Raw genomic sequence first — 56262 nt, 5'->3', positions numbered from 1 at the left:
TGTTCAGTGTCGATTCGCGCTACCGCCTGTACACGTCGACCAGGGCCGTCATCCGCTATCTGAACCTCACCGGCGACCGTTATCTCGAATTGGCCTTCGCCGCAGGAGATTTGCACGAGCTGGCTGCGGGGGCGACCATCCCGCTGAGTCACACCCAGCCCGCCGTGGATCTCGACGCGCTCCTGGGCGGCCTGCGTCCCGTGCTCAAGGGCCTCGACGGCGACAAGGTCAACGCCATCACCGCCGCCGTCATCGATCTGCTCCAGGGCCAGGGCGGTGCTGTGTCCCAACTGCTTTCGACGACAGGAAACTTCGCGCAGAATCTCTCCGGCCGCGATCAGCTCATCGGCGACGTCGTCACCAACCTCAATACAGTGCTCGGCAGCGTGGATTCGAAGAGCCGGCAGTTCGGCACCAGTATCGACACGCTCCAGCAACTGCTGACCGGTCTGGCGCATGACCGTGACCCCATCGCCGGAGCCATCGGCCCGCTGGCCGCGTCGTCGGCGGAGCTGACCCAGATGCTCGAACGCTCCCGGCGGCCGGTCCAGGGCGTCCTCGAGAATGTGCGTCCCTTCGCGCAGCGGGTCTACGAGCGCAAGGCGGAGGTCAACGCCGCCATCGAGCCCCTCGCCGAGAGCTATCTGCGGCTCAATTCACTTGGCGCGTATGGTGCGTTCTTCAACATCTTCTTCTGCTCCAGCAAGATCAAGCTCAGCGGGCCGGCGGGTAGCGACATCATCATTCCCATCGGCGGAGCTCCCGACCCATCGAAGGGCCGGTGCTCGGAGAATGGGTGATCGCCGTATCGGGCTGCGCGGCCGCGCGATCCTGGCCTGTGTTGCCGCCGCTTTGTCGGGGTGCCAGTTCGACGGATTGAATTCCCTGTCGTTGCCGGGCACGGCCGGCCACGGCCCGGGCTCCTTCGAGGTGACCGTCGAGCTGGACAACGTCGTTGGCCTGCCGCAGAATTCGCCGGTAAAGGTCGGCGACGTGACAGTGGGAAGCGTCTCCGGCGTCGCCGTCAGGCAGCGCGCCGACAGCACCGTGTATGCGGCCGTTCGTCTTTCGCTGGACCGCCACGTGGATCTCCCCGAAAACGTGTCGGTGATGGTCGGGCAAACCTCGCTGTTGGGCTCCCAGCACGTCGAACTGGTGCCCCCGACCGCGCGGCCGGCAGCCGCCAAGCTGGCCGACGGCGCGTACCTCCGGCTCAGCCGGGTAGGTCACTATCCCACCACCGAAGAGGTGCTGGCCGCGCTCGGTGTCATCGTCAACAACGGCAATCTCGGTGCCCTGCAGGATATTACGAACGAGGCTTACGCCGCCGTGGCCGGCCGCGCGACGACGTTCACCGGATTGGTGGCGAAGCTGGCCGAGTTGACCGGCTTCCTCGATGCGCAAACGGGCACCATCATCACGGCGATCGAAGGCGTCGACCGGACAGCGGCAGCGTTGGCGCACGGCGCCGGCGCGCTGGCGCGGACGCTGGAGACGCTGCCCGCCGCACTCGATGCCCTGAACCGAAATCGCGCCGACATCGTCGCGGCGTTCGCCGCACTGCGCCGATTGGCGTCGACTGCCGAACGCGTTCTGTCGCAGACCAAGGACGACTTCGCTACCGATGTCAAGGACACATTTCCCATCATCAAGGCCCTCAACGACAACGCCGACGACTTCATTCACGATCTGGAAATCCTGCCCACGTTCCCGTTCTCCCAGAAGTACCTGCGTAACGCCGTTCGAGGCGACTATCTCAACGTCTTTTCGACGTTCGACCTCACCCTTCGGCGGCTCGGCGAAAACATGCTCACCACATCGGCCCTCGACCCGAACATGCCGCGGCTGTCCGAGATCGTCAATCCGCCGGATTTCCTGATCGGTGCGCTCGCCAATCTGTCCGGCCAGGCCGCCGACCCGTTCCAGATTCCGCCCGGAACTGCCACCCAGCACGGTGCTAAGCCGTGAAAGACGTTGTTGCAGCACGACTTATCGAAAGGAATCCGCGCAGAATGGCACCCGATCCCTTCCAGCCGGCCAAGCTCGGTCCGATCACGTTGCGTAATCGGGTCATCAAGGCCGCGACGTTCGAGGCGGCGACGCCGGATGCGCTGGTCACCGATGATCTGATCCGTTATCACCGGCTGCCCGCTGCGGGTGGGGTGGGGATGACGACGGTGGCCTATTGCGCGGTGGCCCCGGGTGGGCGTACCGATGGGTGGCAGTTGTGGATGCGCCCGGAGGCGATCCCGGGGCTGCAGAGGTTGACCGCGGCGGTGCATGGCGAGGGGGCGGCGATCAGCGCGCAGATCGGGCATGCCGGCCCGGTCGCCAATGCCCGCACCAACAAGGCCACGGCGTTGGCGCCGGTGCGGTTGTTCAATCCGCTGTCGATGCGCTTTGCCCGCAAGGCCACCCGGGCCGATATCGACGAGGTGATGGCCGCGCACGCGAACGCCGCCCGGTTGGCGATCGACGCCGGGTTCGACGCCGTCGAGGTGCACCTGGGCCACAACTACTTCGCGTCCTCGTTCCTGTCGCCGTTGATCAACAAGCGCCGCGATGAGTTCGGTGGCTCGCTGTACAACCGGGCCAAGGTGGCCCGCGGCACGGTGCAGGCCGTACGGGAGGCTGTGGGTGATCGGATCGCGGTGATCGCCAAACTCAACATGAGCGATGGCGTCCGGGGCGGTATCCCGATCCAGGAGTCGCTGCAGACGGCCACCTGGCTGCAAGAGGACGGCGCCCTGGATGCGCTCGAACTCACCGCGGGCAGTTCGTTGGTCAATCCGATGTACCTGTTTCGTGGTGATGCCCCGGTCAAGGAGTTCGCCGCGAATTTCAGGCCGCCGATCAGCTGGGGCATCCGGATGAGCGGCCACAAGTTTTTCCGCGAGTACCCGTACCAGGAGGCCTACCTGCTCGAGCAGGCCCGGCAGTTCCGGGCCGAACTGTCGATGCCGCTGATCCTGCTCGGCGGCATCACCAACCGCGAGAGCATGGATTTGGCCATGGCCGAGGGTTTCGAGTTCGTTGCGATGGGCCGGGCCCTGCTCGCCGAACCGGACCTGCTGGGCCGTATCCAAGCCGACAAGACGGTGAAATCGGGCTGCACACACTGCAATCTGTGCATGCCCACCATCTACAGCCGGACCCACTGCGTGGTCACCGGCAAGCCGAACTGAGATAGGAGCGGTATGGGCGACTTTGATGGCCGCGTTGCGCTGATCACCGGCGGCGCACGAGGAATGGGCCGATCGCACGCGGTGGCACTCGCCGAGGCGGGCGCGGATATCGCCATCTGCGACCGGTGCGAGAACAGCGACCAGATCGCATACCCGTTGGCGACGGAAGCGGATCTGGCCACCACGGCCGAGATGGTCGAGGCGACCGGAAGGCGTTGTCTCACAGCGAAACTGTCGACGGCCGACCGCGGTGCGCTGGAGCAGTTCGTGGCCCGCGCCGAGTCGGAGCTCGGGCGCGTGGACATCGCCGTCACCAATGCCGGCGTCAGTGCGATCGCGATGCTGCCCGATGTCCCGTCGGCACAGTGGGATGAAGTGATCGGGTCCAATCTCACCGGCACGTTCAACACCATCGCCGCGGTGGCGCCCGGGATGATCACGCGCGGATTCGGCCGGATCGTCACGGTGTCCTCGATGCTGGGCCGCAGCGGTAATTTCGCGCAGGCCGCGTATGCCGCCTCGAAGTGGGGCGTCATCGGACTGACCAAGGTCGCCGCGCACGATCTGGCCGGGTACGGCATCACCGTCAACGCGGTGGCGCCCGGCAACGTCGAAACCCCGATGACCTTCAACGACGCGTTGTTCGGCACCATGCGACCCGATCTGGAAAAGCCGACGCTCGCCGACGTGGAATCGGTGTTCGCGTCGTTGCACCTGCAGCCGGTGCCCTTCATGAAGCCCGCGGAGATCACGCGGGCGGTCATGTTCCTGGCGCACCCGGACAGCACCCACATCACCGGGACGGTCCTGCCGGTCGATGCGGGGGCCACCGCCCGGTTGACCGGCTGACACGAGGGCCGCAACTGGCATCATCGAAGCCATGACTGCGCGCCCGATCTGGTTCACAGCCTGCGTCACCGCGGCCCTGGCCCTGGCGCCGGCCGCTGCCGCCAGGCCGTCGGACCCGGGTGTGGTGTCGTACGCCGTACTGGGCAAGGGATCCGTGGGCAATGTGGTCGGCGCACCGATGGGCTGGGAGTCCACCTTCACCGCGCCGTTCCAGGGCTTCTTCGTCGATCTCCCGGCGTGCAACAACTGGGCCGACATCGGACTGCCCGAGGTGTACGGCGACCCGGACCTGGCGTCGTTCAACGGCGCCGTGGCGCAGACGACGGCCACCGATGACAGCCACGCGGCCAAGCAGGTGGTGGGTGTATTCGCGACCGCCGAGGCCGCGTCACGGGCGTTCCACCGGGTCGTCGACCGGACCGCCGGCTGCTCGGGCCAGACCACCGCGATGCACCTCGAGGACGGCCGGACCGAGGTGTGGAGCTTCGCGGGCGCGCAGGCGGGCCCGGCGGACGAGGCGTGGGTCAAGCAGGAAGCGGGCACCGATCGCCGCTGTTTCGCGCAGACCCGGCTGCGGGAGAACGTTCTGCTGCAGGCGAAAGTCTGCCAATCCGGCAACGCCGGCCTCGCGGTCAACGTGCTGGCCGGAGCCATGCAGAACGCGTTGGGGCAATGACCATGTCCGGGGTGAGTCAGGCATCGCACATATATTGCGCAGATTTTTGTCGGTGCCTCATGGCATCGTCGGACGAACAGGTAATGCTCGGGACGCGTCTGACGGTGTAACGCAGACTTGGTCCGGGAACACCAACCAACGGATGCGGGGCCAGGCCCCCGGTCCCGGAAGGGGATGTTCAGATGGGCACCGCTACCGCCATGTGTCGTCCGCACGCCGAATACCCCGAGTTGTCGAGCGCGTACAGCGCCGCGCTGCTGGCCGGCGGCGGGTGTCTGCGGGACGGACCGGTGGGCCGCGTCGGCCTCGAACTCGAGGCGCACTGCTTCGACCTGTCCGACCTGACGCGGCGTCCCGGCTGGGATGAGCTCACGCAGGCCGTCGAGGCCGTTCCGCAGCTGCCCGGTGGCAGCACGATCACCATGGAGCCCGGTGGCGCCATCGAACTGTCGGGTCCGCCGCTGGACGGCGCCGGGGCCGCCATCGCGGCGATGCAGGCCGATCAGGCCGTGCTCCGGGAGTCGTTGCGGCGCCGCGGTCTGGGGCTGCTGCAGGTCGGCGTGGACCCGCTCCGGCCACAGGCCCGGGTGAACCCCGGCGGCCGGTACCGGGCCATGGAGGCGTTCTTCGCGGCCGGCGGGACGGGTGCCGCCGGGGCCGCGATGATGACGTCGACCGCCTCGCTGCAGATCAATGTCGATGCCGGCCCGCGCGAGGGCTGGGCCGACCGCGTCCGGCTCGCCCACGCGCTCGGTCCCACCATGATCGCGGTGTCGGCGAGTTCGCCGATGCTGGGCGGCGAATTCACCGGATGGCAGAGCACGCGACAGCGGATCTGGGGCCAGCTGGACACCGCCCGCTGCGGGCCCGTTCTCGGTGCCAGCGGCGACGATCCGGCCAACGACTGGGCGCGCTACGCCCTCAAGGCGCCGGTGATGCTCGTGCACACGCCGGAGGCCGAAGCGGTCACCGAATGGGTGCCGTTCGCCGACTGGGCGGACGGGCGCACGCTGCTCGGTGGGCGCCGGCCGACCGAGGCCGACCTCGACTACCACCTGACGACGCTGTTCCCGCCGGTTCGGCCGCGGCGCTGGCTGGAGATCCGCTACCTCGACGCCGTGTCCGACGACCTGTGGCCGGCTGTCGTGTTCACCCTGGTGACGCTGCTGGACGACGCCGGGCTGTCGCAGATCGCTTGGGAAGCAACGGAATCGGTTGCCACCGCATGGGATCAGGCAGCGCGGGTGGGCCTGGCCGATACGCGGCTGCAGGCGGCCGCGGTGCGATGTGTGGAAGCGGCCGCCGAGGTCGCGCCGGCCGATGTGGCGGACTCGATGGACCGGCTGCTGCGGCAGGTGCGGCAAGGGCGCAGCGCGGCCGATGACTTCGCGGACCGGGTCGTCGCACACGGAATCGATTCGGCCATCACCGGGTTGGCATGTGATGACCGGCTGAAAGGTGGGGTGTGAGTACGCGCGAGCTGTTGGCCCGAGGGCTGACCAGGGCCCGGGACCGGACTCTGGCGCTCGTCGAGTTCGACGACGCCGAACTGCTGCGTCAGTACGACCCGCTGATGAGTCCGCTGGTGTGGGACCTCGCGCACATCGGTCAGCAGGAAGAACTGTGGCTGCTGCGCGGCGGCGACCTGAACCGTCCCGGCCTGCTGCCGCCCGACGTGGACGGTCTGTATGACGCGTTCGTGCATTCGCGCGCCAGCCGGGTGTCGTTGCCGCTGTTGCCGCCGACCGACGCACGCGCCTTCTGCCGCACCATCCGGTCCAAAGCCCTTGACGCCCTTGACCGGGCGCCGGACGAGGCCGCTGCCCAGTTTCCGTTCGCCCTGGTGATCAGCCACGAGAACCAGCACGACGAGACCATGCTGCAGGCCCTGAACCTGCGCAGCGGCCCGCCACTGTTGGGGCCGGGTGCCGTCCTGCCGCAGGGGCGGGATGGGGTCGCCGGCACCTCGGTGCTGGTGCCCGGCGGTCCGTTCGTACTCGGTGTCGACGCGGCCGACGAACCTTTCGCGCTCGACAACGAAGGCCCGGCGCACGTCGTCGACGTGCCGTCGTTCCGGATCGGTCGGGTGCCCGTCACCAACGCCGAATGGCGCGAGTTCATCGCCGACGGTGGCTATCGGCAGAGCCGCTGGTGGTCGGCGGCCGGCTGGGCGCATCGGCAGCAGGCGGGTCTGGTGGCGCCGCAGTTCTGGAACGCCGACGGCACCACGCGGGTCCGGTTCGGGCATGTCGAGGAGCTGCCGCCCGACGAGCCCGTGCAGCACGTCAGCTTCTACGAAGCCGAGGCCTACGCCGCCTGGGCCGGGGCCCGGCTACCCACCGAGGTGGAGTGGGAGAAGGCCTGCGCGTGGGATCCCGCGACCGGACAACGTCGCCGATTCCCTTGGGGCGCCGCCGAACCCGATGCGCACCTCGCCAATCTCGGCGGCGACGCGCTGCGTCCCGCGCCCGCGGGGGCCTACCCGGAGGGTGCTTCGGCCTACGGTGTCGAGCAGCTGCTCGGCGATGTCTGGGAGTGGACCACGTCACCGCTGCGCCCGTGGCCGGGTTTCACGCCGATGGTCTACGACCGCTATTCGCAGCCTTTCTTCGAGGGCACCGGCAGCGGTGACTACCGGGTGCTGCGCGGCGGTTCCTGGGCCGTGGCCGGCGACATCCTGCGGCCCAGCTTCCGCAACTGGGACCACCCGATCCGTCGTCAGATCTTCTCCGGCGTGCGGCTGGCCTGGTCGGTTGACGAGGTGCGCGGCTGATGTGTCGTCATCTGGGCTGGCTCGGCAACCCCGTCTCGGTGTCGTCACTGATCCTGGAACCGGCGAACGGGCTTCTGGTGCAGTCCTATTCACCCCGACGGCAGAAGCACGGGTTGCTCAATGCCGACGGCTGGGGTGTCGGCTTCTTCGACGGCGCGACACCGCGGCGCTGGCGCAGCGCCGCGCCGTTGTGGGGCGATGCGTCGCTGGCATCGGTGGCGCCGGCGCTGCGCAGTGCGTGTGTGGTGGCCGCCGTCCGCTCGGCCACCGTCGGGATGCCCATCGAGCCGTCGGCGTCGGCGCCGTTCACCGACGGCGAGTGGCTGTTGTCGCACAACGGCATCGTCGACCGGGCAGTGCTGCCGGTGTCGCGGACCGCGGAATCGACGGTCGACAGCGCGATCCTGGCCGCGCACATCTTCGCCGAGGGACTGGACAGCCTGGGCGACACCGTGCGCCGGGTCGGGGAGTCCGATCCGGCGGCGCGGCTGAACATCCTGGCGGCCAATGGTTCCCGGATGCTGGCCACCGTGTGGGGCGACACGTTGTCGATACTGCGCCGGCCCGACGGGGTCGTGCTGGCCAGCGAGCCCTACGACGACCACCCCGACTGGCAGGACATCCCAGACCGTCACCTCGTCGAGGTGACGGCCGCCGGCGTAGCGATGACGCCGTTGACCTGAAGAAGAGGACCCACGATGACACCGAGCAAGACGGCACCGCTGCTGACCAACCATCTCGCCGCCGACTGGGCGCCCCGTGCGTTGCGGCGTGATGTCCGGGACGGCCTGTCGCAGTCGCCGAAATCGTTGCCGCCCAAGTGGTTCTACGATGCCGTCGGCAGTGACCTGTTCGATCAGATCACCCGCCTGCCCGAGTACTACCCGACACGCACCGAGGCGCACATCCTGCATGAGGCGGCGGCCGCCATTGTGGCGGCCTCCGGCGCGGACACCCTCGTCGAGCTCGGCAGCGGCACGTCGGAGAAGACGCGCATCCTGCTCGACGCGTTCCGGGACGCCGCGGCGCTGCGCCGGTTCGTGGCGTTCGACGTCGACGAGAACGTACTCAGCGCCGCGCTCACGCAGCTGTCCGACGAGTACGAGGGTGTCGAGATCAGCGGCGTGCGAGGTGATTTCGAGCAGCATCTGGGCGAACTGCCCGTGGTGGGCCGTCGGCTCATCGTGTTCCTCGGGTCGACGATCGGCAACCTGACGGCCGGCCCGCGGGCGGAGTTCCTCGAGAGCCTGGCCGCGGCGATGCGGCCGGGCGACACGCTGCTGCTCGGCACCGACCTGGTGAAGGACACCGCCCGGTTGGTGGCCGCCTACGACGACAGCGCCGGGGTCACCGCGCGGTTCAACCGCAACGTCCTGGCGGTGGTGAACCGGGAGCTGGATGCGGATTTCGATCTCGACCGCTTCGAACATGTGGCACGATGGAACACCGAGCACGAGCGTATCGAGATGTGGCTGAGGTCTGTTGCCGCGCAACAGGTTCAGATACGTGAGCTGGATCTGTCGGTGGAGTTCGAGGCGGGTGAGGAGATGTTGACCGAGGTGTCGTGCAAGTTCCGCCCCGAGGGCGTCGCGGCCGAGTTGGCGGCTGCCGGACTCCGGCAGACCGACTGGTGGACCGACCCCGCCGGGGATTTCGGGCTGTCACTGGCGGTCAAGCCGGACCTGCGGACGTGACCGGGGCCGATTCCGCCGTCGCGCGCCTGTGGCGCGCAGCCCGGCCCACACCGGCGGGCCTGCATCTCGACAACGCCGCGTGCTCGCGGCAGAGCTTCGCCGTCATCGACGCCGCGGCCCAGCATGCCCGGCTGGAAGCTCAGGTCGGCGGCTATGTCGCCGCAGAATCCGCGGAACCCGTGTTGGAGGGCGGACGGGCGGCCGTGGCCGCGCTGACCGGGATGGCCGCCGGCGACGTGGTGTTCACCACGGGTTCCAACAACGCGCTCAACCTCCTGCTCAGCAGTTGGGACGGCGACAAGACCATCGCCTGCCTGCCAGGCGAATACGGCCCCAATCTGGTGGTGATGGAAGCCAATGGATTCACCGTCCGGGAGCTGCCGGTTGACGGTCAGGGCCGCCTCGACGTCGAGGTGGCGGTCGCGCTGATGCAAGGTGACCCGCCGGCGCTGGCCCATTTGACGGCGCTCGGCAGTCACCGTGGGGTGGCCCAGCCGTTGTCCGAGTTCGTGGCGGCGTGCCATGCGATCGGGGTGCCGGTGGCGGTGGACGCCGCACAGGCGCTGGGCCATCTGGACTGTGCGGTGGCTCCCGACGTCATCTACGCGTCGTCGCGGAAATGGCTGGCCGGGCCGCGCGGGGTCGGCGTGCTGGCCATCAGTTCGTCTGTGTCGCACCGGCTTCGGCCGCGCATCCCGCTGCCGGAATGGGGGACGCCGCTACCGGTGCTGAAACGGCTTGACCTCGGTGAGGCCAATGTGGCTGCGCGCGTGGCCTTTTCGAAGGCCCTCGAAGAACATCTGGTGGCCGGGCCGGAACTGGTGCGGGCCCGACTGGCCGAGGTGGGGCGTCTGACCCGCACCGCGCTGGCCGGACTGCCCGGGTGGCGCGTGGTCGAGGACGTCGACGAGCCGACGGCCATCACCACGCTGGAGCCGACGCGCGGCGCCGACCCGAACTCGGTACGCACCAAGCTGATTACCGAGCACCATGTCGTCACGACCGTGGCCGGTATCGAGCGGGCGCCGTTCGAGATGAAGATCCCGGTGCTGCGGGTCTCGCCGCATGTCGACGTCACCGGCGACGAACTGGAGTCCTTCGCCGGTGCGCTGACTGCCGCGTCGACCTGACCGTCAGGCCTTGTGTGCCGTGAGCAGGAACGCCGGCATCTTCAGCCGGCCCTTCTCGTCGAGCGCGTGCGGCGGCATCTCGAGCGGCGGCTGCCCCGGCACCGATGGCGGCGCGACCATACCGGCGTGGATGAAGGCCGGCCGGATTTCGTCGATGGCCCAGTACTTGCCGACGGCTTCACGCAGCTCGTCCTCGGTGACCTCGTTGGGCTTCATCTCGGCCTCGGCCGGGAACGCGCCCTTGGCGAACACCAGGATGAAGTACTTGGCGCCCGGCGCGGCAGCGCGGAACACCGCCTGCTGGTAGGCGTCGCGGGCCTCGACCGGAATCGAGTGGAACAACGTCGAGTCCATGATGGTGTCGAATCGTCCGTCGAATCCGGTGAACGAGGTGATGTCGTCTTCGACGAATGTCGCGTTGGTCAGATTCCGTTCCGCGGCAGCCTGTTTCGCGGCGGCAACCGCGGTGGGGGAGAGTTCGATGCCCACGACGTTGTGGCCCGCGGCGGCCAGCGCGAGGGCCAGCTCTGCGTGGCCACAGCCCGCGTCGAGGACGTCACCGGTGACCTGACCGGCGTCGATCAGCGCGGCCAGTTCAGGCTGCGGCTCGCCGATGCTCCACGGCGGCGGACCGTCGAAACCGCCCTCCTGCCGGTAGACGCTGTCCCAATCCATCACTTCGTTCGACGAGTCGGTCATGCGTCCAACCTACGCGGGCGGCCGCCGGGTGGCGATGGCAATTTGCGGCGAGTACAGGCCGCTGCGCAGTTCGATGTCGACGCCCGCTGCGTCGGCCAATGCCCGCAGTGCGGACGGACTGTAGGCCCGCAGCGAGCTGATGACGCCGTCGTGCACGAACGGCACGAACGGGGCCAGCGGCAGCATGGCCGCCAGCCGCATCAGGTGCAATGGCGACGGTGGCCGGGGCAGGTCGATGATGAGCAGCTTGTCCGCCACCCGGGTGCCCTCGGCGAGCACCTGGACAGCGGCAGACGGCGGAAGATGGTGGAACGACAACGCGAAAACGGCCAGGGCATAAGCACTGTCGGCCGCGTCGATGGCCGTCGCGTCCATGCCGCGCACCGTCACCCGCGGATCGGAACCCAGGTCACCGGCGGTGATGGCCGCGACCGAGTCCGGCTCGAGGTCGGTGACCGTGAGGGTCGCCGTGGGGTGCATCTCCAGCACCTTCTTCGACAGACCCCCATGGCCCGCCCCCAGCTCGAGGATGCGGGGATCGGGAACCTCGGCGACTTCGTCCATGACGATGTAGGCGAAGCGCTCGTGGAGACCGAACCAATTGCCGGTGAGCTCCAGCGCGCGCACCACGCTGCGCTTGATCGCGGGGGCGATGTCGTCGCGGTCGAGGTATTCGGGTTGATCGGTCTGCAGCGCGCGATCGAGGCATGACGCCCGCGGGCCGCCGCGCGGCATGCGATCGATGTCGGCGCTCATCCGAGGGCCTCGGTCAACGTGGCGGGTACCTCGATGTCGGCCACCGCGCGGTTCTCCTCGAGATGCGCGACCGACGACGTGCCGGGGATGAGCAGCATGTTGGGTGCCGCGGCCAGGGTCCAGGCCAACGCGACCTGCGCGGGCGTCCGGCCGAGTTCGCTTGCCGTCTTGCGGATTTCGGGGTGGCCGAGCACCGGGTTCTCCGGATTGAACGCCGATCCCAGCGGGAAGAACGGGACGAACGCGATGCCGCGTGCGGTGCAGGCGTCCAGCACCGGCTGCGAGGATCGATCGAGGAGGTTGTAGGCGTTCTGCACGCACGCGATGTCGGTGCGCTGCAGCGCGATCTCGAGATGCTCGAGGGAGATGCTGCTGAGGCCGATGCCGTCGATCAGGCCCTCGTCGCGGGCGGCGATCATGGCCGTGAGCTGGCGGTCGAACAGGTCCCGGTCGACATCGCCGGGCGCACTGGGATCGCCGTCGGCGCCCATCACCCGCAGGTTCACCGCCGCGAGCCGGTCGGTGCCGAGGGTTTCCAGGTTCTGCTCGATCGCGGTCCGCAGTTCATCGGGCTGCTGTGCCGGCAGCCAGCCGCCGGTCTCGTCGCGGCGGGCACCGACCTTGCTGACCAGCGCGAGGCCCTGCGGATAGGGATGCAGGGCCTCGCGGATCAGCTGGTTGGCCACGTCCGGGCCGTAGTATTGCGCGGTGTCGATGTGGTTGACGCCGAGTTCCACCGCGCGTCGCAACACGGCGAGCGCCTGGTCGTGGTCACGTGGTGGGCCGAAAACGCCGGGCCCGGGCAGCTGCATGGCCCCGAATCCGATCCGGTGGACCTGGTACCGACCGAGCGCGTACGTCGTCATGCAGCCAGGCTAACGCTAGTCGGACTCGCCGAGAATCTGGTAGATCTCGCGGCGGGCGTTGTTCACGATGTCCAGGATGCGTTGCTGCTGTTCGGCATTCGCCGAGTGCACCGACTGTGCGACGGCGCCGAACAACTGCCCGAGCGCGTTGCGCAGGTTCAAGGCGGCCGGGTCGGCGCCTTCGGCGATCTCTTCCCACGGGGCGGTCTCGATGGCGTCGGCGGCGGTGCGGCCGTCCTCGGTCAGCTCGAAAGTCTTTTTGCTGCCATGACTTTCGGCGGGCTTGATCAGACCCTCGTCCTCCAGCAGTTGCAGGGTCGGGTAGATCGAGCCCGGGCTGGGCTTCCACAGACCGTCGCTGCGCGCGGCGATCTCCTGCGTCATCTCGTAGCCGTGCATCGGCCGCTCGGTGAGCAGCTTGAGGATCGCGGCCCGGACATCGCCGCGCCGGCTGCGACCACTGGCACGTCCGCGGCCACCGTGACGGCGCCCGCGGGGGCCGCCCGGTCCGAACGGGCCGGCGCCGAAGCCGGGGCCGAAGCCAGGTCCGAAACCGAAACCAGGGCCGAAGCCCGGCCCGAAGCCGAAGCCGCCTTCGCCGCGGTGATCCCGCACGTGGTCGCGGAACTGTTCGCGCATCTCGCGACGGGCTGCGCGGCGTTCGTCATGCCGAACGCGCCGGTCGGCGGGGCCGATGAACGGTGCGCGGTCGCCGGGAGTGAAGCCGAAGCCACCTCCGTGGGAGGGGCGATTGAAGGGGCCGCCGTCGAACGGGCGGCCGGGTGGGGTGAATGGGGTTTCCATAGATGTGTTCTCTCTTTCGGCGGGAGGCGCTCGATGCGCCTCCGATGCATTAACGATATATCGGAAACTATCGGTGCGCAACAGTCTGCTGAGAGTTGGCTGCGTCACGCGCCGACCGGAGCCTCCGCGTTTAGGGTGTGGCGATGGCGGGCGACTTCGGATTTCATGCCCTCGCGTTGGTGGCCGTCATCGGCCTCGTGGGGCCCTTGCTGGCGGCGGTGCCGAAGCTTCGGGTGCCCTTGATCGTCGGCGAACTCGCTGCCGGAATCGTCGTGGGGCGCACCGGTTTCGGCATCGTCGACGCGGACAACCCGACGTTCATGCTGCTGGCGGACATCGGCTTTGCACTGGTGATGTTCATCGTCGGGACCCATGTGCCGGTGCGCGACAGATCATTACGGGGCGACCTGCCCAGAGCGCTCTTGCGGGCGGTCGTGGTGGGCGCGTTCGCCGCGGTGTTGGGCGTGGTCGTCGCGCAACTGTTCGGCACGGGCCACGCCCCGTTGTACGCAGTCCTCATGGCGTCGTCCTCGGCGGCGCTCGCGCTGCCGGTCATCCAGTCGCTGGGGCTGACGGGACCGCCGGTGCTGTCGGTCACCGCCCAGATCGCGATTGCCGACGCCGCGTCGATCGTCCTGTTGCCGTTGGTCATCAATCCGGCGGGCGCCCCGCGCGCGGCGGTCGGAGTCCTGGCAATCGCCGCATGCACGGTCCTCCTGTACTTCTTCCTGCGGTATGAGGCCAAGCGTGGGTGGCTCAAGCGGATGCACAAGTACTCGCACAGTCGGCACCTGGCGCTCGAGCTGCGGATCAGCCTGATCGTGCTGTTCGGGTTGGCGGCGCTGGCGAAGTCGACGCACGTGTCGATCATGCTCGCGGGTTTTGCGCTGGGCCTTTGCCTTTCGGCGATCGGCGAGCCACGTCGACTGGCGCGCCAGCTGTTCGGCATCACCGAGGGGTTCTTCGCGCCGTTGTTCTTCGTCTGGCTCGGCGCCTCTTTGCAGGTACGGGAGCTGGGTGAGCATCCGGTCTTGATCGGGTTGGGTGTGGCACTGGGCGTGGGAGCGGTGCTCGCGCACCTCAGCGGCCGGCTCCTCGGCCAGCCGCTGTCGCTCGGGGTGCTGGCGGCTGCGCAATTGGGCGTGCCGGTGGCCGCCGCCACGCTGGGCACGCAACAGCAGCTGCTGAGTCCGGGCGAGCCGTCGGCGCTGATTCTCGGCGCGCTGCTGACCGTCGTGGCGACGTCCGTGGCCGGCGGGATCGCCCGGCGTCGGCAAACTGCGACGGCGTGAATTCCGCAGTCGCGTCCGGCCCGACGCACCGTCTCACCATGTGGACGCGCGGCCGGTGGAGTGCGCTCCGCGTGCGCCGTCCGCGGCTACGACTGACGCGCGCGCAAGTTATGCGTAGCGTAATTTGCTGAAACTGCAATTTTTCGACGCTTTCCATTTGCAGTGTGTTTTGTAAGCCACTCAATCCGTGGTGTGACGTGGGTCTCGTCATGCGATGAACAGCCCGAGTCGCGATTTGGGCGGTTCACCCCGACCAATTTGCTGTTTCGGTAGCGCAGCTAACTTGCTCGTCAGGGCAGCAATCTAACGGAATTGACAATTTCCTGACGGGTCGATTTTGGTTAGCTGGGAAATGTGTAGGTTCGTTAAAAATGCCTATCTACTAGGGGTAAATTTCTGCGCCACACGGGTGTCGCGATAACTGGGAGGACTCAAATGCAGCTCACAATGAAGCCGTATGTCACTGCGGGCATTGCCCTCGCAGGAGCGAGCGTGATTGCTGTGGCGCCGGTGGTGCCGCAGACCGAAACTCACTTGCCTGCGGTTTCGCACGTGCAGGTTTCCGATGTGCATCTGACGGCATTGGTCAACCCGATCGTGGCGCTGGGCAACATCTACAACGCGCTCGCCGAGACCGTCGGGCAAACCAGCTACATGGTGGAGACCAGCGTGAACCCGCTGGTGCGCCAGGTGGTGCTCGATGCGAACTACGGCGTGCAGCAGGGCATGCAGTTGATCGGCAACATCACCGGCGCGACGTTCACCCTCGGTGGCGCGTTGCCGGGAACCCTCGCCAACGTGCTGGGGAACCTCGGCACGCTCAACGTCAACGGCGCCATCGACTCGCTGGTGGGCGGGCTGCTTCCCGGCGGTCTGCAGTTGATCACGGGCATCAACGGGCCGGTGCAGAACATCCTGCAGCAACCGTTGGCCGTGGCGGAGGCCATGGTGCCCGCGGTGCTGGATTCGGTCACCGCTCTGGTCGCCGGCCTGGCCATCTCGACCGTCGGCATCGGCTGCGGCTCGTGCCTCGGAACCACGCCGGTGGTGCAGCAGGTGGTCAAGAGCGTGACGGGCATTCTGCAGTCGGTGCTGACCCTCAATCCGGGCACCATCTACAACGGCGTGCTCAACAATGTGGTGAGCCTCGTGCAGAACATTCAGAAGAATGTCACCGATTTTGAGACCGGCACCGTCCCGTACATCGTCAACCGGATCATCACGGCGCTGAACGTCAACCCGAACGCACCGGGCGGCGTCACCGTCCCCGTTGCCGCAACGACAACTGCCGCCCTGGCGGCGGCGCCGGCAGCCGAGACCTCGAAGACGGCCACGGAGTCCTCCGCCGCGGGAGCGGCTGACACGGCGACGACGACGAAGAAGGCGGCGGCGGCAACTTCGACCGAGACCGCCCCGGCGACCGACGCGGCGAAGGACGCCGACGTCAAGGCCGCGGATACCAAGGCTGCCGATACCAAGGCCGCTGACACCAAGGCCGCTGACACCAAGGCCGCCGACGCGAAGGACGCCGACGCCAAGGGTGCGACCAAGGATGCCGACACCAAGGCGACGGACACCAAGGGTGCCACCACGGATGCCGACACCGTGACGACGCCCAAGGACACCGCGCCCAAGACCAAGAAGGCGCAGAACCCCGTGTCCAAGGTCGCGAAGTCGATCGCAGGCGCCATCAAGGGTGCCACCAAGGCACCGAAGGCCCCGAAGGCGCCCAAGGCGTCCAAGGGCGATTCCGGTAGCAAGTAACTCACTACGCGACTGTGGCCCCACCGCCGAAAGGCGATGGGGCCACAGTGCATTCAGCGTCTACTGCCGGCCGCGGAAGGCGGCGGCCACGATTGCCGCGGCGATCAGAACCAGCGTCGCGGCTGTCGCCGCAGTGGCGCCGATCCCCGAATCGAAGGCGACGCGCGCCGACTCCATCAGGTGGTTGCCGAGCTCGGTCGGCAGGGTCCGAGCCACCGAGATGGCGCCGCCGATGCTCTCGCCGGCGTCGGCCGACTGGGCGGGCGACAGGGCGCCCGGCAGTTCGACGTTCGCGCGGTAGAACGCGGTGAACATGGTGCCCAGTCCGGCAGTGCCGATCACCGCGCCCAGCTCGTAGGCGGTCTCTGACACCGCGGACGCCGCGCCGGCCTTCTCCGACGGCACCGACGCCACGATGGTGTCGTTCGAGATCGTCTGCGACACACCGACACCCAGCTCCAGCACGGTGAACGACGCGATGACGCCGACCATCGTCAGGTCGTGACGGAACAGCACGATGAGCAGGAAGCCGGCGGCCACCAGCAGCAGACCGGTGACCATCAGCGTCTGCGGCGCGAACCGCTTGGTCAGCCGCACCACGGCGATGCCCGCGATGGTCGAGGCCGCCGCTCCCGGCAACATGACCAGCGCGGCGGTCAGCGGGGCCAGCCCGAGCACCAGCTGCAGGTGCTGCGACACGAAGAACAGGAACCCGATGAGGCCCACCATCGACAGGAAGTTCGCCAGGATCGACGCCGTGAACGGGCCGTTCCGGAACAGCCGCATGTCGAGAATCGGTGTGGCACTGCTGTTCTGCCGACGCACGAACCAGACGCCCGCAGCGACGCCCACGGCGACGGCCGCCAGCGTCACCGCCGAGATACCGTCGTGTGCGGAGGTCTTGATCGCCCACACGATCGGCAGCATGGCCACCAGTGACAGCAGCACGCTCAGCGCGTCGACCGGGCCCGGGTTCGGGTCCCGCGATTCCCGCACCAGCTTGGGCGCCAACACGAGCAGCGGCAGCAGGATCGGCACGGCGATCATGAAGACCGCGCCCCAGTGGAAGTGCTGCAGCAGCAGGCCGCCGACGATCGGGCCGAGGGCCGAGCCGGCCGCGAAGCACGACGCCCAGATGGCGATCGCGAGGCGGCGCGATGTGGCCTCGGTGAAGATGTTGCGGATCAGCGACAGCGTCGACGGCATCAGCATGGCGCCGAACACGGCGAGTGCGGCACGCGCGGCCACCAGGAAGCCGGCGCTGGGCGCGAACGCCGCGGCAGCCGAGATGACGGCGAACCCGACGGCGCCGATGAGCAACAGCCGGCGCCGGCCGAACCGGTCACCGAGGCTGCCCATGGTCACCAAAAGCGTTGCCAGCACGAGCGAATAGATGTCGACGAGCCACAACTGGGTGGCGGCCGACGGGCGGAAGTCCTCGGCGATGCGGGGCAGCGCGAAAGCCAGCACCGTGTTGTCGATGGAGACGAGCAGCACGGGCAGCATCAGCACTGCCAGCGCCCACCAATGACGTTGTGGGGTCCGGTTCGTCACCTCTTTGGTGACGAGACTGGTGGACATGAGAGCTCCTTAACTGTTCATGCGGCGGCTGTCCAAGCCGAAGTCAGCATGAAATATGTTGCGGTGAAACAAATTCAGGTGGATCAGGTTTGATCCGGGGTGATGGTGCCGGCCGTCAGGCTGGCCATGATGGCGTCGACGATCTCGACCCGCGGCGCGATGTTCCGGCGCAGTGCCTCATATCCGGCGTCGAGCAGGGCCCAGAAAACCAGGCGCGGCCACTCCGGTGGGCTGGTCTGCGGTCGTGCCGAAACCCGCGCCAGCACTTCGGCTATCGCCTCGTCGCCGGTATCGAGGATCGCGGACAACTCCGGATCAGCCACGATGGTCGGCTCGTTGTAGACGAAGGGCACGATGGGTCCGAGGTCCAGCTGGGATTCGACCACCCGGCGCAGCGCGGCGAGTGGGGGACCACAGGCCGGCTCGGCCTTGTCGATGGCGGCGTTGCACATGTCGTGCACATATAGGGCGACGGCGCGGATCAGCTCGGAGCGCTCGGGGAAGTACCGGTGCAGCGTGCTGCGGCCGACGTTCGCGGCGGTGGCGATGTCGGTCAAGGACGCCGCGGGGTTGGTCGCCAGGACGGCGGTGGCGGCATCGAGAATCGCCTTCCGGGTGCGCGACCGCACGCCAGTGTCGAACGATTTCAACTCAGCCATACGTCAAAAATAGCACGATTGGCCGAAAATGGGACATTGATGTCCCAATGTGGGGCTGGTGAGGGTGATCACGTCGCAGGTGGGGGCCACCGACCCCGGAAACGAAGAAGGCCCCGACCAGATTTCCCTGGTCAGGGCCTTGCTCACTTGTCGGGGTGGCGGGATTCGAACCCACGACCTCTTCGTCCCGAACGAAGCGCGCTACCAAGCTGCGCCACACCCCGCGTGAAGCTTCGACAGCCTATCGCACGGGTGCCCTCAGAAGCCAAACGGCCCTCGTCAGGTGAGATAGCCGCTGGTGGGCGGGGCTAGCGGCGAAGATCACGTCCATTCGAGGGATGGATTTTTGCGCAACGTGCGTTAAAACGGGTAACTCTGATGAACGGCAACCGAACGCCAGAAAGCGAGGAACGAACATGACCGGCTTGGGAGCTTTGCTCTACTGCGGATTCTTCGGTCTCGCGGCGCTGTGGCTGTTCGCGACTTCTGACTACCGGGCGGCCTGGCTGGGCCGTCAGGATCACGCCCAGCGGCCGGAGCGCTCGAACTCCGTCAGTGCCGCCACGGCGTCGGCGGACTCGAGCCCGCGACTGTTGACCCACGCGTCGTCGAAGTAGGTGTCGGCATAGCGGTCGCCGCTGTCGGCCAGCAGCGTCACCACCGAACCACTACGGCCCTGCGCCACCATCTCGGCCAGGAGCCCGAACGCGCCCCAGATGTTCGTCCCCGTTGACGGACCCACCCGTCGTCCCAGCACCTTGCTCACGTGCCGTGCCGCGGCCACCGAGGCCGCGTCCGGCACGCACACCATGGCGTCCACGACGCCCGGCAGGAACGACGGCTCCACCCGCGGCCGGCCGATGCCCTCGATACGCGACGACGCCCCGGTGAACACCTCCCGGTCGCCCGTGGCCCACGACGGATAGAACGCCGAGTTCTCCGGGTCCACCACGCACAGCCGCGTGGCATGGCGCCGGTAGCGCAGGAACCGCCCGATCGTGGCGCTCGTACCGCCGGTGCCCGCCCCGACCACGATCCACTCCGGGATCGGGTGGGCCTCTTCACGCAGCTGCGAGAAGATCGACTCCGCGATGTTGTTGTTGCCCCGCCAGTCGGTGGCGCGCTCGGCGTTGGTGAACTGGTCGAGGTAGTGGCCGCCCGTCTCGCGCGCCAGACGCTCCGCCTCGTCGTACACCTGTGACGACTGTTCGACGAAATGGCAACGGCCACCCTGGTTTTCGATGAGCTCGATCTTGGCCGCGCTCGTCGACGACGGCATCACCGCGATGAACTCCAGCCCCAGCAGCGCCGCGAAATACGCCTCGGACACCGCGGTGGATCCGGACGACGCCTCGATGACCGTCGTGCGCGGGCCGATCCAGCCGTTGCACAACCCGTACAGGAACAGCGACCGGGCCAGCCGGTGCTTGAGGCTGCCGGTGATGTGCGTGCTCTCGTCCTTGAGATACAGCTGGACGTCGACGCTCGCGCTCCACGCGGCGGGCAGCGGATAACGCAGGAGATGGGTGTCGGCGCTGCGCCGGGCGTCGGCCTCGATGAGGCGGACGGCGTTGTCGACCCAGCCGCGGTCGACGCCGCGCGCCGCCACCGGCGCGGTCACCGCGCCGAGACGGCCGGCTGCGTCATGTCGGCGCCGATACCGGCGTGCCCGCCGCCTGTCGGGGCGGCCACCAGGGTCAGCAGCGTCACCTCGGGCCGGCAGCAGAAGCGCACCGGCGTGTACGGCGAGGTGCCCATGCCGGCCGACACGTGCAGCTGCGTGTGGGCGCCCCAGCGGGACGGGCCCTTTACCCGGGAGGTGTCGATGTCGCAGTTGGTCACCAGCGCGCCGTAGAACGGCACGCACAGCTGCCCGCCGTGCGTGTGGCCGGCCAGCACCAGCTGGTAGCCGTCCTCGGCGAAGCGGTCCAGCACGCGGGTGTACGGCGCATGGGTGACGCCCAGCGACAGGTTGGCGGCCGGGTTGGGCCGGCCGGCGATGGTGTCGTAGCGGTCGCGGTTCAGGTGCGGATCGTCGACGCCGGCGACGGCGATGAGCTGCCCGTTGACCTCGATCTCACGGCGGGTGTGCGTCATGTCCAGCCAGCCGCGCTCGGTGAACGCCGCGCGCAGGTCCTGCCACGGCAGCGGCCGCCCGGTGATCCGCTTGTGCTTGCTGAACAGGTAGTTGGCGGGGTTCTTCGGCTTCGGCGCGAAGTAGTCGTTGCTGCCGAACACGAACACCCCGGGCACCGCCAGCAGATCGCCCATCGCCTGCACCACCGCCGGCACCGACTTCGGGTGCGAGAGGTTGTCACCGGTGTTGACCACCAGATCGGGCTCCCAGCGGGCCAGCTCGCGCAGCCATGCCTGCTTGCGGCGCTGCGCCGGCATCATGTGCAGATCACTCAGATGCAGCACCCGCAGCGGCGACGATCCGGGTGTCAGCACCGGCATGGTGACCTCGCGGACCACGAACGCGTTGCGCTCGATGAGCGAGGCGTAGGCGAGGCCCGCGGCCAGGGTTCCGGCGACGGTGACGGCTGCGTTGCGGGCGATGGCAGACATGCAGGCAGCCTACTTGCTCAGCGCGGGGATTGGCCCGTTGTCGCTGGTCATCGTTAGAAAGCCCACAGGGTTGGCTTAGGTCGTTCTGAGGTTTCGGCCCGGCCTATGGGGGCGGGGGACCGAGGACCGGCACGGTGATGGGCGGCAGGCCCGGAATCTCCACGACCGTCGACCCGATCTGCACCGGCGGCAGGCCGTCGATGCCCGGAATCCCCACTGGCGGTGGTGGCGGAGGCGGCGGCGCGATGCCGTTGCTGACCTGGATCGTGATGATCGAGCCGGGGATGGTCTGACCCGACGGCGAGGTGCCGACGACCTGACCCGATGGCGCGGTGCTGTTGACCCACGACGGCTGCGCGGACAACTGGAAGCCGGCTTCCTTGATGCGGTTCTGCGCCAGGTCGAGGTCCATGCCCGCGACGCTCGGCACCTTGGAGCCCGGCCCACCGTCGACGTAGCGCGGGTCGGTCGGCGGCATCACCACGTTGGGCGGCGTGAACTGCTTCATCGCGGTGAACCACGTGCGGGCCGGCTCGTGGCCGCCGTAGAGGTCACCGCGGCCGCACTGGCGCAGCGGGTAGGAACACAGGTCCGACGGCGTGGTGGAGTCGTCGTAGATGTAGTTGGCGGCGGCGTAGGCACTGGTGAAGCCGAGGAACGCCGACGACCGGTGGGCCTCGGTGGTGCCCGTCTTTCCGGACATCGGGAACGTCCAGCCGACCGACTGCGCGGCGCCCGCGCCGGTACCGCTGACGGCGTCCTTGTTCATCGCGTTGGCCAGCGTGTTGGCAAGGCCCTCGGGCACCGCCTGCTCACAGGTCTGGGTGGTCACCGAGACCTCGTTGCCGTGCCGGTCGAACACCTTGTCCACCGGGTTGGGCGGGCACCAGGTGCCGCCCGACGCCAGCGTGGCCGCGACGTTCGACAGTTCGAGGGCGTTGACCTCGAACGGCCCAAGGGTGAACGAGCCGATGTTCTGCCGCTTGATGAAGTCGGCCAGGCTCTCGTTGCTGTTCGGGTCGTACGGGCGGGCGGTGCCCGGCGCCGCGTAGGACCGCAGTCCCAGCTTGACCGCCATGTCGACGGTCCGCGGGACGCCGATCTGTGAGATCAGCTTGGCGAAGCCGGTGTTGGGCGACGACGCCAGCGCGTCGGTGATGTTCATGCTGCCCCGGTAGCGGCCGTCGTTCTCGACGCACCACTTGTCCTTGGGGCAGCCCTTGGCGCCACCGCTGCCGAGGCCCTTGGCCTCGAACCGGCCGGGCACGTCGAGCTGCGCGTTGATGCCCATGCCCATGTCCATGGCGGCCGCCGTGGTGAACAGCTTGAAGATGGAGCCGGCGCCGTCACCCACCAATGAAAATGGTTGTGGCTGCATGGTTTCCCCGGCCGCGGTGTTCAGGCCGTAGGTCCGGTTGCTGGCCATCGCCACCACCTGGTGGTTGTCCTTGCCGGGACGGATGACGCTCATGACGCTGGCGATGCCGTCGATGGACGGGGACGCGATGCCGTCGATCGACGACTTGACCGAGTTCTGGATGTCCGGGTCGATGGTCGTGCGGATCAGGTAGCCGCCCTTGGCCACCTGGTCCTTGCTGATGCCGGCCTTCGACAGGTAGTCGAGCACGTAGTCGCAGAAGAAGGCGCGGTCGCCGGCGGCGATGCAGCCGCGGGGCAGCTGGTTGGGCTGCGGCAGGATGCCGAGCGGCTCGGCCTTGGCGGCGCGCAGGGCCTCGGCTTCCTGCGGGACGTTCTGGATCATGGTGTCCAGCACCAGGTTTCGACGTGCCAGGGCGCCGTCGGGGTTGACGTACGGATCCAGTCCGCTGGTCGACTGCACCATGCCGGCGAGCAGTGCGGCCTGCTGCCAGTTCAGCTGGTTGGCGTTGATGCCGAAGTACGTCTGGGCGGCATCCTGGATGCCGAACGCGCCGTTGCCGAACGACACCAGGTTGAGGTAGCGCGTCAGGATCTCGGACTTGGTGAACGTCTTGTCGAGGGTCAGCGCCATGCGGATTTCGCGCAGCTTGCGTGCCGGGGTGGTCTCGATGGCGGCCCGCCGTTCGGCGTCACTCTGCGCGACCACGAGCAGCTGGTAGTTCTTCACGTACTGCTGCTCGATGGTGGATCCACCGCGGGTATCGGCCGAACCCGACATGTAGCCGGACAGGCCCGTCAGGGTGCCCTTCCAGTCAACCCCGTTGTGCTCGGCAAACCGTTTGTCCTCGATCGAGACGATGGCCAGCTTCATGGTGTTGGCGATCTGATCGCTCGGCACCTCGAAACGGCGCTGCGAATACAGCCACGCGATGGGGTTGCCCTTGGCGTCCACCATGGTGGACACGGCGGGTGCGTCACCTTCGACGAGCTGGGCCGAACCGTTGGCCACGACGTCGGATGCCCGGTTGGACATCAGGCCGACACCCCCGATGAGCGGGAACATCATCGCGGCGAGCACCACGCTGGCGAGCAGAACGCACCACGTCATCTTGATGACGGTGACCGCGGTCGGCGGACGGTTCTGCGGTCGCTCGGGCATGGGGTACAGCCTAGCGACCGTGGTGGCCAGCAGCTGAGTGCTGGTCGATTACCACGTCCTTAGGGCATCTAGGGGGCTGCGACACGGGCAAAAATTAACGTTTGGACACACGTCCCAAAAAAGCGGCCCCAGACCCATTGCGCAATAGGCCCCTGACCACCTAACTTGAACACACAATGCGATCTAGGTAACACTACTAGCCGCAATGTGGCGTAGATCGCATCAGCGACCTACTCGGGAGGACTCGGCCGTCGGGAGACGGTGTGACGAAGGGATCGCTGGTGGCAGGTACACAGCCAGTAGTTCGCACGACAATCGCTCCCCAGGCCGGAAACGGCGCGATACAGGGCGTGGTCCAACCTGAAGCCGAAGCCCGCATCGCCTGGGTGTCCCAGGCCCGGTGCCGCCAGGCCGACCCGGATGAACTGTTCGTCCGCGGCGCCGCACAGCGCAAGGCCGCGGTCATCTGCCGGCATTGCCCGGTGATCGTCGAATGCGGTGCCGACGCCCTCGACAACCGGGTCGAGTTCGGCGTGTGGGGCGGCATGACCGAGCGTCAGCGCCGGGCCCTGCTCAAACAGCACCCCGAGGTGGTGTCCTGGGCCGAGTTCTTCGCGACCCAGCGCAAGCACCGCAACGCGGTCTGACAGACGTAGATACAGCTGTGCCCGGGATTTCCTAGGAAATCCCGGGCACAAGCATTTGAAAGCCGTTGTCTGTCAGGCTTTGACGACGTCGCCCGTGATCTGATCGGCGATGGCCCGCAGCGCCTCGAGATCGGACACCTCGAACGGCAGTGACGGCACCCCCACCAACGCCACGTGCGGGTTGGCCCCGGTGAACCGCGACAGCAGCCGCACCTCACGCTTGGAGATCACGGTGCGGTTCGCGTGGATCCGCAGGGTCGCCGCGGCCAGCGCATCGGTGTCCTGACCGGACTGCTCCAGCTTGCCGGCGGCCTCGTCGGCCGCATCGGCGGTCAGGTCACACAGCATCGGGTGGGTGCGGTTGAGGATCAGGCCGGCCAGTGGCATCTGCTCCTGCGACAGCCGGTCGACGAAGAACGACGCCTCACGCAGCGCGTCGGGCTCGGCAGCTGAAACGACGACGAACCGGGTACCCGGGCGCTTGAGCAGTTCGTAGGTGCGGTCGGCCTTCTCCCGGAACCCGCCGAACGTCGCGTCGAGCGACTGCACGAAACCGGCCGCGTCGGAGAGCATCTGCGAACCCAGCACGGTGGACAGCGCCTTCATCGCCAGGCCCATGGCCCCGGTGACCAGCCGGCCGATGCCGCGGCCCGGCCCGAGCAGCAGCCGCCACAGACGGCTGTCCATGAAGTTGCCCAGTCGCTTCGGCGCGTCCAGGAAGTCCAGCGCGTTGCGCGACGGCGGGGTGTCGACGACGACCAGATCCCACTTGTCCTCGGCCAGCAGCTGGCCGAGCTTCTCCATCGCCATGTACTCCTGCGTGCCCGAGAGCGACGTCGCGACGGTTTGGTAGAACTGGTTCTCCAAAATCGCGTCGGCCCGGTCCTCGCCGGAGTACTGCAGCACCATCTCGTCGAAGGTGCGGCGCATGTCGAGCATCATCGCGTAGAGCTCACCCGGCACCTCGGGAGCCAGCGGCACCCGCTGCGGGGTGTTGCCCAGGTCCTTGATGCCGAGGGCCTGTGCCAGGCGTTTGGCCGGGTCGATGGTCAGCACCACGACGGTGCGGCCGTACTCGGCGGCCCGCAGCGCCATCGCGGCGGCGGTGGTGGTCTTGCCGACGCCGCCCGCGCCGCAGCACACCACGACGCGGTTCGCTTTGTCCGACAGGATCGCGTGCATGTCCAACTTCAAGGGCTTGCCGCTCATTTGGTGCCAACCCCTTGCTGCTCGAGTGCTTCGGCGAGTTCGTACAGGCTGCCCAGGTCGACCCCGTCGGGCAGAGCGGGCAGTTCCAGGCGGGGCACTTCGAGGGCGTCGAGCGCCTCGGCGCTCTCGGCGCGCGCCATCATGCGTGTCGCGTGCTGGATGGTCTCGGTGAGCAGTCCGGCGAAGTCGGTGTCGGACAACGTGATTCCGGCGTCGGCCAGCCCGGCGCGCACGGCGTCGGCGTCGACGACGCCCTCGGCGGCCTTCGCCAGATCATCCTGCGACAGGTACGCCGGGATGTTGCGGTTGACGATGACGCTGCCGATCGGCAGGTCCAGCTCCCGCAGCTCTTCGATGGCTTCCAGGGTCTCCTGCACGGGCAGCGCCTCCAGCAGGGTGACCAGGTGGATGGCGGTGAGCTCCGAGTGCAGCAGCTTCACGACGCCGTCGGCCTGGGAATGCACGGGCCCGCCCTTGGCGAGATCCGAGACGGCCTTGGTGACGTCGAGGAAGCGCGAGATGCGGCCCGTCGGCGGGGCGTCGACCACGACGGCGTCATAGGGGCGCTGGCCCTTGAGTTCCTTGGCGGTCTTGCCGTTGCGGACCACGACCTCTTTGATCTTGCCGGTGAGCAGGACGTCACGCAGGCCGGGAGCGATCGTGGTGGCGAACTCGACCGCGCCGATGCGCTTCATGGCACGGCCGGCGATGCCGAGGTTGTAGAACATGTCCAGGTACTCCAGGAACGCGGCCTCGGTGTCGATGGCCAGCGCGTTCACCTGCCCGCCGCCTTCGGCGGTGGCGATCTTCTGCTCCCCGTACGGCAGCGGCGGCACGTCGAAAAGCTGCGCGATGCCCTGCCGCCCCTCGACCTCGACCAGCAGGACGCTGCGGCCGCCGGCGGCCAGCGCCAGCGCCAGCGCGGCGGCGACGGTGGTTTTGCCGGTACCGCCCTTGCCGGTGACGAAATGGAGGCGCGCCTGGTCCAGGCGCGCGGGCCAACCGGTGTGGGTTCGGCCCGTCGATTCGGAGGTCACCCCAGCATGTTAACCATGCGGTACCCCTCGGCCGATAAGCTCGGCGGCATGAGCGAACCGACCCGGTGGGAGTACGCCACCGTCCCGTTGCTGATCCACGCCACCAAGCAGATCCTGGACCAGTGGGGCCAGGACGGGTGGGAGCTGGTGTCGGTGCTGGCCAACCCGAGCGGTGAGCAGCACGTCGCATACCTGAAGCGGCCGAAGTGACCGTCTCCGACCGGTTGGCCGAGCTCGGCATCGAGCTGCCGGAAGTCGTTGCGCCCCTTGCCGCTTACGTCCCCGCCGTCCGTACCGGGAACCTCGTCTACACCTCGGGCCAGCTGCCCATGCAGGGCGGCCAGTTGCCGGCCGAGGGCAAGGTCGGCGGCGAGGTCAGTGCCGAGGACGGCAAGGCCCTGGCCCGGATCTGCGGCCTCAACGCGTTGGCTGCCGTGCACGCGCTGGTGGGTATCGACTCGGTGGTGCGGATCGTCAAGGTCGTCGGTTTCGTCGCCTCGGCACCGGGCTTCAACGGCCAGCCCGCGGTGATCAACGGCGCGTCCGAACTGATGGGCGAGGTGTTCGGCCCGGCCGGTGCGCACGCCCGCTCTGCCGTCGGGGTCTCGGAGTTGCCGTTGAATGCGCCGGTCGAGGTGGAGTTGATCGTCGAGGTCGTATGACGCATCCCGCGTATGGCGTGCTGCGGCCGGTCACGGAGGCCGCCTCGGTACTGCTGTGCGACAACCCGGGGATCATGACGCTCGACGGCACCAACACCTGGGTGCTGCGCGGGCGCGGTAGTGACGAGATGGTCGTCGTCGACCCGGGACCTGACGACGATGCGCACCTCGAGCGCATCGCAGCACTCGGCAAGATTCCGCTGGTGCTGATCAGTCACAAGCACGACGACCACACCGGCGGCATCGACAAGCTCGTCGGCATGACGGGTGCGGTGGTGCGCTCGGTCGGCAGCGGGTTCCTGCGAGGACTCGGCGGGCCGCTCACCGATGGCGAGGTGATCGACGCCGCGGGCCTGCGGATCACCGTCATGGCGACGCCCGGCCACACCGCGGATTCGCTGTCGTTCCTGGTCGACGATGTCAGGGGCGAGCGCAGCGACGGGAAGGGTCCCGTGCTGACCGCGGACACCGTGCTGGGTCGCGGCACCACCGTCATCGACAACGAGGACGGCAGCTTGCGCGACTACCTGGAATCGCTGCGGCGGCTGCAGGGCCTCGGGCAGCGGACCGTCCTGCCCGGCCATGGTCCCGATCTGGCCGACCTGTCGCAGGTGACGGCCATGTACCTCGCGCACCGCGAGGAACGGCTGGACCAGGTGCGCGGCGCCCTGAAAGTGCTCGGTGAAGAGGCCTCGGCGCGGCAGGTCGTCGAACACGTCTATACCGACGTCGACCAGAAGCTGTGGGACGCCGCCGAGAAATCGGTGCAGGCCCAGTTGGACTACCTGCGGACTGCTTGACCAGACCAGACAAAGATGCCCCCGACACGCCATGTGTGCGGGGGCATCTTCGTCAGTACTAGCGGGCTCGGCGGGCCAGCCGCTCGGAGTCGGAGATCAGCACGCTCTTGCCCTCCAGGCGGATCCAGCCGCGGTGCGCGAAGTCGGCGAGCGCCTTGTTCACGGTTTCGCGGGAGGCGCCGACCAGCTGGGCGATCTCTTCCTGCGTCAGGTCGTGGGTGACGCGCAGGGCGCCGCCCTCCTGGGTGCCGAAGCGCTGGGCCAGCTGCAGCAGCTGCTTGGCCACGCGACCGGGCACGTCGGTGAAGATCAGGTCGGCCAGGTTGTTGTTGGTGCGGCGCAACCGGCGGGCGAGCACGCGCAGCAGCTGCTCGGCGATCTCCGGGTGGTCCGCGATCCACGCCCGCAGCGCTTCACGGTCCATCGAGACCGCGCGCACCTCGGTGATGGTGATGGCGCTCGACGTCCGGGGACCCGGGTCGAAGATCGACAGCTCACCGAACATGTCCGACGGACCCATGATCGTCAGCAGGTTCTCCCGGCCGTCCGGCGACCGGCGGCCGATCTTCACCTTGCCGGAGATGATGATGTAGAGGCGGTCGCCGGGCTCGCCTTCGGCGAACACGGTGTGTCCGCGAGGAAAGTCGACAGGCTGCAGCTGTTTGGTCAGTGCGGATACCGCGGTGGGCTCGACACCCTGGAAGATTCCGGCCCTCGCCAGGATCTCGTCCACGTTGCTCCCTAAGGCTGGTGAGTGATAAAAAACGCGCGCAAGCTAGCCAGTGAACTGGTTAACAAAGTCAGTCTAGTGGTAAGCCGTTTCGCAACCAGCCACGCTACACACGATTCGCCTGGCGAGTCTCGCGAAATTGCGGATTGCTCGCATAGTGGGCATACGCGCGGCTGGGTAACTCGGGCTCACCGAAGGCGCCGAGCGGGTTGTCGCGCGTCGGCGACGGGGCCGCGAGGGCGCGCGGCTCCTCGAATCGGGGTGCCGATCGGTGCGGCAACGTACCGGCGGATGCGGATTGCTCCGACCAGGCGTTCTTGACCTTCTCGACGAAGGCTTTGACGTCTGCCGCGGTGTACGTCTCCTTGGACGTATCCAGCATCGCTTCGAGGCGGCTCAACCCGAAGGTTGCCAACATGAGCAACCCGGGAATGCACACCACGAGCAACCAGGACACACGCAGAAGTAAACACGCCGAATGTCTCAGGGTGATCACGAAACGACGCCGGTCAAAGTATCCTTACCGACTTCTCTCAGTACGCTTACCGGCGTGCCTGCGCGACGATCCACCGCAAAATACGACCGCGAAACCCACCTGGGTCTGGTGCGTCGCGCTCGGAGAATGAATCGTGAACTGGCGCAAGCGTTCCCGCACGTCTACTGCGAGCTGGATTTCACCAATCCGCTGGAGCTGGCGGTGGCCACGATCCTGTCGGCGCAGTGCACGGATAAGAGGGTGAACCTCACCACGCCGGCGCTGTTCGCCAAATACCCGACGGCGCTGGACTATGCGCAGGCCAACCGGACCGAACTCGAGGAGCTGATCCGGCCCACCGGCTTCTACCGCAACAAGGCGACGTCGATCATGGGGCTGGGCCAGGAACTGGTCACCCGTTTCGACGGCGAGGTGCCCGACACCCTCGACGAGCTGGTCACGCTGCCGGGTGTGGGACGCAAGACCGCGAACGTCATCCTGGGCAACGCCTTCGACATCCCGGGCATCACGGTCGACACGCACTTCGGCCGGCTGGTGCGACGTTGGCGCTGGACCGCCGAAGAGGACCCGGTCAAGGTGGAACACGCCGTCGGCGAGCTGATCCCGCGCAAGGAATGGACCCTGCTGTCGCACCGCGTCATCTTTCACGGGCGCCGGGTTTGCCATTCCCGGACCCCGGCCTGCGGCGTGTGTGTGCTGGCCCGCGACTGCCCGTCGTACGGACTCGGGCCGACGGACCTGGCCGCCGCCGCGGCGCTGGTGAAGGGTCCCGAGACCGAACACCTGCTGGCCCTGGCCGGGATCACCGAGTGAGTCGGTCTGCCCGTTGGACCGTGGTGGTGCTGGCCGTGTTCGTCGTTCTCGGTGTGGCGCTGTGGCGGCAACTCGGTGACGACCGGACCGCGTCCGGGCCGGCGGGCCAGCAGACTGTCGCGCGCGCACATCGCGACGCCGACACCCCGGCGGCGCTGGCCGGACCCCGGGCCAAGGCGGCCCTGCCGCCCTGTCCGGCACCGCAGGGCGGGCCCGGACCGCAAGCGCTGCAGGGCATCACGGTCGACTGCGCGGCCGACGGGACGCCCGTCGACGTCGCCAAGGCCGTCGCCGGCCGCGCCGTGGTGCTGAACTTGTGGGCCTACTGGTGCGGCCCGTGCGCCGACGAACTGCCCGCACTGGCCGAGTACCAGCGCCGGGTGGGCCCGAAGGTGACGGTGCTGACGGTGCATCAGGACGAGAACGAGACCGCCGGGCTGCTGCGGCTGGCCGACCTGGGCGTCAAGCTGCCGATGCTGCAGGACGGCCGGCGGCTGATCGCGGCCGCGCTGCGCGTCCCCAATGTCATGCCTGCGACCGTGCTGCTGCGCCCTGACGGTAGCGTTGCGCAGGTCCTGCCCCGGCCGTTCACCAGTGCCGACGAGATCGCCAGTGCAGTGAACGCACAGTTAGGAGTGTCGGGGTGAACGTGCTGAACCCACAGGCCGCCCCGGCCTGGCTGCGGCCCCTCGTCGACAACGCCGCGGACCTCCCGCAGGCCTACCGGCGCCGGGTGCCGAAGAGCGTGCTGGCGGCCATCACCGCCGCCGGCGCCACCGCGACATTGACCGGCACCAAGCGCGACGCCGCCGTCCTGGTGTTGTTCTCGGGCGCGCCCGACGCCCCCGCCGGTGCCCTGCCGCCCGACGCCGACCTGCTGGTCACCGTCCGCGCATCGACGCTGCGCCACCACGCCGGGCAGGCGGCGTTCCCCGGCGGCGCGTCCGATCCAGGGGACGACGGTCCCATCGGCACCGCGCTGCGCGAGGCGAACGAGGAAACCGGCATTGATCCCTCCCGGTTGCACATCCTGGCCACGCTGGACCGAATGTTCATCCCGCCCTCGGGTTTTCACGTGGTCCCCGTGCTCGCGTACTCGCCCGACCCGGGCCACGTCCTCGCCGTCGACCCGGCCGAGACCGCGATCGTCGCGCGGGTTCCGGTGCGCGCCTTCGTCAATCCCGAGAACCGGTTGATGGTGTATCGCAAAGAGAACACGCGGCAGTTCGCCGGCCCGGCATTTCTGCTCAACCAGATGCTGGTGTGGGGCTTCACCGCTCAGGTGATCTCCGCGATGCTCGACGTCGCAGGCTGGGCCAAGCCGTGGAACACCGACGTCGTCGAGGAACTGGACGCGGCAATGGCGCTGCTGGGCGAGTCCAGCGGTTACCGTGTGGATCAACCATGACACCTTCACAATGGCTGGATCTGGCCGTTCTGTCCGTCGCCTTCGTCGCCGCCGTCTCGGGCTGGCGGTCCGGGGCGCTGGGCTCCCTGCTGTCTTTTCTCGGTGTGGTGCTCGGCGCGGTGGCCGGTGTGCTGCTGGCGCCGCATGTGGTGGCGCACGTCGACGGCGCCCGCAGCAAGCTCTTCATCGCCCTGTTCCTGATCCTGGGCCTGGTCGTGGTCGGCGAGATCGCCGGTGTGGTGCTGGGCCGCGCCGTCCGCGGCGCCATGCGCAACGAGGTGGTGCGCGGATTCGACTCGGTCGTCGGCATGGCCCTGCAACTGGTCGCGGTCCTGGTTGCCGCCTGGCTGCTGGCCACCCCGCTGACGTCGTCCGACCAACCGAACCTGGCTGCCGCGGTGAACGGCTCGCGCGTGCTGTCCGAGGTCAACGACCTCGCACCGGCCTGGCTCAAGCGCGTGCCCACGCGGCTGTCGGCGCTGCTGAACACCTCGGGACTGCCGTCGGTGCTGCAGCCGTTCGGCCGCACGCCGATCGTCAGCGTCTCGGCACCCGATCCGGGGCTCGTCGCCGATCCGGCGGTGGCCGCGGCCAAGGGCAGCGTCGTGAAGATCCGCGGCGTCGCCCAGAGCTGCCAGAAGGTGCTCGAGGGCACCGGCTTCGTGGTGGCGCCCGGCCGGGTGATGTCCAACGCCCACGTGGTGGCCGGCTCCAACAGCGTCACCGTCCAGGTCGACGACAAGAGCTACGACGCCAAGGTCGTGTCGTACGACCCCGAGGCCGACATCTCGATTCTCGACGCGCCCGACCTGCCCGCGGCACCCCTGAAGTTCGACATGCAGGAGGCCGCGACCGGGACCGGCGCGGTGGTGATGGGCTATCCGGGCGGCGGTGAGTTCGCCGCGACGCCGGCGCGCATCCGCGAGGTCATCAAGCTCAACGGTCCGGACATCTACCACTCCACGACCGTCACTCGCGAGGTCTACACCATCAGAGGCAATGTCCGCCAAGGCAATTCGGGCGGACCGCTGATCGACGGCAGTGGGAAGGTGCTCGGTGTCGTGTTCGGCGCCGCCGTCGACGACGCCGACACGGGCTTCGTCCTCACCGCCGACGAGGTGGCCAAGCAGATGGCCAAGGTCGACAACTCCGAAGCGGTGCCGACCGGGAAGTGCATCTCAGCCGGGTAGCTGGTGCAGGAACGTCGACAGCTCCGAGGTGACGGTCGACGGCTGTTCCTCGTGCGCGAAATGTCCTGCGCCGGGGATGGATACGAAGCGGGTCTGCGGGGCGTAACGCTGCGTCCGGCGGACCGGGTCGTCGAGCACGTACGGATCGGCGGTGCCGTGCAGGTGCAGGACCGGGACCGCGGTGCGCTGTTTCATCGCGCGCATGAAGCGCCGGCCCTCACCGCGGAGCTGACTGCGCGCCGCCCACCGCTGGTATTCGAGCGCCGAATGCGCGGCCGACGGAATCTGGATCGCGGTGCGCAGGTGCGCGGCGGTCTGGGCGAAGTCGGCCGTCGCCGGCCAGGCGGCGCCGGCGCGGCTGCGCACCAGCTGCTCGACGGCCGCACCACCCCGCCGGGTCAGGACATGCTCGGGCCACCACGGCACCTGGTTGCGCAGCATCGCCGGCAGCAGGGCCGCGCGCTGGCCCTTGTCGGTCAGCGTCGACGACCGCAGCGCCACGGGATGCGGTGAACTGACCAGCGCGATGCCCCGCACCACCCGCGGATGCAGCATTGCCGTCGCCCAGCAGACGAGGCCGCCGTCGGCGTGTCCCACCAGTACGGCCGAGTGGTGTCCCAGCGCGCGCACCAGGCCCGCGGTGTCGCCGGCCAGCGTCCAGCCGTCGTATCCGGTCGGTGGTTTGTCGCTGCCGCCGTAGCCGCGCAGGTCGACCGCGACGACGCGGGCGCCCCGCAGGTCGCGCAACTGATGCCGCCACGAGTACCAGAACGAGGCGAACCCGTGCAGCAGGATCACCAGCGGGCGCTCGGCATTCGAGGAGCCGTCCGCGTTCCGGTCCTCGGGCTCGGAGCCCTCGGCCTCGACGACGTGGAAGCGGATCCCGTTCGCGTGCACCTGGAGGTGTCGCCACGGACCGTCGATCCGGACGACCGACGGATCAGGTGGCGGCACTACCAGCCTGAGGTGTCGCTAGAAGCCGTGCGAATGGAGGCTTGGCTCGACGGCTTGTCGTGGCCCGGTGTCAGCGCCACCTTGGCCTCCTTGACCGTGGCGATGGTGTCCCGCGGGCCGCGGATCTTGCGGACCTTGAGGAAGCCCAGGAAGGCGAGCGCACCCGTCGTCAGCACCATCAGCGCGAAGACGATGAGGTACGACGCCCAGCTCGGCAGCCACAGCTCCAGCAGCGAGCCGAGGAAGAAGAAGAAAAAGAACGTCGAGTAGAAGAGCACGACGAGGGCGGCGATGAACAGGACGCTGCCGGTCAGGCCCTTCTTGACGTCGGCGGTGATCTCGGCGCGCGCCAGCTCGACCTCGGCGCGCACCAGCGTCGACATCTGCGCGGTGGCTTCCTTGACCAGATCGCCGATCGACGGATCGGCCTTGGGTGCATGCGGATCCACCAGCGGGATCGAGGTCACCGTGGCTGGAACGGGGCCATTCTTGCGATCGCCATTGCTCACGAACACGTCCTCCCGGCGTCGGTGTAGTCCTGGCATATGTTGCCACGTGGGGCGCCGCTTAACGATCCGGCCCAGCGATACACTGCCCCGATGCGTTTGGCACCCGGGTTTGCTTCGATGTGTGGGATGGCCATTGCTCTGCTCGGCACATCGGTCGGGGTGCCGGCCCACGCGGATGCACCGGTGCCGCTGGGCGGTGGCTCGGGCATCGTCGTGGACGGCGACACGTTCTGCACCCTGACCACGATCGGTCACGACAATCGCGGCAAGCTGGTCGGCTTCACGTCGGCGCACTGCGGCGGTCCCGGTCACGAGGTGGCGGCCGAGGGCGCAGAGAACCGGGGCACCCTGGGCGTCATGGTGGCCGGTAGCCAGCCGCTGGACTACGCCGTCATCGAGTTCGACCCGGCCAAGGTGCAGCCGCTGAACAACGTCAACGGCTTCCAGATCGACGGCATCGGCCCGGACCCGGCCTTCGGTCAGGTGGCGTGCAAGCTGGGCCGCACCACGGGCTACACGTGCGGTGTCACGTGGGGCCCCGGACAGGACCCGGGCACCATCGTGGACCAGGTGTGTGGCCAGCCCGGCGACTCGGGCGCGCCCGTCACCGTCAACAACAAACTGGTCGGCATGATCCACGGCGCCTTCAGTGACGACCTGCCGACGTGCGTCGTCAAGTACGTGCCGCTGCACACCCCGGCCGTGACGGTGTCGATCAACGCGGTGATCGCCGACCTCGACGCCAAGAGCCGGCCCGGCGCGGGCTACGTGCCCATCGCCTGAGCCGGCCTGGCCCTGCTGGCTGCCCTACTTACTGGCGCGGATGGCCTCGAAGACGCTGGGGTCGACGAGGGTGGAGGTGTCCCCGAGATCGCGGCCCTCGGCGACGTCGCGCAGCAGGCGGCGCATGATCTTGCCGCTGCGCGTCTTGGGCAGCTCGGGCACGATGTGGATCTCGCGCGGCTTGGCGATGGGGGAGATCTCGGTCGCGACCTGGGCCCGCAGTTCTTCGACGATGTTCTCCGAGCCGCCGTGCGCGGAGGCCTTGAGGATGACGAACGCGCAGATGGCCTGCCCGGTGGTGGCGTCGGTGGCGCCGACGACGGCGGCCTCGGCCACACCGGAGTGCCCGACGAGTGCGGACTCGACCTCGGCGGTGGAGATGCGGTGCCCGGAGATGTTCATGACGTCGTCGATACGGCCCAGGACCCAGATGTTGCCGTCGGCGTCGTAGCGGGCGCCGTCACCGGCGAAGTACCAGCCCTGCTCGGCGAAGCGGGACCAGTAGGTGTCCTTGAAGCGTTCGTCGTCGCCCCAGATGCCGCGCAGCATCGACGGCCACGGCTTGTCGAGCACGAGGTAGCCGGTGACGTGTTCTTCCTCGTCGGCGCCGGGGACCAGTTCGTTGCCGTCGTCGTCGACGATCTTGGCGCTGATGCCCGGCAGTGGGGTCATGGCCGAGCCGGGCTTGGCGGCGGTGACGCCGGGCAGCGGGGAGATCATGATGGCGCCGGTCTCGGTCTGCCACCAGGTGTCCACGATGGGCGTGGTGCCCGCGCCGATGTGTTCGCGGTACCAGCGCCAGGCCTCGGGGTTGATGGGCTCGCCGACCGAGCCGAGCACCCGCAGGCTCGACAGGTCGTGCGCCGCGGGGATCTGGTGGCCCAGCTTCATGAACGTGCGGATCAGCGTCGGCGCCGTGTAATAGATGGTGACACCGTACTTTTCGATGATGTCGAAGTGCCGGTGCTCGTTCGGTGAGGTCGGGGTGCCTTCGTAGACGACCTGCGTGACGCCGTTGGACAGCGGCCCGTAGACGATGTAGGTGTGCCCGGTGACCCAGCCGATGTCGGCGGTGCACCAGTAGACGTCGTCGGCCTTGATGTCGAAGACGTTGTGGTGGCTGTAGGACGCCTGCGTCAGGTAACCGCCACTCGTGTGCACGATGCCCTTGGGCTTGCCGGTGGTGCCGGAGGTGTACAGCAGGAACAGCGGCTGCTCGGCGTCGAACGCCTCGGGGGTGTGGTCGGTGGACTGTGAGTCGACGATCTCGTGCCACCAGACGTCGCGGCCCTCGGTCCAGTCGACGTCGATGCCGGTGCGCTTGACCACCAGGACGTGCTCGACGCTCGGCTGGCCGGTGACGGCTTCGTCGACCGCGGACTTGAGCGAGGCCGCCTGGCCGCGGCGATACTGCCCGTCGGTGGTGATGACGAGCTTGGCCTGGGCGTCCTCGACGCGGGCGGCCAGCGCGGTGGCCGAGAAGCCGGCGAACACGACCGAGTGCATGACACCCAGGCGCGCGCAGGCCAGCATCGCCACGATGGCCTCGGGCACCATCGGCATGTAGATGGCGACGCGGTCGCCGGCGGTCAGGCCCAGCGCGGTCAGGGCGTTGGCGGCCTTACTCACCTCGTCCTTGAGCTGGGCGTAGGTGATGTCGCGGGCGTCACCGACGGGCTCGCCTTCCCAGTGGATCGCGACGCGGTCGCCATTGCCGGCCTCGACGTGGCGGTCGACGCAGTTGTAGGCGACGTTGAGCTTGCCGTCGCCGAACCACTTGGCGAAGGGTGCGTTGGACCAGTCGAGCACCTCGGTGAACGGGGTCGCCCACGACAACCGCTCGCCCTGGCGGCGCCAGAAATCCAGGCGGTCGGCGTCGGCCTCTTGATACAGCGCGGCGGTGGCATTGGCCTGCGCGGCGAACTCGGCAGGCGGCGGGTAAGCCTGTGGCACAGCGGTGTCTTGTGTCATGGTTGTGAGCGTAGTCACTGGCACGTTGCAATGACGTTGGAGGTGGCTCGCCACCGTGACGTTGGAGGTGACCACCTGGTGGCACTACCGTGTGCGGACGTGGCTGCACCTGACCCGCTGGCTCCCCTGGCCGAACTGCCCGGCGTGGCCGAGGCCGGAGACGAGGCGCGTGAAGCGCTCGGCCGGGCCCACCGGCACAAGGTGAACTTGCGCGGTTGGCCGGCCACCGCGGCCGAGGCGTCGATGCGGGCCGCTCGGGCGTCGTCGGTACTCGACGGCGGATCCCTGAGCTTCAGTAAGGACGGCGAGGCCCCGGCGAAAGGTGAGCGCGCCGACGCGGTGCTCGCCGGCGCGCTGCGCGTGGCCGAAGCGCTCGAAGGCGGCGCGACCGCGCTCGTCGGCGTCTGGCAGCGCGCGCCGTTGCAGGCGATCGCCCGGCTGCACTCGCTGGCGGCCGCGGATCTGACGGACCCGGACCGGCTCGGCCGGCCCCGCACCGACGATCCGGACGTGGGCCGCCGGCTCGAGCTGCTCGGCGAGATCGTGAGCGGTGGGAGCCGGGTACCGGCGACCGTCCTCGCGGGCGTCGCTCATGGCGAACTACTGAGCCTGGCTCCATTCGGGGTCGCCGACGGTGTGGTGGCGCGCGCGGTGTCCCGGTTGATCACCATGTCCAGTGGACTCGACCCGCACGGCCTCGGCGTACCGGAGATGTACTGGATGCGCCAGGTTGGCGAATACCGTGCCGCGGCACGGGGCTTCGCGTCGGGCACGGCCGACGGGCTGACGGCGTGGTTGATCTGCAGCAGTCGTGCGCTGCACGCCGGGGCCCGGGAGGCGCTGTCGATCGCGCAGGCCTCGGCCAAGTAGCGGGCTGTCCGCGATCTTCTCCAGCAAAGACGGAAACATAAAAGCGGGCGACGCTCCGTCGTCAGAGGACATCTGACTCGGCTCGCCGCCCGCTAGCACGGAACCCCGGTTACCAAGCGTGCTTGTCGGGTTGTGTGGGTGGCCTCGGCGTCCCTGCGATGCGCTGCGGCTACAACCCCACCCAAGGGGTCCTCTTAGCCGTTCGCTTTTCGCAATTACGCAGGCCCACAACGCTTTTACCATTGTCGCGGTATGTGCTCCGCGTGGGTGCCGGTATTCCGTGCTGGGATGCCCTCTTCGGGAGGCCGAACCTTCTCTTCCGGTTCGGTCTTGGCCTCGGGGGCTTCCGTGCTTCCTTTGTACTACGTGACCGCAGTCACATCAAGGGTCAATCACCGGCGATTTGTGATTGTTACGGAGCCGGTCTCAGCAACTCGTCAGTAGCTTTCAGAAGTTCAGTCGACGGAGCAGCGAGTACGTCACGGCGCCGGCCGCGAGGGCACTGGCGCCGACGGCCAGGGTGGTGGCCACGGCGGCGCCCGACGGCGCCGGCAGCCGGTCCCGCAGCGAGACCGGGCGGGTGAAGGTCAGTACCGGCCAGCCGCGGGCGGCGGCCTCCTTGCGCAGGGCGCGATCCGGGTTCACCACGGCCGGGTGGCCGACGGCCTCAAGCATCGGCAGATCGGTGATGGAGTCCGAGTAGGCGTAGCAGTGCTCGAGCGCATAGCCCTCGCGGGCCGCGAGTTCCTCGATCGCCTCGACCTTGCCTTCCGCGAAGCAGTAGAAGTCGACGTCGCCGGTGTACTTGCCGTCCTCGACCACCATGCGCGTGGCCATCGAATGGTTGGCACCGAGTTCGCGGGCGATGGGCGCGACGATCTCCTCGCCCGATGCCGAGACCACCACGACGTCGCGGCCACACAGCTTGTGGTCGGCGATCAGGTTCGCGGCCTCGGCGAAGACCAGCGGGTCGACGATGTCATGCAGCGTCTCCGCGACGATCGACTTGACCTGTTCGACGTCCCAGCCGGTGCACATGTTGGTCAGGTAGGACCGCATGCGGTCCATCTGATCGTGGTCGGCGCCGGACATCAGGAACAGAAACTGTGCATAGGTGGACTTGAGGACGGCTTGCCGGTTCAGCAGTCCCTGGTTGAAAAAAGGTTTGCTAAAAGCGAGGGTGCTGGACTTGGCAATCACCGTTTTGTCGAGATCGAAGAAGGCCGCGGTGCGCACCGGAGCGCTCGACTCGGCCTCCTGACGCGGCGCGGCCGCGGCCCCGGCGGCCGGATCGGATGCGGTCACGGCTCCCAGCATATGCTCCGGAATGCCGGTGCCGGGTGGGCGGCGGTGTCGCCGTGTCGGTCGCCCGCGGGGTGGCCATCGCGGCGATTGACGTGCTGACACGCGCCTTTCACAGACAATCAACAGTTGCGCACAGCCCTGTTGACGTGTGTATAGTGGGCATTACCCGGCCAGCGCCGGGTGTGCATCAGCCCGACCCCCCGGGGCTGATCCACGACGACCTCCGCCTCCTCCCCCCCTGGCGGGGGTCGTCCCTTTTTCGAGGTCAGTCGAATTCCTCGAGGCATGGCCTCTCCGGCGTCTTTCAACCGGCGCCCGATTGCTGTTTTCCCCGCGTGGCGCAGGTGCTGCGACCCAGGTCCATCGAGTGTCGTGGTCCATCCACGGAAAAGTTGCGGAACGACATTCTCACGACTCCGTCAATAAAGTTGTCCACAGTTTGCGATTCATCCACATTCTGCGTGCGGGCTCTGGTGCCGCGGCCCGCCGCGGATCACGGTGGATCCATGACTACGAACGGGGCACTGGCCCTGATCGCCGACCCCGGACTGCGCGAGGAAATCGAGCGCATCGCCGCGGCGGCGGGCATCCGGGTGGTGTACGCGGCAGAGCCCTCGGGCCGCAAGGCGTGGGTCGGTGCGGCGGCGGTCCTGCTGGACGTCGCGGCGGCGCGGCGCTGTCGCGAGCTCGGGATGCCGCGGCGGCCCGCCGTGGTGTTGATCGCCACCGACGCGCCGGGCACCTGCGAGTTCGAGGCCGCGATGGTGATCGGTGCGCAGGAGGTCATCACCCTGCCCGGCCAGGAATCGGGGCTCGTCGGCGTCCTGTCGGATGCCGCGGCCGGTGAATCCGACGGGCGCCGTGGCGCCGTGGTCGCGGTGATCGGCGGACGTGGCGGCGGCGGTGCGTCGGTCTTCGCGGTCGCGTTGGCGCAGGTCGCGGCCGAACCGGACCGCGAGTGCCTACTTGTCGACGTCGACGCCTGGGGTGGCGGCCTCGATCTCGCCCTGGGTGCCGAGGGCGACGCCGGCCTGCGCTGGCCGGACCTGACGGCAGCAGGGGGACGGCTCAGTTATCCGGCCCTGCGCGATGCGCTACCGCGCCGGCGCGGGGTGGTGGTGCTGGCGGCCGGCCGCACCGGTGCCGAGTTGAGGCCGACGGCGCTCGCCGCGGTGATGGACGCCGGGAGCCGCGCCGGCGCGACCGTCATCTGCGACGTGCCGCGGCAGTCGTCGGCGGCGGCCGAGACGGTGCTGGCCGCAGCCGATCTCGTGGTCGTGGTGACGCCGGCGGAGGTGCGCGCCTGCGCGGCGACCCGGGTCGTGGCCGACTGGGTGACGGCCGTCAACCCGAACGTCGGCCTGGTGGTGCGGGGTCCTGCGCCCGGCGGGCTGCGCGCCGCGGAGATGGCGACGATCCTCGGGCTGCCGCTGCTGGCGGCCATGCGGGCCGAGAGCAACCTCGACGGCGCGCTCGAGCGGGGCGGTCTCGGCCGGAGTCTGCGGAGCCGGTCACCGCTGGCCGTGGCCGCCCGCCGCGTACTCACGGTGCTGGGCCGACAGCCCGGGGAGGCGGCGTGACGTCGTCGTTGGTGGATCGGGTCCGGGAACGACTGGCCGCGCAGACCAGCGGTGCCCTGCACCCCAACGCGGTGGCTGCGGCCATCCGAGCTGAGTCCGGCGGCGTACTCGCCGACAGCGACGTACTGGCCGGCATGCGGCTGCTGCAGACCGAGCTGACCGGTGCCGGGATTCTGGAACCGCTCCTGCGGGCACCGGGCACCACCGACGTGCTGGTCAGCGCGCCCGACGAGGTGTGGGTCGACGACGGAAACGGGTTGCGCCGCAGCACCATCCGATTCCCGGACGAGAATGCCGTACAGCGCCTGGCGCAGCGGCTCGCGCTGGCGGCCGGGCGGCGGCTCGACGATTCGCAGCCCTGGGTCGACGGCCAACTCGGCGGTATCGGCGGTGGCTTGACCGTGCGGTTGCATGCCGTGCTGCCCCCGATCGCCGCCGCGGGCACCTGCCTCTCGCTGCGGGTCCTGCGGCCCGCGACGCAGGACCTGGCCGGCCTCGTCGGCTCCGGGGCCATCGCGCCGCCCGCGGTCCCGCTCATCGCCGATATCGTCGCGGCGCGGCTGGCCGTTTTGGTTTCCGGTGGAACCGGCGCCGGCAAGACCACCATGTTGTCCGCGCTGCTCGGAGCTGTCGACCCCGCGGAGCGGATCGTCTGTGTGGAAGACGCCGCCGAGCTGGCACCGCAACATCCGCACCTGGTCCGGCTGGTCGCGCGCGGCGCCAATGTCGAGGGCGTCGGCGAGGTGACGGTGCGTGACCTGGTCCGGCAGGCACTGCGGATGCGCCCCGATCGCATCGTGGTCGGCGAGGTCCGCGGTGCGGAGGTCGTGGATCTGCTCGCGGCGCTCAACACCGGCCACGAGGGCGGGGCCGGGACGGTGCATGCGAACAGCCCCGCCGAGGTGCCCGCCCGCATGGAAGCGCTCGCCGCGGTCGGCGGGTTGGACCGCGCCGCACTGCATTCGCAACTGGCGGCCGCGTGCCAGGTGGTGCTGCACACCGCGCGGACCCGCGACGGGCACCGGCACCTGAGTGAGATCGCGGTGCTGCGCCGGGCCACGGACGGGACCGTCACGGTCGTGACCGCCTGGCACGTCGACCGGGGCGCCGGTCCGGGCATGCCCGCGCTGAGCGAACTGCTGGCTGCGCGGGGCCGGTCGTGAGTCCCGCGCTGCTGTTGGCGCTGGCCGTGCTGGTCGCGCCCGGCCCGTGTGGGCCAACGCGGTTGGGACATCGAAAACGCTTGGCGGAATCGGGTTCTCGCGGTCGACCGCGGTTGCTCTGGTCGGTGGCGGCCGTGCTCGCCGTCGTGGCGCTCGTCGTCCTGCCGCTGCCGGTGCTGCTGGCCGGGGCGGCGGTGGTCGGGACCGTCGGGCTCCGGTGGCGGCGCTCGCGGCAGGCGGCGCAGCGTGCCGAGGAAGCACAGACCCTGCAGGGTGCACTCGGCATCCTGGTCGGCGAATTGCGGGCCGGGGCGCATCCGGTCGCGGCGTTCGATGCCGCGGCCAATGAAGTGGACGGGCCCGTCGCGGTGGCGTTGGCGGAGGTCGCGGCGCGGGCGCGGCTGGGTGCCGACGTCTCGGCCGGTCTGCGCGCCGTCGCGGCATCGTCGGCGCTGCCGGCCCATTGGCAGCGCCTCGCCGTGTACTGGCAACTGGCGCTCGACCACGGCCTGGCCATCGCCCCGCTGATGCGCGCCGCTGAGCGTGACGTCGTTGCGCGTGAACGCTTCACGTCGCGGATCCGGGCGGGCATGGCAGGTGCGCGAACGACGGCAGCCGTGCTGTCGGGGCTGCCCGCACTCGGAATTGTGTTGGGGCAGTTGATCGGTGCGCACCCCGTGCGTTTCCTGGTGGGCGAGGGCGCGGCCGTGCTGGCGGTCGGTGTGGTGCTGTGCTGCCTCGGGTTGCTGTGGTCGGACCGGATCATCACACGGGCGCAGCGATGAGCGCGGTGCCGGTTCTCCTGCTCGCCGTGGCGATTCTGCTGATCCCCGGCCCAGCGGTGTACCGAATCCGGCCCCGTCCGCCGGACCGGTTCTCGCCGACCGCGGCGCCGGACGACCCGCTGGCGGTGCCGTCGAGCCTGGACGTGCTGGCAGCCTGCCTTTCGGCCGGCATGGCGACCGGTGCGGCGGCCGGGGCGGCGGTCGCGTCGGCACCGGCTGATCTGGCGGGCGTCCTGCGCCGCGCGGCCGAACTTCTGGCACTGGGTGCCGGCCCCGCGACGGCCTGGGCGGAGCCGAGTCGTGGTACGGACCCGCACGTGATCGCACTGCTCCGGCTGGCGCGGCGGTCGGCGTCGTCGGGCGCCGCGATGGCGCAGGGCGTCGCCGAACTGGCCGAGCAGGCCAGGGCCGACGCCGGTGATGCGGCGGACGCGGCCGCCGAGCGGGCCAATGTGTTGATCGCCGGGCCCCTCGGGCTCTGTTATCTGCCGGCATTCGTCTGTCTCGGCATCGTGCCGGTGGTCGCCGGCCTGGCCGGTGACGTGTTCCGGTCCGGGGTGTTCTGATCGCAACAACTGATCGCAACAAGGGGAGGAAAAACCATGAAGATGAACAGCTTTCGCGCGCTCGAGGCCCGCGTGACCATGCTGCTCACCGACGAGAGCGGGATGTCGACCGTCGAATATGCCATCGGGACCCGGATTATCTACCCTTAGAGGCGGTAGCGTGCCTCGAAAAATGCCCTGTGAACTGTGGTTACTTGACGACAGCGCGAGTTGCTCTGGCGTTAGCCACGTGAGCTACGTCACCTTTCGGTCGGTACTTACTAGGCCTGGGCCGTCGCCTTATCTGTATATGACGGTTCAGCCAGAACTGTCGTTGACCATCGAAGGACCGGGCCCGCGCACCGGGGCACGCGTGGCTGGCGGGAATCGCTAACCTGAGTGCGGCACTTCGGGGAAGGGAGCTTTGCGGGTGCTTGATGCCGCTGAGTTGTTGTTGGGGTGTCAAGGCATCTGGGCGCGTACGGGGTGACCGCCGCCCATACCGATCTCGATGCATTGCAGTGGGCTGGCCAGGTTTACGAGATGGCTTGGCGGTTGCGTAACTCAGGGCTGTCCTCGGCGCAACGTGTGGCAGCAATCGCCACCGAGGCGCAGCTGCCCGGCCGAGAATCCGAAATCCCGATCGCGCGTGCCCCTGGCTGGTCGTCCGGAATTCGCGGTCGCCCCAGGAGGACAAGGCCGTGCGTCGTGCTGTCAGGTGTGGCTGGAACAATTGCATTAGGTACGAGGCGTACGCCACAGAGGGCGGGAGGGTAATCCATCTCAGCGTTCGAGGAGCTGTCGCGGCAGGGTCATCTGGGGCAGCACGGTGTCGAGGTTGTCCGGCGGATCGTCGAGCAGGAGCTGCAGAAGTTCCGTTCGCTGCGGAAGACCGTCGAGTTGGACGACGCGGTGCAGGAGTTCTTCGTTGACCGCATCAAGCCGCTCACCGCAGCACTTGTCGCGAAGGCGACGTCCGATCAGTCGTATGGGCGGCTGGTTCGCGCGTCGGTGAAAAACTGGTTGATCGACCAAGCGAGAACCGTCGGCACTGGCCCACTGCGGCGTTGCGTCGAGAAGGTGCTGGCACAGTCAGTCCAGTTCGAACAGGTCCCTGCTGGCAGCTTGGGTGCGGGGCGATGGCGCGTGGCGGGTAGCGACTGGTTGCCATGGGCCGGCGATACCGGTGAACTGGTCGCGGTGGCGTGGTCGGTGCCGAACGTGCGCGTTCCGAAATGGTCGAGTCCCTCTCGCCGCCCTCCGGTCGCCGATCGAGCCTCGTTGGTGGCCATCATCGCCGCCGTGCTGCAGGCGGCCAGCGGGAGTTTGGAAACTGCACAGCTGGTGTATGTCTTCAGCCAGCGCTTCGCTGCGGCGCTTGATCGCAATCCCGTGTCCCTCAGCCGGGGTTCCGATGAGGATGAGACTGGTATCGATCCCGCGTCGGATGCCCTTGGTCCTGAAGATGAGTTCATCGCCGAGTTGGCGATTGATGATGTTGCCGCCGCAGCAATAGAAATTGTTCGCCGCCTATCCGATTTGGAGCGCGCGGCGGTGCCGCTCCTAGACGACCAGGCTTCCATTCAGCAACTTGTGGGTCGCGGACGCAGTCAAAGTGCCCTGTTTTCCCAGCGGCTAAGAACGAAAATCCGTGAGCTCGCGGGCACCGGAGCCGATCGTGAAGACATCGTCAGGGAGGTAATCGCGTTATGCGCTGCCCCTGCTTCATGACGGACAAAGCACACGATGTGCCGTCAGACTTGTATGAAAACAGCATCAACCCTCGCGTGGAGAGGAGAGTTCATTGATCAAGCGATCTCCGCGATTCGACCTGCTTGAACTAGCCCGCAACGCTGCGGTTCCTCATCCGCTAACCAACGAAGGTCGGCACGCACGATTTGGGGACGGCCGTGATCAAGTCCTCAGACGCGGGCAGGTATGGCGAGCTCAGTGGGACGAGGTCACTGTTCTGGTGCTGTTGGCTGAAACCAGCAGCACAGACGTTGATGTCATCCCAGTCACCGTGGACCCGGACGCCGCCGACTCAACTGCACTTGTCTTAGACCCGTCGCTAACGGCGTTCGGCGTCGAAACCACGTTGTGGATCAATCTCCGTACACGTCTACCGCTGCGCGTACTCGACGAGATCATTGATGAATTCCCCGCCGATCTCATGAACGAAGTTATCGACGATCCACAGGTTGACTTGCCGCGCGGCGTGCGCAAAGGCCCACCCGCAGCGTCAGTATTCGACCCGTCGAAGCAGATTCGAGCGGAAATCGAAGACGATCTCTCGGACTTGCAAGCCAGTCCGCAATTACCAGTCGAAGGCGGATCGGCGACGACACCTCCCACACTGGCGTCGATCTTGGGCAAGAACGTCAATTTGGGTGCGTTGGTGGATGCCCTGGGTCCCTGTGGGCTCAATCAGTCCGACGTCATGAGCGTACTTAAAGGCAAGCGGTTCCTGACCCCCGATCTCGTGGACGCGATTGCCAGCGTGACCGATATCAGCCGCGCGGCGATTGCCGAAGCGGTGACGCCGCTCCCAGCTGAGTTGGTCGAAGAGGTCGATCATCCTCGCTGGCGTTCGATGTGGCGTGACTGGGCGCACAGAGATGGGCTCGATGAGTCGACGGCGCGACTTCGCGGGACCTACGAGTTATACGCCCTAGCAGCACGGCAAACGGGTGCCCAAAAGCCGGATTGGGCGGCCCGGCTCGCACAGTTTCGCCAACTGCGTGATAACCCTCGGCGTTCCTGATCATGGCGCGCGTCTATATCGCTGAAGCTCAAGCCCAGGCTGAGTCGATGGCTTCGGTTGTCGAGCGGTTACACCCCGGTTCGGTTGACCGCCTGCGCGTCGATCCGCTCGCCGAGCTTCGCCGGTGGGACGACCTGTCGTTGACCTTTGTCAGCGAAGCTGGCTCCCGGGAGGACTGTTCAGTGGCGGGCAGTTACCAATCGACACCTCCGACACTTGTTGTGACACAGTCGAAGTCCATCGGACGGCAGAATTTCACGGCACTGCACGAGCTGGGACATCATCTGCAGCAAACCGACATCGATTTGGGTAACGCGGTATTCCAGCACCGCGATCCGGACCAGTTTGAAGAGCAATCTTGTGATGCATTTGCTGCCCGAATTCTGTTGCCGGACGATGAATTAGCCCGCACGATGGATGCACGCGGCCCGACGGCGCAGGACGTGGTTGACCTGTTCACTACGCGCTCGTCGGCGTCGCGTGAGGCCTGCTGCGTCTGGGCGGCACGGCGTCTACGTGGGTCGGGCGCGGCCGTGCTGTTGGATGCCGCCGGTGTCGTGTTGTTCGCGGCATCAAATGGTTTCATTCCGCCGGCCCGGCGATCGGATCAGTCGCGCACGCCCCTGATCGAGGCAGCCCTCGGCAGTCGCAGCAACGGTGCGACTCGCGACGAGACATACGTGAGCTACCGCAACGGCGGTCGCAGCGACACTGTGTTCGGTCAAGCCCGGTGGTTCGATGACGACTATCTCGTGGCGGTGTTGGTCACCGACAACGCGCCGTGGATGCCATTGTCGCTGCCACGGCAGTCAACGTGGAGCGAGAAGCGTACGCGGTTCTGGGAGTGTGAGACGTGCGCCGAGTCGTTTTCCGTCGATGAGACGTGTGCGCGGTGCAACGATCCGCGGTGCCCAAGTGGGCACTGCGGCTGTCACGCCGCGCGTGCCGCGAAAGACAAACAGTGCGGCGATTGCTTCCAAGTCCTTGCGCCGTCGAGGTTTTCGCCCGGTAGTGATGTTTGCAAAGATTGCATCGATTGACGGCTAGCCGGAGTCGACACCGGCCGCCGCCGCGTCTGGTCCGGGATCAATACCGGCTGGCACGAAGGTGCGCAGCGGTCCGGCCTCACCGTGAGGCAGCGAAATCAAGTGGGTACCGGACAACGCTGCTCCGGGTTGCAGGTGCGCGCCCAGGATGCTCGTCAGGCTGGCGGCGACGCCGCCCAAATCTGCTGCGGCACCGTGGAATGTGGGGGTTGAACAGCCTCGGGTGGGGATGATTTGGTCATCGGTTGCAGACGTATCCCAGAGTGCATGGAATGCCTCCAACGTGCCATCGCTGATGATGTGTTCTCCCGCCTGGCGGTCGAGTGTGAACGGCCCGCACGGCGTTGGGGGCGATGACACCGTCAACATGCCGATGGTTCCGGTGAGTGAGTCTGTGGCGACCTGGGCGATGACGGGCCGATCTGTTTGTCTGCTGGCCAGGTCGTCGAGGAGTCGACCGATCGCGACGCTGACTGTCGCGTCGACGATGAGGTCAACCTTGTCGAAATCGGCGCCTTCGGGCACATAGGTGCGGTGAACGCTGATGTCAACCGAGTCGCTGATACTGCGGAGGCGTCGCGCCAATGCGTCGACCTTGGTGTCGCCGACGTCAAGTTCGGTGAAGTTCTGACGTACCAACAGACCACCGGAAATCGTACCGGGATCGCACAGCACGATTCGAGCGGCGCCAGCCCGGACAGCGAACTCGGCGATCCAGGAACCAAGACCTCCACAGCCCCATACTGCGATCGATTTGCCCGCGTAGCCGGTGACCGGACGGCCGGCGTCCCTGCGGGTGGTCACTTCCGGCCGCTCATCTGATATGAGCCACCACTGCAACGGTGTTGAGAGGTCAACTTGAGCGGGGTCAAGGTTCATCACCGACTTCTCATTGTTGCTGGATCGCGCGGCCGCCCGAATTGAATCGGCTACGGCGGACGGGAGGTTGGCGGCCAACAGGTGCGGCGCACCGCCGGACGGGTGTGGCACAGCAAGGACCAGCGGTTGCCGACTGCCATCCTGTTTACGGATGGCGCTAGCGCCCAGGACCGACAGCATGATGCCCGACATAGTGTCGCGTTTCACTGGGGCGTCGAAAAGCACTGTGGGAGTGCGTGTTTCAAGGCGTGGACTATCGACGAGGGTGAGCAGGTCGCCGAGCGTGTGTCCCGCGCCCAGTGGCAGATCCGCGTCGAGTTGGATCACCGGGGTGTGCTCGGCTTCGGTGATTGCCGCTGGCCGGGCGAGTGTGAGGTCCAGCCGGTGCGGAGCACGTGGCAGCAGCCATCCGTGTCCGACACGGCGGACAGGGTCGAGCGTATGCCGGACGACGACCGTCAGTGCCCCGTCGGTGGCGTGCAGGACGCCGCCGACGGCGTGGTACATCGCGTCCTGAGCGTCGAAGCGGTTGCCGGCCGCATCAGCCAGCCATGCGAAGAGCCGGTCGAGGAATCCGCCAAATCCTACGGTGGGATCCCATTCACGAGACGGGTCCAGGTACAGGCAGAGTCGCTGGCCCTGTAGGACATGGGGGTGGCCCAGGAAGCGGTGGTGATCGACTTCAACCCGCGGCGGCTGATATTCGTATTGCCCAACCACGACACTGACATCTTCGTTGGTGCGCAACATAATACCGCCCGGCGCGTGGGCGAGGTTGGCGGTGCACAACCGTAACCGCAGTCGCATCGCGCCGGTTGCGTCAAGTCGGTGGCGACCGATGAGCTGGACTTCGTCTGGGTGCGTCTCGATCACCACTCGCAGCTCACTCAGGACTCTCTGCTGCCACGGGGACAGGGCCGGAGGGCTCACCCGGCACGTCCGGGCAGCGTCACCGCCGATCGTGCTACCGCCGTGCCAGTGACGAGGGTGGCGTATTTGTCCGCTGTCCGTGCCGCTTTCGGTGCGGTGAACCCGTCACCGAACAGCGCCTGCCATTTTCTCACCGACTTGTCGGGGTCGGTTTCCAGGTAGGCAGAACGGATTTCGGAGGCGTGGGTGTGGATGCGGTCGCGGAAGTACGAGTAGGTTTCCTGGGTCCAGCGGTGGTCGAAGGAGGTACCGGTGCCGGCCGGGTCCATCAAGATGGGCTTGGTCGGACGTTGTTGCAGCCAGTCGTCGAGGTCGGAAACGATGTGCAGCAGCGCGGTCGGCACGTCCGAGTAGTAGCCGTTATCAACGATCTTGTGCCATTCCTGCACCTGCTCGCCCAACATGGTGGTCAGCAGGATGGACTTCGTTCCGGTGAACGAGTTCTTGTGGTCACGTAGGAATTTCATGATGCGGATGACTTCACGCAGGTGCTTGTTGGCGATTGTGTCCTTGGCCTTCATCCAGGCGGTGAAACCGTCGGTGTCGGTGCGCTCCCAAATGTTGTTGTCCCGGTTGATGATCCACTGGGACCCATCATTGCGGACCACAAACGGGACGATATCCAGATGCATGACGTCGTTGGCGTAATTCAGGTACACACACCGGCATTTCCGGCCGTGGGTCATGTTTTTGTAGGGCGACGTGTTGTGTAGCACGCTGTAGATTGCGTCGCCGTACTTCTTCTTGTCGGAGTCCCAATCCGGGTTTTCGACCATCTGGACCATGAAGTCGGCATCGAAAGCCTTGCCGTTGACCGGGCGGATGATGGTTTTCTGCGGCCAGGAGCCCTGCGGGATCTTCTTCTTGATCAGCGGACCCAGGTCGTCATCGTTGGTGAGGACCCCGTAGACAGTGTCGACACGCTGGCCGAGCAGGTCCAGCTTGGGCTGCGGCATGTTGACGGTGTTGTCGAGAAAGTTCTTGAAGTAGTCGGTGTGCTTCATCGTGCGCCTCCCGGCGGTGTTGTGGTGGCCAGGTCGCTGCCCGGGCCGTGGACAGGGGTGTAGGGGGATGCGACGTGCCCCGCGAAGGTTTTGGTGTAGCTCGGGGTGAGCTGGCGGCTCTGGCTGGAGGCCAGGCCGGCCAAGTCCTTCGGGTCCGCCTGGTCCAGGGAGAAGATGGCGCCGGGCACGGTCACGTCGAACCGGGCGTAGTTGTCTTCTCCGACCAAATGCGCTGCGGTGCCCTGAGTCCCGCGGGTGGATGCGGTGACCATCAGCGACGTGGCGGTGCTGGCCCAGGTTCCCCATCCGCCTGTGTCACATCGCTTGGGGTGTGTTGTCCTCTGATCGATGGTGCCGAGGTTGAGCACTCGGATGGATCGTAGCGGGATGCCCAGCATGCTGACCGCTTCGCCGATCCCGATCACCGACGGGTTGTTCGCCCAGACCCCACCGTCGATGAGTCGCTGTCCGTCCACCGATGCCGACGGAAAGTACGTTGGCGCCGCCGTCGTAGCCATGGCCACGTCGACCATTGGAATCTTCCAGTCGCGGCGCAGCCGCTCGTGGTGCGGGGTCTTGAAGATGTGGACCTCACCCACCTGCACGTCCCACGACGGAATCACCAACCGCTTGCCACTCTCACCCAGAAGTCGTTGGCCGAGAACCTGTTCGAGTGCCTCACGTAGGACCTCACCGGAGTACGCGTGCCTGAACGGCCGCAGCAGGTAGCGGAGTTTGTGCGACTTTCGGTAGGGAAACACGCGCGCACTGAGCGCCTCATAGTGTTCGACGATCTCTGCTGGACGCATGCCCGCCCCGAGTGCCAGCGCCAGGATGCCACCGGCAGACGTTCCCGTGATCAGGTCGAAGGCGTCCGTGATCGAGATACCGAGATCGGCTTCGAGCCGAGCCAGTACGTGAGCGGAAAACAGCGCCTTAGCGCCGCCACCGTCCAGCGCGAGCACCTGGAATCGCTGCACGTCCACGATGTCCCGCACGGTCGGGTCTGTACCGCGGCTGTCCCCTGTCATGCGTCGGTCCAGTCCACGCTGCCGGTGATCGCCAGCGTGCAGCCGCCGACATGCCGCGATCGTCGCGCCGTCGAAGCTGTCGCGGCGTCGGCGCGATGGCCGGTCACGAGCCTCCCATTGGAAGGCTGATCAGGGGGTAGGTTGCGGTAGTTCATGACGCTCCCTTCGGCCGGCCAAGCCCAATGCTTGGCACTACCGATGTATGACGTCACATCTCCGAATTCGTCCGGCACCTCATCGGTCACCTTCTTGTACCTCGTCCGTACGACATCCGGACGCCAGCATCCGAGTGCCCCGACATCGGGTTCAGAGTCAGGCGCCGGCGTTATCGGGCGCCGCGGGAACTGATCGTGCATGGCCTAGCAACACACCCTCGAGTTGTCGGTGCATGGGGGTACGGTCGCTTGACCACGACACGCACACGGCACTGACCAGGCAATGTTCCGGTTTTATGCAAAAATATGAGGGCCGCAATGCAGCGGAGGAAGCGAGTGTAGAGCACCATGACCCAAGCCGAACCGGTCCAACCGGTCACCACCGTGATCCGTCCCGAGGACGCGGCCGCCTATCTCGAGCAGATGGACATCCGCGTTGCCGATGTGGCGGCCGCGATCGAGGCCGGCGACATCGCGGCAGGCGACATCGGCGATCATCACCCGATTACCGGCGCTGGCCTCACCCGGTGGATTCAGGTGGTTGGGGCGCTGCGGGAACGGTTGGCCTCGGGCCGGAACTGGCGGGGCGACAACCCGCGCAACCGCCCCATTTCACGCCACACCGGCAAGTCCTACACGCTGTCTACGGTCGGTGGGACCGATGCGACCGGCATCCTGGACCATCCGACGGGTCCGCTGGCGGCCCGTAAGAAAGGCCGCGCCACTGCAGAGGCGGTCACTGGGACGTTGACGCTGATCGCGGTGGACAAACTATTGCCCGGTGCCCGGACTTTCGATGCCAGCACCACACCGCCATCGGGCAACTGGTTCCTTGTGTATTACCGCGATGACGAGGAGATTCGTACGGAGATCTCCCTTCCGCTAGGGTTCAGTGATGGCCAGTTCACCGGGTGGCGGGTGAGAGTGATCTTGGATAGCTGGAAGCCTGCCAAACCGGTCAAGCGGCCACTGGATGTGGGAGGACAGGATGTCGACTTCGAGGTTCGAGAGGTCGGCTGACGCGTATCTGAACCCGGAGCGGATTCAGATCGCACGGATGCGCCGCGGCCTGACCAAACTCGAACTGGCCAAGCGCATCAACGTGACCGCACGCACCATCACCAAGTACGAGTCTGAAGCTGCGCCGGCGTCGGCAGCCGCCGCACTGTCGGCGGCGTTGGATTTTCCAGTCGGATACTTCCTGCGTGGTGACGCCGCCGTCTTCAACGCGACACAGGTCAGCTTCCGGGCCGCGCGACGCGCCACGGCCCGTCAACGTGAAGCCGCGGTCGCCGCTGGCATTGGTGGCGTAGAGATCGACCGGTGGATTTCGCAACGGTTTGCACTGCCGGCGCTGGACCTTCCTGACTTGGCCGGTTGCGACCCACGCAAGGGCGCGCAAGTGCTGCGCGCGATGTGGGGTCTGGGTACCAAACCATTGCCGAATCTCGTGCAGCTGTGTGAATCTCGTGGAATACGCGTTTACACGCTGCCGCCATTTGCGGATGCCGTTGACGCTTATTCGATCTGGTACGACGAAGTGCCGTATGTGTTTTTGACCCGACGCAAAACTCCGGAACGCATCCGATTCGATCTAGCCCACGAGCTGGGCCATTTGGTGCTTCACGGCGATGTGCCCGCCGAAAGCACCGCCGAGGAACGCGCCGCGGACGCGTTCGCCTCCGAATTCCTCATCCCAAGCGCGTCGCTGTCCGAGTATTTGAGACACAACCCGTCGTTTCAGGAACTGTTGACCGTCCGAACCCAATTCAAGGTGTCAGCGATGGCTTTGGCCTATGCGGCACACCAAGCGGGACGCATGACCGATTGGGCGCATCGTCACATCTGCATTGAGCTCTCCCAGAACGGGTTTCGCACCGCAGAGCCCGGCGGCATGCCGACCTATGAGATGTCGCGCGTGTTTACCCAGATCCTCGGCAGCGCAAGCAAATCCACAGTCAACGCTCGAATGATCGCCACCGATCTTGATGTTCCGGTCAGCGATGTACATGCACTCACATTCGGAACCGAACTGCGCGCAGCACAAGACACCGAAGTCACGAACGTGTCTGCGAATGACCACCACCAATCGAAATCTGTGTCGACAAAGCGCCATCTACAGAGCGTCTGAACAGTTCCACCCCGGCTATTGCTACAGCCGCCAGAGCGACGCGGGCCAAACCCGGATGAGGAGGTCGAGGAGGTCCGTCGAAGTTGGCGTGAAAGGAATTTGAGTCCACACTCACGGCATCGCGCTATAGCGAGACGGGGTGTGATCGCTCCCGAATCTTTAGATTCCAGACGGTCGGTCAACGAGCAGTCGTGCTCCGGTGGCGAGGGCGGCCGTGGTGGAGACTCCGAGAAGGGAACGGGCGGTATCGCTGAGATGTGACGGAGAGGCGAAGCCCGCGTCGGCCGAGGCCTGAGTCAAGGACTTTCCATCGGCAACTGCCGTTGCTGCATGGATCAGCCGAACCCACAACCGATACCGGCGGAACGTGGTCCCGGTCTCGGCGGCGAACAGCGTAAGGAAGTACGACGGTGAAAGACCCACTGCCGCAGCAGCTTCCCAGGCGCTGACCGTGGTCTGCGGATCGCTGCGGATCTGCTCGCCAAGCAGGGTGATCCGCGGGTCGATTGGTCGGCTGGTACCGGGCGAGGAAACCCCGAGTTGTTGAAGAATGCCGTCAGGGTTGAAGACGTCCTGAGTGAACATCTCGATGAGGATGCGCTCATTGCGGTGACCGGTGTGCACACTCTTGCTGGTCTCGTGCATCCCGTCGGTGCAGTTCGCCACTCGCGTGGCCGTGGGATCGAACGTGCACACTGCTACCCGCTCCGGCACCTGCACTATTTGCGTTACTGCTTGTGCTGGGATGAACACCGACCGGGCACGCACCGACTGGCCGTCGGTTGCCATTGTCACCGGTCCGGATATGCCGAGGATGAGGGCACCGACCATACGGGCGTGACCGCTGAGGTCCAGAGGCGGACCGAGATAGATGGTGGCACCCAACGACAGCCAACATACAGGCCGGTCATCGAGGGCGAACGTTTCTGGAAGCGGACCGACGACCATGCCCGCATCGTAATGACCAGACAACTACGGCAGTCGGTCTGCTGTACGAGAGGGGCGAATGGTGAGTGGTGCCTGGGGAAATCGGTGGTTCGCCGCGACGGTGGGTGCGTTCTATGACCGGGCGATGCAACGGCGATGGGTGGCCGACGCATACTTGCGCCTGATCGTCGGGGACGATGCGCGGGGATTGCTTGGCGCCATGGACGCCGTGACCGTCATGCCCGACGGGTCGTCGATCTTGGATGTGCCGTGCGGTGGTGGGATCACCGTGCGCAGGCTGCGTCCGGGTCAGCGGGTGTGCTATGTCGCGGCGGACATCTCACCGGCGATGCTGGCGCGCGCTCGACGCTATGCTGGGGCCGGCGGCAGGTCGACGGTGGAGTTCGTGGAGTGCGATATCACCAACATGCCGTTCGGTGACGGCGAGTTCGATCTGGTTGTGTGCTTCAGCGGGCTGCATTGTCTTCCCGACCCGGCGGCAGCGGTACGGGAAATGGCGCGGTGTGTGCGGCCCGGTGGCCGTGTGATCGCCGATGTTGCGCTTCACGGTCAGCTGCGGCGCTGCGATGCCTTCATGACGTTCGGTCGACGGTTCGGGGTGTTCGGCCCGCCGGCGACCTTATCCGATGTCCGCGGATGGTTCACCGACGCGGGACTGACCGCCACGGCACAGCACCCGGCCGGCGCCCTGGTATACATCGACGCCAAACGGTCTGTTCAGGTCGCCAATAGCTGAGAACCCTCGAGGCGGTGTTGGTCTCAACTCCTAGCGGCCGCTCAGGTGCCGTATGTGACAGCAGAATATCGCGCGCACCGGAATCTTGGCGTGCCCGAAAGCTGACGGCGCGCACATATTTCCACCGTTTCAATTTGACGACACGAAAAGCTCATTCCTGGCTTGGATACCGTATTGCTGGCCATAGCTGTAGGCACAGCGGATACATGGCAGGTTGCGCTTTGGCTGTCCGTCCCAAGCGAGTGTCCATGGCCATTGACAAGCGAGCACCCGCGACGAAAACTCCACGTGAAGCGTTGAAAGCCGGGCAAGTTGAGGCGGTAGAGGGGCTGGCGCCTCAGACTGTTATGCGTTGGCGTCACTGAACCGGTATTTCAGAGACACCGACCTTTGAACAGCGCGACGATGGCCGATGCACGGAGCCGCGAACCTCCTCGACGTCCAATTCGTTGGTTCGAGTTCTGCTGCGGCACAAAAGAAGGCAGCGACGTTAACGCCTGCGGCCGTCGATCATATGTTCACGGCGGCGGCAGATCGGCTGCTCACGCATGTCAGCGCAGCATACTTCACACAATTCACGCAATGAGCGAACACCACAGCCTGTGTTTTACCGCAGCCGCTTGGCAGTGTCCCGTACCGCCTCATCGGATCCACCGGAATCCCTATTGGCAGTTGGAAATTGAAGAATGTGCGTCGCAGTGCGAAACTATACGCAGCGGGGCGTCCCAAGGGCCTTGCCCCCATGTAGTGGACACGGGATTTGTGGTTACGCGGCTACTGGCAGCGTAGCCGGTGTTAGGGTCCTTTCGTAGGTCGCAGGGCTGGAATAGCGGCACCGGGAGTGCCGTCGTTTGGTGTTGTAGCGAGCCAGCCAGCGGAACACTTCGCGGCGGCAGGTAGCAGCGTCGGGCCAGTGGCTGCGGTCCTGCAGGATCTCGCGTTTGAGGGCGGCGTTGAACGATTCGGCCAGCGCGTTATCGGCACTTGACCCGACGCCACCCATAGACTGGGTGACCTCCAAGTCACGGCAGAGGTTCGCGAAATCCCTTGAGGTGTACTGACTTCCGTGATCTGTGTGGAACACTGCACCGGTCAGGGAGCCGCGCAGCGCCGCAGCGGCTTTGAGGGCATCTTCGACCAGTTCGGTGCGCATGTGCTCGGCGATCGCCCACCCCGCCACCCGTCCGGAGAAGCAGTCGATCACGGTCGCCAGATACAGATTCGAACCGCTTGCCAATGGCAGGTAGGTGATGTCGCCGACGTACTTGACGTTGGGTGCCGCGGCGGTGAAGTCCCGGTTGAGCAGGTCCGGGACTTTCTGTTTGGCCGGATCCGGCGTGGTGGTC

At 67.3% G+C, this 56262-nt stretch carries 55 protein-coding genes, 1 tRNA gene and 1 pseudogene (1 of these 57 only partly in view); 33 read left to right on the top strand and 24 right to left on the bottom strand.

The window, feature by feature from the left end; genetic code table 11:
- From ACJH6J_RS22310 to egtE, 10 genes are all read left to right on the top strand, one after another.
- On the top strand, positions 1-800 hold the 3' portion of the coding sequence (locus tag ACJH6J_RS22310; protein ID WP_406804534.1) for an MCE family protein. Its footprint begins 226 nt before the window's first position; 800 of the gene's 1026 nt are visible here — the last part of the coding sequence; its start codon lies beyond the left edge, outside the window; its stop codon occupies positions 798-800.
- The gene (locus ACJH6J_RS22305) at positions 793-1968 is read left to right on the top strand and encodes an MCE family protein (RefSeq protein ID WP_406801871.1); all 1176 of its coding nucleotides are present in this window, start codon (positions 793-795) and stop codon (positions 1966-1968) included. Before ACJH6J_RS22310 ends, ACJH6J_RS22305 begins: the two co-directional genes overlap by 8 nt.
- A 44-nt stretch (positions 1969-2012) precedes the next feature.
- Positions 2013-3185 (top strand): NADH:flavin oxidoreductase, encoded by a 1173-nt coding sequence (locus tag ACJH6J_RS22300; protein ID WP_406801870.1) that lies wholly within the window; start codon positions 2013-2015, stop codon positions 3183-3185.
- 12 nt (positions 3186-3197) lie between these two features.
- Positions 3198-4034, top strand: a complete 837-nt coding sequence (locus ACJH6J_RS22295; protein WP_406801869.1) for a mycofactocin-coupled SDR family oxidoreductase — start codon at positions 3198-3200, stop codon at positions 4032-4034.
- 31 nt (positions 4035-4065) lie between these two features.
- Positions 4066-4710: a sensor domain-containing protein gene (locus ACJH6J_RS22290; protein WP_406801868.1), complete on the top strand. Its 645-nt coding sequence runs from the start codon at positions 4066-4068 to the stop codon at positions 4708-4710.
- A 182-nt stretch (positions 4711-4892) separates the two neighbouring features.
- On the top strand, positions 4893-6179 hold the full coding sequence (gene egtA / locus ACJH6J_RS22285; RefSeq protein WP_406804533.1) for an ergothioneine biosynthesis glutamate--cysteine ligase EgtA: 1287 nt from the start codon (positions 4893-4895) through the stop codon (positions 6177-6179).
- On the top strand, positions 6176-7483 hold the full coding sequence (gene egtB / locus ACJH6J_RS22280; protein WP_406801866.1) for an ergothioneine biosynthesis protein EgtB: 1308 nt from the start codon (positions 6176-6178) through the stop codon (positions 7481-7483). Before egtA ends, egtB begins: the two co-directional genes overlap by 4 nt.
- Entirely contained in the window at positions 7483-8166 is a 684-nt protein-coding gene (egtC, locus tag ACJH6J_RS22275) for an ergothioneine biosynthesis protein EgtC (protein WP_212807352.1), read from the top strand. The genes egtB and egtC overlap by 1 nt, the downstream gene beginning before the upstream one ends.
- A 15-nt stretch (positions 8167-8181) precedes the next feature.
- On the top strand, positions 8182-9177 hold the full coding sequence (gene egtD / locus ACJH6J_RS22270; RefSeq protein WP_212807351.1) for an L-histidine N(alpha)-methyltransferase: 996 nt from the start codon (positions 8182-8184) through the stop codon (positions 9175-9177).
- Complete coding sequence (gene egtE, locus ACJH6J_RS22265; RefSeq protein WP_212807350.1) at positions 9174-10307, top strand: ergothioneine biosynthesis PLP-dependent enzyme EgtE; 1134 nt, start codon at positions 9174-9176, stop codon at positions 10305-10307. The genes egtD and egtE overlap by 4 nt, the downstream gene beginning before the upstream one ends.
- A 3-nt stretch (positions 10308-10310) precedes the next feature.
- Here egtE and ACJH6J_RS22260 read toward each other — a convergent pair whose 3' ends face one another.
- From ACJH6J_RS22260 to ACJH6J_RS22245, 4 genes are read right to left on the bottom strand one after another with little or no spacing between them, the layout of a single operon-like run.
- Positions 10311-11006 (bottom strand): class I SAM-dependent methyltransferase, encoded by a 696-nt coding sequence (locus tag ACJH6J_RS22260; protein ID WP_406801865.1) that lies wholly within the window; start codon positions 11004-11006, stop codon positions 10311-10313.
- A gap of 9 nt (positions 11007-11015) precedes the next feature.
- Positions 11016-11762 carry a class I SAM-dependent methyltransferase gene (locus ACJH6J_RS22255; RefSeq protein WP_406801864.1) on the bottom strand — a complete coding sequence of 249 codons (747 nt, stop codon included), beginning with the start codon at positions 11760-11762 and terminating at the stop codon, positions 11016-11018.
- Entirely contained in the window at positions 11759-12628 is an 870-nt protein-coding gene (locus ACJH6J_RS22250) for an oxidoreductase (RefSeq protein WP_406801863.1), read from the bottom strand. Before ACJH6J_RS22250 ends, ACJH6J_RS22255 begins: the two co-directional genes overlap by 4 nt.
- A 15-nt stretch (positions 12629-12643) precedes the next feature.
- Complete coding sequence (locus ACJH6J_RS22245) at positions 12644-13432, bottom strand: PadR family transcriptional regulator (RefSeq protein ID WP_406801862.1); 789 nt, start codon at positions 13430-13432, stop codon at positions 12644-12646.
- Positions 13433-13575: 143 nt separating this feature from the next.
- Here ACJH6J_RS22245 and ACJH6J_RS22240 point away from each other — a divergent pair, with 143 nt between their 5' ends.
- A complete protein-coding gene (locus ACJH6J_RS22240; RefSeq protein WP_406801861.1) occupies positions 13576-14724 on the top strand; it encodes a cation:proton antiporter in 1149 nt (382 codons plus the stop codon).
- A 492-nt stretch (positions 14725-15216) separates the two neighbouring features.
- Entirely contained in the window at positions 15217-16488 is a 1272-nt protein-coding gene (locus ACJH6J_RS22235) for a hypothetical protein (RefSeq protein WP_346415096.1), read from the top strand.
- Positions 16489-16548: 60 nt separating this feature from the next.
- On the opposite strand, the gene lfrA is transcribed toward ACJH6J_RS22235, so the two are convergent.
- The 6 genes from lfrA to ponA2 form a co-directional block, all read right to left on the bottom strand.
- A complete protein-coding gene (gene lfrA / locus ACJH6J_RS22230) occupies positions 16549-18069 on the bottom strand; it encodes an efflux MFS transporter LfrA (RefSeq protein ID WP_406801860.1) in 1521 nt (506 codons plus the stop codon).
- Between the two features lie 83 nt (positions 18070-18152).
- Positions 18153-18728: a TetR/AcrR family transcriptional regulator gene (locus ACJH6J_RS22225; protein WP_318985371.1), complete on the bottom strand. Its 576-nt coding sequence runs from the start codon at positions 18726-18728 to the stop codon at positions 18153-18155.
- 150 nt (positions 18729-18878) lie between these two features.
- A tRNA-Pro gene (locus ACJH6J_RS22220) sits at positions 18879-18952 on the bottom strand.
- Positions 18953-19248: 296 nt separating this feature from the next.
- On the bottom strand, positions 19249-20349 hold the full coding sequence (locus ACJH6J_RS22215; RefSeq protein ID WP_318985372.1) for a PLP-dependent cysteine synthase family protein: 1101 nt from the start codon (positions 20347-20349) through the stop codon (positions 19249-19251).
- Entirely contained in the window at positions 20346-21296 is a 951-nt protein-coding gene (locus tag ACJH6J_RS22210; protein ID WP_212807341.1) for a metallophosphoesterase, read from the bottom strand. Before ACJH6J_RS22210 ends, ACJH6J_RS22215 begins: the two co-directional genes overlap by 4 nt.
- A 103-nt stretch (positions 21297-21399) precedes the next feature.
- The gene (gene ponA2, locus ACJH6J_RS22205; protein ID WP_406801859.1) at positions 21400-23835 is read right to left on the bottom strand and encodes a transglycosylase/D,D-transpeptidase PonA2; all 2436 of its coding nucleotides are present in this window, start codon (positions 23833-23835) and stop codon (positions 21400-21402) included.
- A gap of 341 nt (positions 23836-24176) precedes the next feature.
- Between ponA2 and ACJH6J_RS22200 the strand changes: the two genes are divergently transcribed.
- Positions 24177-24482 (top strand): WhiB family transcriptional regulator, encoded by a 306-nt coding sequence (locus ACJH6J_RS22200; RefSeq protein ID WP_020100988.1) that lies wholly within the window; start codon positions 24177-24179, stop codon positions 24480-24482.
- A 72-nt stretch (positions 24483-24554) separates the two neighbouring features.
- On the opposite strand, the gene ACJH6J_RS22195 is transcribed toward ACJH6J_RS22200, so the two are convergent.
- Both ACJH6J_RS22195 and ACJH6J_RS22190 read right to left on the bottom strand, forming a co-directional pair.
- The gene (locus ACJH6J_RS22195) at positions 24555-25691 is read right to left on the bottom strand and encodes an ArsA family ATPase (RefSeq protein ID WP_060999408.1); all 1137 of its coding nucleotides are present in this window, start codon (positions 25689-25691) and stop codon (positions 24555-24557) included.
- Complete coding sequence (locus tag ACJH6J_RS22190) at positions 25688-26728, bottom strand: ArsA-related P-loop ATPase (protein WP_406801857.1); 1041 nt, start codon at positions 26726-26728, stop codon at positions 25688-25690. The genes ACJH6J_RS22195 and ACJH6J_RS22190 overlap by 4 nt, the downstream gene beginning before the upstream one ends.
- Before the next feature lie 48 nt (positions 26729-26776).
- Between ACJH6J_RS22190 and ACJH6J_RS22185 the strand changes: the two genes are divergently transcribed.
- Genes ACJH6J_RS22185 through ACJH6J_RS22175 form a run of 3 tightly spaced genes read left to right on the top strand, consistent with a single transcriptional unit; the run spans position 26777 to position 28190 of the window.
- Entirely contained in the window at positions 26777-26938 is a 162-nt protein-coding gene (locus ACJH6J_RS22185; RefSeq protein ID WP_090562576.1) for a DUF4177 domain-containing protein, read from the top strand.
- Positions 26935-27390: a RidA family protein gene (locus ACJH6J_RS22180; protein WP_061007129.1), complete on the top strand. Its 456-nt coding sequence runs from the start codon at positions 26935-26937 to the stop codon at positions 27388-27390. The genes ACJH6J_RS22185 and ACJH6J_RS22180 overlap by 4 nt, the downstream gene beginning before the upstream one ends.
- Positions 27387-28190, top strand: a complete 804-nt coding sequence (locus tag ACJH6J_RS22175) for an MBL fold metallo-hydrolase (protein ID WP_406804532.1) — start codon at positions 27387-27389, stop codon at positions 28188-28190. Before ACJH6J_RS22180 ends, ACJH6J_RS22175 begins: the two co-directional genes overlap by 4 nt.
- A 58-nt stretch (positions 28191-28248) precedes the next feature.
- Here ACJH6J_RS22175 and crp read toward each other — a convergent pair whose 3' ends face one another.
- Complete coding sequence (crp, locus tag ACJH6J_RS22170; protein WP_406804531.1) at positions 28249-28923, bottom strand: cAMP-activated global transcriptional regulator CRP; 675 nt, start codon at positions 28921-28923, stop codon at positions 28249-28251.
- Between the two features lie 103 nt (positions 28924-29026).
- Complete coding sequence (locus ACJH6J_RS22165) at positions 29027-29338, bottom strand: hypothetical protein (RefSeq protein WP_135355510.1); 312 nt, start codon at positions 29336-29338, stop codon at positions 29027-29029.
- Positions 29339-29542: 204 nt separating this feature from the next.
- Between ACJH6J_RS22165 and nth the strand changes: the two genes are divergently transcribed.
- The 4 genes from nth to marP are packed head-to-tail and all read left to right on the top strand — an operon-like array spanning position 29543 to position 32827.
- On the top strand, positions 29543-30229 hold the full coding sequence (gene nth, locus ACJH6J_RS22160) for an endonuclease III (protein ID WP_406774129.1): 687 nt from the start codon (positions 29543-29545) through the stop codon (positions 30227-30229).
- Positions 30226-30876, top strand: a complete 651-nt coding sequence (locus tag ACJH6J_RS22155) for a TlpA disulfide reductase family protein (protein ID WP_135355511.1) — start codon at positions 30226-30228, stop codon at positions 30874-30876. Before nth ends, ACJH6J_RS22155 begins: the two co-directional genes overlap by 4 nt.
- Positions 30873-31637: a CoA pyrophosphatase gene (locus ACJH6J_RS22150; protein WP_135355512.1), complete on the top strand. Its 765-nt coding sequence runs from the start codon at positions 30873-30875 to the stop codon at positions 31635-31637. Before ACJH6J_RS22155 ends, ACJH6J_RS22150 begins: the two co-directional genes overlap by 4 nt.
- Positions 31634-32827 carry an acid resistance serine protease MarP gene (marP, locus tag ACJH6J_RS22145; RefSeq protein ID WP_406774065.1) on the top strand — a complete coding sequence of 398 codons (1194 nt, stop codon included), beginning with the start codon at positions 31634-31636 and terminating at the stop codon, positions 32825-32827. The genes ACJH6J_RS22150 and marP overlap by 4 nt, the downstream gene beginning before the upstream one ends.
- Here marP and ACJH6J_RS22140 read toward each other — a convergent pair.
- Together ACJH6J_RS22140 and ACJH6J_RS22135 are read right to left on the bottom strand one after the other, a co-directional pair.
- Positions 32816-33781 carry an alpha/beta fold hydrolase gene (locus ACJH6J_RS22140; protein WP_212807331.1) on the bottom strand — a complete coding sequence of 322 codons (966 nt, stop codon included), beginning with the start codon at positions 33779-33781 and terminating at the stop codon, positions 32816-32818. The genes marP and ACJH6J_RS22140 overlap by 12 nt on opposite strands.
- Positions 33781-34290, bottom strand: coding sequence for a phage holin family protein (locus ACJH6J_RS22135; protein ID WP_212807330.1), 510 nt, complete (start codon positions 34288-34290; stop codon positions 33781-33783). Before ACJH6J_RS22135 ends, ACJH6J_RS22140 begins: the two co-directional genes overlap by 1 nt.
- A 126-nt stretch (positions 34291-34416) precedes the next feature.
- Between ACJH6J_RS22135 and ACJH6J_RS22130 the strand changes: the two genes are divergently transcribed.
- Positions 34417-35073 carry a S1 family peptidase gene (locus ACJH6J_RS22130; RefSeq protein WP_318985379.1) on the top strand — a complete coding sequence of 219 codons (657 nt, stop codon included), beginning with the start codon at positions 34417-34419 and terminating at the stop codon, positions 35071-35073.
- Between the two features lie 24 nt (positions 35074-35097).
- Here ACJH6J_RS22130 and acs read toward each other — a convergent pair whose 3' ends face one another.
- A complete protein-coding gene (gene acs, locus ACJH6J_RS22125; protein ID WP_406774066.1) occupies positions 35098-37044 on the bottom strand; it encodes an acetate--CoA ligase in 1947 nt (648 codons plus the stop codon).
- 99 nt (positions 37045-37143) lie between these two features.
- Here acs and ACJH6J_RS22120 point away from each other — a divergent pair, with 99 nt between their 5' ends.
- Entirely contained in the window at positions 37144-37914 is a 771-nt protein-coding gene (locus tag ACJH6J_RS22120) for an oxidoreductase (protein ID WP_212807327.1), read from the top strand.
- Positions 37915-38361: 447 nt separating this feature from the next.
- On the opposite strand, the gene ACJH6J_RS22115 is transcribed toward ACJH6J_RS22120, so the two are convergent.
- The gene (locus tag ACJH6J_RS22115) at positions 38362-39219 is read right to left on the bottom strand and encodes an HAD-IB family hydrolase (protein WP_406804530.1); all 858 of its coding nucleotides are present in this window, start codon (positions 39217-39219) and stop codon (positions 38362-38364) included.
- Positions 39220-39725: 506 nt separating this feature from the next.
- Between ACJH6J_RS22115 and ssd the strand changes: the two genes are divergently transcribed.
- From ssd to ACJH6J_RS22075, 8 genes and pseudogenes are all read left to right on the top strand, one after another.
- A complete protein-coding gene (ssd, locus tag ACJH6J_RS22110; protein ID WP_406804529.1) occupies positions 39726-40799 on the top strand; it encodes a septum site-determining protein Ssd in 1074 nt (357 codons plus the stop codon).
- Positions 40796-41962 carry a TadA family conjugal transfer-associated ATPase gene (locus tag ACJH6J_RS22105; RefSeq protein ID WP_406804528.1) on the top strand — a complete coding sequence of 389 codons (1167 nt, stop codon included), beginning with the start codon at positions 40796-40798 and terminating at the stop codon, positions 41960-41962. The genes ssd and ACJH6J_RS22105 overlap by 4 nt, the downstream gene beginning before the upstream one ends.
- On the top strand, positions 41959-42747 hold the full coding sequence (locus ACJH6J_RS22100) for a type II secretion system F family protein (protein ID WP_406804527.1): 789 nt from the start codon (positions 41959-41961) through the stop codon (positions 42745-42747). The genes ACJH6J_RS22105 and ACJH6J_RS22100 overlap by 4 nt, the downstream gene beginning before the upstream one ends.
- Positions 42744-43313: a type II secretion system F family protein gene (locus tag ACJH6J_RS22095; RefSeq protein ID WP_346415086.1), complete on the top strand. Its 570-nt coding sequence runs from the start codon at positions 42744-42746 to the stop codon at positions 43311-43313. The genes ACJH6J_RS22100 and ACJH6J_RS22095 overlap by 4 nt, the downstream gene beginning before the upstream one ends.
- 36 nt (positions 43314-43349) lie before the next feature.
- Positions 43350-43445, top strand: a pseudogene (locus tag ACJH6J_RS22090) (DUF4244 domain-containing protein); the annotation flags it as partial.
- Between the two features lie 747 nt (positions 43446-44192).
- A complete protein-coding gene (locus tag ACJH6J_RS22085) occupies positions 44193-45023 on the top strand; it encodes a hypothetical protein (RefSeq protein WP_406804526.1) in 831 nt (276 codons plus the stop codon).
- Positions 45024-45096: 73 nt separating this feature from the next.
- Positions 45097-46056, top strand: coding sequence for a hypothetical protein (locus ACJH6J_RS22080; RefSeq protein ID WP_406804525.1), 960 nt, complete (start codon positions 45097-45099; stop codon positions 46054-46056).
- Positions 46057-46058: 2 nt separating this feature from the next.
- Positions 46059-47096, top strand: coding sequence for an ImmA/IrrE family metallo-endopeptidase (locus ACJH6J_RS22075; protein WP_406804524.1), 1038 nt, complete (start codon positions 46059-46061; stop codon positions 47094-47096).
- 3 nt (positions 47097-47099) lie between these two features.
- On the opposite strand, the gene ACJH6J_RS22070 is transcribed toward ACJH6J_RS22075, so the two are convergent.
- The 4 genes from ACJH6J_RS22070 to ACJH6J_RS22055 are packed head-to-tail and all read right to left on the bottom strand — an operon-like array spanning position 47100 to position 51191.
- Positions 47100-48857, bottom strand: coding sequence for a ThiF family adenylyltransferase (locus ACJH6J_RS22070; protein WP_406804523.1), 1758 nt, complete (start codon positions 48855-48857; stop codon positions 47100-47102).
- Positions 48858-48907: 50 nt separating this feature from the next.
- Positions 48908-49915: an SMODS domain-containing nucleotidyltransferase gene (locus tag ACJH6J_RS22065; RefSeq protein ID WP_406804522.1), complete on the bottom strand. Its 1008-nt coding sequence runs from the start codon at positions 49913-49915 to the stop codon at positions 48908-48910.
- The gene (locus ACJH6J_RS22060; protein ID WP_406804521.1) at positions 49912-50946 is read right to left on the bottom strand and encodes a CBASS cGAMP-activated phospholipase; all 1035 of its coding nucleotides are present in this window, start codon (positions 50944-50946) and stop codon (positions 49912-49914) included. Before ACJH6J_RS22060 ends, ACJH6J_RS22065 begins: the two co-directional genes overlap by 4 nt.
- Positions 50943-51191, bottom strand: a complete 249-nt coding sequence (locus ACJH6J_RS22055) for a hypothetical protein (RefSeq protein ID WP_406804520.1) — start codon at positions 51189-51191, stop codon at positions 50943-50945. The genes ACJH6J_RS22060 and ACJH6J_RS22055 overlap by 4 nt, the downstream gene beginning before the upstream one ends.
- A gap of 258 nt (positions 51192-51449) precedes the next feature.
- On the opposite strand from ACJH6J_RS22055, the gene ACJH6J_RS22050 reads away from it, so the two are divergent.
- Both ACJH6J_RS22050 and ACJH6J_RS22045 read left to right on the top strand, forming a co-directional pair.
- Positions 51450-52121: a hypothetical protein gene (locus tag ACJH6J_RS22050; protein WP_406804519.1), complete on the top strand. Its 672-nt coding sequence runs from the start codon at positions 51450-51452 to the stop codon at positions 52119-52121.
- Positions 52090-53232 (top strand): XRE family transcriptional regulator, encoded by a 1143-nt coding sequence (locus ACJH6J_RS22045; RefSeq protein WP_406804518.1) that lies wholly within the window; start codon positions 52090-52092, stop codon positions 53230-53232. Before ACJH6J_RS22050 ends, ACJH6J_RS22045 begins: the two co-directional genes overlap by 32 nt.
- 159 nt (positions 53233-53391) lie before the next feature.
- On the opposite strand, the gene ACJH6J_RS22040 is transcribed toward ACJH6J_RS22045, so the two are convergent.
- The gene (locus ACJH6J_RS22040; RefSeq protein ID WP_406804517.1) at positions 53392-54180 is read right to left on the bottom strand and encodes a helix-turn-helix transcriptional regulator; all 789 of its coding nucleotides are present in this window, start codon (positions 54178-54180) and stop codon (positions 53392-53394) included.
- Between the two features lie 58 nt (positions 54181-54238).
- Here ACJH6J_RS22040 and ACJH6J_RS22035 point away from each other — a divergent pair, with 58 nt between their 5' ends.
- Positions 54239-54916, top strand: coding sequence for a class I SAM-dependent methyltransferase (locus ACJH6J_RS22035; protein WP_406804516.1), 678 nt, complete (start codon positions 54239-54241; stop codon positions 54914-54916).
- Between the two features lie 766 nt (positions 54917-55682).
- Here ACJH6J_RS22035 and ACJH6J_RS22030 read toward each other — a convergent pair.
- On the bottom strand, positions 55683-56262 hold a 580-nt coding region (locus tag ACJH6J_RS22030), incomplete at its 5' end, for an IS3 family transposase (protein ID WP_406804515.1).

It is taken from the genome of Mycobacterium sp. SMC-18, assembly GCF_045310895.1.
Taxonomy (GTDB): domain Bacteria; phylum Actinomycetota; class Actinomycetes; order Mycobacteriales; family Mycobacteriaceae; genus Mycobacterium.
The sequence above is the reverse complement of the archived record's forward strand: the minus strand, read 5'-3'. Positions and strand labels throughout refer to the sequence as shown.

Coding starts and splice junctions, on each gene's coding strand:
- ACJH6J_RS22305 (WP_406801871.1), top strand. CDS start 793: ATGGGTGATCGCCGTATCGGGCTGCGCGGCCGCGCGATCCTGGCCTGT.
- ACJH6J_RS22300 (WP_406801870.1), top strand. CDS start 2,013: ATGGCACCCGATCCCTTCCAGCCGGCCAAGCTCGGTCCGATCACGTTG.
- ACJH6J_RS22295 (WP_406801869.1), top strand. CDS start 3,198: ATGGGCGACTTTGATGGCCGCGTTGCGCTGATCACCGGCGGCGCACGA.
- ACJH6J_RS22290 (WP_406801868.1), top strand. CDS start 4,066: ATGACTGCGCGCCCGATCTGGTTCACAGCCTGCGTCACCGCGGCCCTG.
- egtA (WP_406804533.1), top strand. CDS start 4,893: ATGGGCACCGCTACCGCCATGTGTCGTCCGCACGCCGAATACCCCGAG.
- egtC (WP_212807352.1), top strand. CDS start 7,483: ATGTGTCGTCATCTGGGCTGGCTCGGCAACCCCGTCTCGGTGTCGTCA.
- egtD (WP_212807351.1), top strand. CDS start 8,182: ATGACACCGAGCAAGACGGCACCGCTGCTGACCAACCATCTCGCCGCC.
- ACJH6J_RS22260 (WP_406801865.1), bottom strand. CDS start 11,006: ATGACCGACTCGTCGAACGAAGTGATGGATTGGGACAGCGTCTACCGG.
- ACJH6J_RS22255 (WP_406801864.1), bottom strand. CDS start 11,762: ATGAGCGCCGACATCGATCGCATGCCGCGCGGCGGCCCGCGGGCGTCA.
- ACJH6J_RS22250 (WP_406801863.1), bottom strand. CDS start 12,628: ATGACGACGTACGCGCTCGGTCGGTACCAGGTCCACCGGATCGGATTC.
- ACJH6J_RS22245 (WP_406801862.1), bottom strand. CDS start 13,432: ATGGAAACCCCATTCACCCCACCCGGCCGCCCGTTCGACGGCGGCCCC.
- ACJH6J_RS22240 (WP_406801861.1), top strand. CDS start 13,576: ATGGCGGGCGACTTCGGATTTCATGCCCTCGCGTTGGTGGCCGTCATC.
- lfrA (WP_406801860.1), bottom strand. CDS start 18,069: ATGTCCACCAGTCTCGTCACCAAAGAGGTGACGAACCGGACCCCACAA.
- ACJH6J_RS22225 (WP_318985371.1), bottom strand. CDS start 18,728: ATGGCTGAGTTGAAATCGTTCGACACTGGCGTGCGGTCGCGCACCCGG.
- ACJH6J_RS22210 (WP_212807341.1), bottom strand. CDS start 21,296: ATGTCTGCCATCGCCCGCAACGCAGCCGTCACCGTCGCCGGAACCCTG.
- ponA2 (WP_406801859.1), bottom strand. CDS start 23,835: ATGCCCGAGCGACCGCAGAACCGTCCGCCGACCGCGGTCACCGTCATC.
- ACJH6J_RS22195 (WP_060999408.1), bottom strand. CDS start 25,691: ATGAGCGGCAAGCCCTTGAAGTTGGACATGCACGCGATCCTGTCGGAC.
- ACJH6J_RS22185 (WP_090562576.1), top strand. CDS start 26,777: ATGAGCGAACCGACCCGGTGGGAGTACGCCACCGTCCCGTTGCTGATC.
- ACJH6J_RS22175 (WP_406804532.1), top strand. CDS start 27,387: ATGACGCATCCCGCGTATGGCGTGCTGCGGCCGGTCACGGAGGCCGCC.
- ACJH6J_RS22165 (WP_135355510.1), bottom strand. CDS start 29,338: ATGTTGGCAACCTTCGGGTTGAGCCGCCTCGAAGCGATGCTGGATACG.
- nth (WP_406774129.1), top strand. CDS start 29,543: ATGAATCGTGAACTGGCGCAAGCGTTCCCGCACGTCTACTGCGAGCTG.
- marP (WP_406774065.1), top strand. CDS start 31,634: ATGACACCTTCACAATGGCTGGATCTGGCCGTTCTGTCCGTCGCCTTC.
- ACJH6J_RS22130 (WP_318985379.1), top strand. CDS start 34,417: ATGGCCATTGCTCTGCTCGGCACATCGGTCGGGGTGCCGGCCCACGCG.
- acs (WP_406774066.1), bottom strand. CDS start 37,044: ATGACACAAGACACCGCTGTGCCACAGGCTTACCCGCCGCCTGCCGAG.
- ssd (WP_406804529.1), top strand. CDS start 39,726: ATGACTACGAACGGGGCACTGGCCCTGATCGCCGACCCCGGACTGCGC.
- ACJH6J_RS22095 (WP_346415086.1), top strand. CDS start 42,744: ATGAGCGCGGTGCCGGTTCTCCTGCTCGCCGTGGCGATTCTGCTGATC.
- ACJH6J_RS22075 (WP_406804524.1), top strand. CDS start 46,059: ATGGCGCGCGTCTATATCGCTGAAGCTCAAGCCCAGGCTGAGTCGATG.
- ACJH6J_RS22065 (WP_406804522.1), bottom strand. CDS start 49,915: ATGAAGCACACCGACTACTTCAAGAACTTTCTCGACAACACCGTCAAC.
- ACJH6J_RS22060 (WP_406804521.1), bottom strand. CDS start 50,946: ATGACAGGGGACAGCCGCGGTACAGACCCGACCGTGCGGGACATCGTG.
- ACJH6J_RS22050 (WP_406804519.1), top strand. CDS start 51,450: ATGACCCAAGCCGAACCGGTCCAACCGGTCACCACCGTGATCCGTCCC.
- ACJH6J_RS22045 (WP_406804518.1), top strand. CDS start 52,090: ATGTCGACTTCGAGGTTCGAGAGGTCGGCTGACGCGTATCTGAACCCG.
- ACJH6J_RS22040 (WP_406804517.1), bottom strand. CDS start 54,180: ATGGTCGTCGGTCCGCTTCCAGAAACGTTCGCCCTCGATGACCGGCCT.
- ACJH6J_RS22035 (WP_406804516.1), top strand. CDS start 54,239: ATGGTGAGTGGTGCCTGGGGAAATCGGTGGTTCGCCGCGACGGTGGGT.